The following is a 56,183-nucleotide window of genomic DNA, read 5'->3' as shown; positions in this document are numbered from 1 at the left end:
TCGGCATCCCGTTCAACTGGCCGGTCCTCACCGGCTTCGCCTGCCTCTCGGCCGAGCACCACCTGACCTACCTGCACGAGCTGCGCACCGGCGACCAGATGTCGGTCCGGGTCCGCCTCCTCGGCCGCGCCGAGCGCGCCGCCCACGCACAGGTCTACGTCCTCGACGACACCAACCAGCGGGTGGCGTGCGTGTTCGAGGAGATCTTCCTGTGCGTCCGCCTCGACGACCGCAAGACCGCACCCTGGCCCGACGACATCGCCAAGGGCCTCGACCAGCGCGTCGCCGACCACGCCGCCCTCCCCTGGGAGCCGGTCACCTCCGGCTCCCTCGCCCTCCGCTGACCCGCGAAGGGGCACGAACCGGCGGGCGAAGGAGCACGTTCCGGCGCTCGAGGGAGCACGTTTGCGCCGAGACCCGCCACTTCGTGCGCTCTCGGCCGCCGGTTCTCGCTCCTTCGCCCGCCGGTTCGTGCCCCTTCGGCTACTTCCAGACGCGGACCCAGTCGACGGTCATCGTCGCCGAGGTGGGGGTCTGGGCGGTGATCGAGTTCCAGGCGCCGCCGAAGACCTGGGTCAGCACGACGTAGAAGGGCTGGTCGAAGGGCTGCGGCGCGACGAGCGGCGAGGCCGGCGTCCAGCGGTGGGTGAAGCAGACCCGGTTGTCGTAGAGGAAGCGCATCGACGTCGGCGTCCACTCGACGGCGTAGCGGTGGTACTGCGACGACTGCGGCACCCGGCAGTTGTAGCCGGTGCTCAGCCGGGTGTCCTCGCCCGCGTAGTGCACCGACGGGTAGACCCGGCCGGCGTCCGCGCTGAACCACTCGGCGACGTCGACCTCGCCGGAGTTCGGCCAGCCGCCGTAGGTGTGCTTCTGGGGGTAGAGCCAGAGCGCGGAGTGGATGCCGCTGACCGTCGTCGCCGGCATCTTCGCGCGGAACTCGAAGCGGCCGAAGGTCTGGTTGAACAGCCCGTAGCTGCCGATCGTGGCGGCCGTGCGCTCGGTCGTGTAGGTGCCGAACGGGCTCGTGCACTGGAAGTACGCCGACTCCTTGCGCGAGGTGAGCTGCAGCTGCCCGCCACTGACCCGCACGTTGTTCGGGCTGTTGACGTAGCAGCCCTTGCCGAGGGCGCTGATCCCGGTGACGGCGGTCTCCTGGACCACCCACTTGGTCGCGTCGAGCGACGTCCCGTTGAAGTCGTCGTCGAACGAGCAGGTGTAGCGCCCGCCGCTCTCCTTCGCGGGACGCTCACCGCCGCACGTCGGTCCGCTGGCGGGGGCCGCCGCGGCGGCGGCCACCGGGATCCCGGACGCCGAGGTGCTCACCACCGGTGCGAGCGCTGCGGTGGCGACGACGGCGGTGCCGACGACGCACAGAAGTCGAAGACGGAGCATGGCGACCCTCTCTCTCCCCCAGCAGCGATCCGGCCGTGCCCGCAGGCTCCCATGCGGCCGGATCACGGGGTCGGCTCCGATCCTTGCGCAAATGACCAAGCGCTGGCTAGGGGCAGTGGTCCGAACGGGGTGGCACGAACGGGCTATGCCGGCGACGGCGAACGGCAGCCGCGGACTACGGTGAGGCGGGTGAGCGGCACCTCTGCGAGCCCGGTCGACGACCTCGGCGCCCCGGTCCCCCTGTCCGCCCCCGCCCGCCGGGTGGTCTCCCTCGTCCCCTCGATCACCGAGGCCCTCGCCGCCGACGTCCCGGACCGCCTGGTCGGCGCCACCGACTGGTGCACGCACCCCGCCGACCTCGACGTACGACGGGTCCGCGGGACCAAGAACCCCGACCTGGCCGCGATCCGGGCGCTGGCGCCCGACCTGGTCGTCGCCAACAAGGAGGAGAACCGCGAGCTCGACGTCCGGCGGCTGCGCGAGGCGGGGGTCGCGGTGTGGGTGACCGACATCGAGACGGTGCCGCAGGCACTCACCTCCCTCGAGCGCCTGTACGACGAGGCGCTCGCCCACGCCCGCCCGGACTGGCTGCGCCAGGCCCGCGAGCGCTGGGACCGGCCGGTGCCGCCGAGCCGCGGTCGGGTCGCCGTCCCCGTGTGGCGGGACCCGTGGATGGTGGTGGGCCCCCGCACCTACACCGGTGACCTGCTGCGCCGGCTCGGCTGGACCAATGCGTTCGACGACAGCGCCGACCGCTACCCCCACGTCGAGCTCGCCGCGCTCGACCGGGACGACGACGTCGACCTGGTGCTGCTCCCCGACGAGCCCTACGTCTTCACCAGCGACGACGGCCCGGAGGCGTTCACCCGGGTGCCCACGCGGCTCGTGTCAGGACGTCTGCTGACCTGGTACGGCCCGGCGATGGTCGAGGCGTACGACGAGCTGTCGTAGTGACCTGTTGTGGCGATCACACCGCGTGACACCGAGTCGTAACCGTCGAGCGGCCGGCCGGAAACCTGGGCCGCGCAGGCTTGAGCCATGAACACCGACGACGAGCTCACCCCCGAGGACCGCACCGTCGCCCGCCGTGCCGCGCTCCGCAACCGGCACACCGCGGGCCTGACCCGCTTGATGGAGCAGCGTCGCGACCTGCGCGGCGTGCACCCGCTCGCCGACTTCGTCGACGACGCCCTGCGCTGGACCGCCTGACCCGACACCACCCACAGCCGGCACGACCAGCAGAACCAGCACCACCAGCACCACCGCACCGCCCTACCGCCGGTCCGGCTCGTCACGCACGAGCCGGGCCGGCGGTGGCGTCTGCGGGGTGGGTCAGCGCCGGCGGCGCGCGGTGCCGAACATGCCGCGGGCGATCTCGGCCGCCGCGGTCCGCATGAACTGCTTGAACGCCGACGACTTGACGACGTCCTTGACGATCTCGCCGGCCCCGCCGCCGTCGTCCTTCTTCTTGGTCGGGGCACTGCCCTTCGGCTTGGCCTCCTCGGTCTCCTTGGCCTCCTTGGCGGCCTTGGCACCCTCCTCGAGCCGCTTCGCGAGCATCTCGCGGGCCGACTCGCGGTCGACCACCTCGGAGTAGGTCGCCGCGCGGGGGCTGGCCTTGACGGTGGCCTCCATCGACTCGGTGCTGCTGGGCGCCATCAGCGACTCGGGCGCCCGGAGCCGGGTCCAGGCAACCGGCGTGGGCGCGCCCTTCTCGCCCATGACGGTCACGATCGCCTCGCCGATCCCGAGCGTGGTGATCACCTCGCCGAGGTCGGCGTACGCGCTCTTGGGGTAGGTGTTGACGGTCGCCTTGAGCGCCTTGGCGTCGTTGGGCGTGTGCGCGCGCAGCTGGTGCTGGATGCGCGAGCCGAGCTGGGCCAGGACGTCGTCCGGGACGTCGGTCGGGCTCTGCGTCACGAAGAAGACGCCGACGCCCTTGGACCGGATCAGCCGCACCGTCTGCGCGATCGACTCGAGGAACGGCTTCGAGGCGTCCTTGAACAGCAGGTGCGCCTCGTCGAAGAAGAACACCAGCTTGGGCTGGTCGACGTCGCCCACCTCGGGCAGGTCGTGGAACAGGTCGGCGAGCAGCCACATCAGGAACGTCGAGAAGATCGCCGGGCGGTCCTGGAGGTTCGGCAGCTCGACCAGGTTGATCAGCCCACGGCCGTCGGCGGCCTGCTGGAGCAGGTCGGCGGAGTCGAACTCCGGCTCGCCGAAGAACGCCTCGGCACCCTGGTCGGCGAACGCGATCAGCTCGCGCAGGATGACGCCCGCCGTCGCGGCGGACAGCCCGCCGAGGTCCTTGAGGTCGGCCTTGCCCTCGTCGCTCGTCAGGTGCTGGACGACGGCCCGCAGGTCGGACAGGTCGAGCAGCGGCAGGCCCTGCTTGTCGGCGTAGTGGAAGACCAGGCCGAGGCTGGACTCCTGGGTGTCGTTGAGGCCCAGCACCCGGCTGAGCAGGATCGGCCCGAACGACGTCACCGTGACCCGGATCGGGATGCCGATGCCCTGCCCGCCCAGCGCGTAGTACTCGACCGGGAACGCGGTCGCCGTCCAGTCCTGGCCCACGGACTTGGTGCGGGCCAGCAGCTTGTCGTTGGCCTCGCCCGCCGTCGCCAGGCCGGACAGGTCGCCCTTGATGTCGGCGGCGAACACCGGGACGCCGGCCGCGCTCAGCTGCTCGGCGAGCAGCTGCAGGGTCTTGGTCTTGCCGGTACCGGTGGCGCCGGCCACCAGGCCGTGCCGGTTGAGCATCGCCAGCGGGATGCGGATGGTGCTGCCGGTCAGCTCGTCGGGACCGGCCATCAACCCACCGAGCTCGAGGGCGGGGCCCTCGAAGGCGTAGCCGGGCGCGATCGCCTGCTCGATCGGATTCGTGGTCTCAGGTGCTGCGTCGGGAGTGGGCGTCTGCTCCTGCGTCATGTGCGGAACTCTAGGAGATTCCGTGCAGACCGAACATGCCCGACGCCTCGCCCTGCGCCCGCCACGTAGACTCCGAAGCCGTGATCTTCAAGCGCGTCGGGGACGGTCGTCCCTATCCCGACCACGGCCTCACCTCCAAGGGGTGGGCTGCCGTGCCGCCGCGCCAGATCCGGCTCGACCAGCTGGTCACCACCAAGGACACGCTCCAGCTCTCGTCCCTCCTCGACGAGGACTCGACCTTCTTCGGCGACCTGTTCGCCCACGTGGTGCTGTGGCAGGACGACTACTACCTCGAGGACGGGCTGCACCGCGCGCTGCGGGCGGCCCTCCAGCAGCGGCACGTGCTCCACGCCCGCGTGATCCGGATGGAAGGCTGACGAAGTGGTCCTCGACGTGAGGGAGAACAGCCGCACCGCGATCACGCTCGCCGTGCTGGCGGTGCTGTTCCTCGGTGGTGTGGTCTGGGCGTGGTCGCAGGTGGCCGAGCCCTTCCCCGAGAAGGCCGAGGCCGCGCCGTGCACCGACACGCTCATCCCGGCGGGCGACGACGTCGCGCCGCCGCAGGTGATGGTCACCGTGCTCAACGCCGGCGGTCCCAACGGGCTGGCCGGCCAGACGCTCACGAAGCTCGAGAGCTTCGGCTTCGTCAAGGGCAAGCTCGGCAATGCGCCGAGCTCGACGGGCGCCGTGGGCGCGCAGGTGTGGGCGAGCGACCCCGGTGACCCGGCGGCGCTGCTGCTGGCGTCGTACCTCGGCAAGAACGTCGACATCGTCGACCAGCCCTCGGGCTACCCGGGCATCACGATCGTGGTCGGCAAGCGGTTCCAGGGCGTGAAGAAGGGCCAGGCCAAGGTCACCGCGCAGAAGGACTCCCACGTCTGCACCCCGCCGCTGAGCCGGCAGCCCGACGCCACCTGATCCTGAGGGTCAGGGGCCCGCGCTCAGTCGTGCAGCCACTGCGCGAGGCGGCCGCCCGAGCTGACCTGGCGCAGCCGCCGCTCGGTGTCCTCGCGCAGCTTGCGCGGCGTGACGACGATCAGGTCGTCCCCGTGCCGCAGGACGGTACGACGCTCCGGCACCAGCGTGTGCCCCTCGCGCACCACCATCGCCACGTTCGCGCCGACCGGCAGCCGCAGCTCGCCGACCTCGACGCCGTGGAGCTTGGACGACGGGCTGATCGTGATCTGGAGCAGGTCGGCCGCGACCCGTTCGAGCGGGGCCGTCTCGACGTCGATCCCGCGTGGCTCCGAGCGCCGGGCGACGCGCAGCAGGCGCGCGGTGAGCGGCAGGGTCGGTCCGGTGATGAGGGTGTCGATGACGACGAGCACGAAGACGATGTCGAACAGCCGGGTGGCGCCGTCGACGCCCGCCGCGAGCGGGATCGTCGCCAGGACGATCGGCACCGCACCGCGGAGACCGGCCCACGAGATGAACGCGAGCTCGGGCAGCTTCATCGGCCGCACGACGGCGCTGACGAGGACCGACAACGGGCGGGCGAGGAAGGTGAGCAGGAGGCCGGCCACGACCGCCATCCCGACCGTCGCCCACGAGAGCCGCTCCGGCGAGAGCAGCAGGCCGAGCATGACGAACAGCCCGATCTGCGCCAGCCAGGCGAGCCCCTCGACGAACGAGCGGGTGGCGGCGCGGTGCGGCAGGTCGGCGTTGCCGAGCACCAGGCCCGCGACGAACACGGCGGCGAACCCGCTGGCGTGCACCTCGGCCGCGGCGCCGTAGCCGATGAAGGTCAGGCAGAGCACGGCGATCGGGTAGAGACCGGACGCCGGCAGCGCCACCCGCCGCATCACCCAGGCGCCGCCGAAGCCGGCCGCGAGACCGATCCCGACGCCGGCCACGAGCTCGTAGACCATGATCCCCGTGGTGCCGAGCAGCCCGTGCTCGCCGACCGCGCCGGACGAGACGAGGGTGACCAGCACGACGGTCGGGGCGTCGTTGAGACCGGACTCGGCCTCGAGCGTCCCGGTGATCCGCTTGGGCAGCGGGACGACGCGCAGCACCGAGAACACCGCGGCGGCGTCGGTCGGCGAGCAGATCGCGCCGAGCAGGATCGACAGCTGCCACGAGAGCCCGAGCAGGAAGTGCGCGCCGACGGCGACGACCACGATCGAGACGAGCACGCCGAGGGTCGCCAGGGACAGGCCCAGCCGCATCGCCGGGCGGGCGTCGCGCCAGTTGGTGGTCAACCCGCCCTCGGCCAGGATCACCGCCAGCGCCCCGAAGCCGAGCGCGTGAGCGAGCTGGGCGTCCTCGAAGCCGATGCCGAGGCCGGCCTCGCCGAGGGCCACGCCCATGAGCAGGTAGACGAGGAGGCTGGGGAGACCCAGTCCGAAGGATGCGCGCACCGCCAGCACGGCCAGGAAGGTGACCCCGGCGCCGATCAGCAGGAACATGTCGAGCTGGTGGACGTCGAAGGTCAAGAGGGCACTCGGCTTTCGTCGGGTGGCGGGACCGTAGTCTATCGGTAGAACATGTTCTAGATTGGAGCCCGTGAGCTCGCTGAACGACAACCTGCCCGCCGGCCTGGCTATTCCCGACACGCTGCCGGCCGACGTCCTGACTCCCGACACCGAGCAGTACGACGTGGTGGTGGTCGGCTTCGGGATCGCCGGCGGCTGCGCCGCGCTGGAGGCCGCGCGCTCCGGTGCCCGGGTGCTGCTGCTCGAGAAGGCGGCCGTGCACGGCGGGACGTCGTCCATGTCGGGCGGGCACTTCTACCTCGGCGGCGGGACGGCGGTCCAGCAGGCCACGGGCCACGACGACTCGGTCGAGGCGATGGTCGGCTACCTGATGGCGAGCACGAAGAACCCGGACGAGGAGAAGATCCGCGCGTACTGCGAGGGGTCGGTCGCCCACTTCGACTGGCTGGAGGACCTCGGCTTCCAGTTCGAGCGCTCGTACTTCCCCGGCAAGGCCGTGATCCAGCCCGGCACCGAGGGCCTCATGTTCACCGGCAACGAGAAGGTCTGGCCCTTCCGCGAGCAGGTCGCGCCGGCGCCGCGCGGGCACAAGGTGCCGGTCCCCGGCGACACCGAGGGCACCCGGATCGTGATGGACCTGCTGCGCGAGCAGTGCGAGAAGGAGGGCGTCGAGGTCCGCTACGAGACCGGGGCGACCAACCTCGTCGTCGACGGCGACGGTGGCGCCGTCGTCGGGCTGGCCTGGAGGTCGTTCGACCGGACCGGCGTGATCGGCGCGCGGGGCGTGGTGATCGCTGCCGGCGGCTTCGTGATGAACGCCGACATGGTCGCCCGCTACACGCCCGCGCTCGGGTCGAAGCTCTTCACGCTCGGCTCGACGTACGACGACGGCCTCGGGATCCGGCTCGGCGAGTCCGTCGGCGCCGCGCTGGAGCACATGGAGGAGCCCTTCATCACCGCGCCCTTCTACCCGCCGTCGTCGCGCTGCAAGGGGATCATCGTCAACAAGGACGGGCAGCGCTTCGTCGCCGAGGACAGCTACCACGCCCGGACGTCGTACCACGTGCTGCAGCAGCCGGACGCCGTCGCGTACCTCATCGTCGACAGCGAGCACCTCGGCGAGGACCACATGCCGCTGGTCCCCCTCAAGGACGGCTTCGAGACCCTCGAGGAGATGGAGGCCGGCCTCGGCATGCCGGCCGGCGCCCTGGTCGCCACGGTGACCCGCTACAACGAGAACGCCGCCCGCGGCGAGGACCCCGACCTGCACAAGCACCCCGACTGGATCGCCCCGCAGACCGCCGGCCCCTGGGCGGTGCTCGACCTGTCCCTCGGCGTCGCGCTCTACGCCGGCTTCACCATCGGCGGCATGGCCACGACCGTCGACGGCGAGGTACGCCGTCCCGACGGGTCGGTCGTGCCCGGCCTGTACGCCGCCGGCGCCTGCGCGTCCAACATCGCCCAGGACGGCGCCGGCTACTGCTCCGGCACCCAGCTCGGGGAGGGGTCGTTCTTCGGGCGGCGGGCGGGGCGGCACGCGGCCGGGTGACAGTTTCGCCGGTCGACCGGCGAAACTAACACCTGACCGACGAAGTTCCGTCGGTCAAGTAGGAGTTTCGCCGGTCAACCGGCGAAACTTGTGACTGGAGGGACCACCGTGACCGACCGCCTGACCGCTGCCGCCCGCGCGAACGTCCCACCGTTCCACGTGATGGACCTCCTTGCCGCGGCGGCGGAGCGCCAGCGCACCCACGGCGACCTGGTCAACCTCGTGGCGGGTCAGCCCAGCAGTGGTGCGCCCGCTCCGGTGACCGCTGCGGCGGTCCGGTTGCTCGGGAGCGGTGACCCGCTCGGCTACACGACGGCGACCGGCGTCGTCGAGCTGCGGACGGCGATCGCCGGTCACTACCGCCGGGCCTACGGCATCGCCGTGGACGCCGACGACGTCATCGTCACCACCGGGTCGAGCGGGGGGTTCCTGCTGGCGTTCCTCGCCGCGTTCGACGCGGGCGCGCGGGTGGCGATCGCCCGGCCGGGCTATCCCTGCTACCGCAACGTCCTCAGCGCGCTCGGCTGCGACCTGGTCGAGATCCCGACCGGGCCGGCCACCCGCTTCCAGCCCACCGTCGAGCAGCTCGCCGAGGCCCACGCCCGCACGCCCCTCGACGGCCTGGTCGTCGCCAGTCCGGCGAACCCGACGGGCACGATGCTGCTGCCCGAGGAGCTCGCGGCGCTCGCCCGCTGGTGCGACGAGAACGGCGTCCAGCTGGTCTCCGACGAGATCTACCACGGCATCCAGTACGCCGGCGCGCGGTCGAGCTGCGCCTGGGAGACCTCGCGCGAGGCGATCGTCTTCGGCTCCTTCTCGAAGTACTTCTCGATGACCGGCTGGCGCCTGGGCTGGATGCTCGCCCCCGAGCGCCTGCGCCGCCCGGTCGACGTGCTGACCGGCAACTTCTCGATCTGCCCGCCCGCGCTCGCCCAGCACGCGGCGCTCGCCGCCTTCGACGACGCGTCGTACGCCGAGCTCGACGGGCACGTCGCGCGCTACGCCCACAACCGCGGGCTCCTCCTCGACGGCCTGCGCCGGCTCGGGATCGAGCGGCTGGCGCCGGCCGACGGCGCCTTCTACGCCTATGCCGACGTCGGCCACCTCACCACCGACTCGATGGCCTACTGCCGCGACCTGCTGGCGCGCACCGGGGTCGCCGTCGCGACGGGCGTCGACTTCGACATCGTCGACGGCGGCCGGTTCCTGCGGTTCAGCTTCGCGGGGACGGCGGACGACATCACGACCGCGCTCGACCGGCTCGACGGCCGGCTGCTCCCCTAGGGAACGAAGCCCAGCCGCCGCGCGGTCGCCACCGCCGCCGGGACGACGCCGTCGGCGTCGAGGGTGCCGGGGAGGCGGCGCACGGTCCAGCAGGCGGCGATGTCGCCCACGACCTCGCCCCACATCCCGGTCTCCTCGACGAGCGTCCCGCCCCGGCGGGTGCGGGCGCCGACGTCGGGCGCGGGCAGCAGGAGCGCCGCGCGGACCCAGCCGTCGACCGGCGCCTCCGCGTCGGCGAACCAGGCGAGCCGGACGTCGCCGGGCAGCCCGTCGACCCGGCCGCGCAGCACGCCCTGGGCGCGTCCGGGCACCGGCTGGTCGGGGAACGCTCGGTGGAAGGCGTCGGGGTCCTCGAGGGTGAGCCCGCGCTCGGCGGCGAGATCGCGGTAGGCGCTCCACCACGCGCCGGAGAGGACGTCGAGCAGGCCCGGCGCCGCGTGGACGGCGTCCGCCCAGGCCGGCGGCGGCAGCTCGCTCCCCACCGGCGCCGGGACGGCGAGCGGGGCGCAGGCCGCGCGCAGGCCGCGGGCGAGCGCGCCGAGGGCCGTCACGAAGGCGTCGGCCTCGCCGGGCGCGACGTACCCGTTGCGCACGAGGGCGAGGTGCCCGCCGGCGACGACCACCTCGACGAAGGGGTGCGGCAGCGCGCGCAGCGCCGCGCCGGCCTCGCCGCCGAGCCAGGTCGCGACGATCTCGTCGAGAACGGGATCGGTCTCCCCGGTCAGCCGGAAGCCGTCGAGCCCGAGGTCGCCGAGGTCGCGCGAGCCGTGCGGGGGCAGCCGGTCCGCGCGGCGCACGCACAGCCGCGGCAGCAGCGCCGCCTGCGGGACCCGGGCCGCGCCCCGGGTGGCCGGGAGCCACACCGCGTTGCGAGCGAAGGGCTCGTTGCGCGGCCCGTTGTCCCAGCTGCCGAGCCACTTCCAGGTGCCGTCCGAGCGGAGGTCGTGGAACTCGCCGTCCATCGCGAGCCCGTCGCCGTCGACCCCGACCTCGTACAGCTCGTGCAGCACCGTCCCGAAGACGTCGCCGGGCAGCACCCCCCGCGCGCAGCTGAACAGGTGCTCGGCCCAGACCGGGACGACCGACACGAATCCCGACGGCACCCGCTGGCCGAGGTACTCCCAGCCCGCCTCCGCCGCCCAGCCCGACAGGTCGGTCGCGGGCTCCCCACGGCGCGCGTCAGCGACGTCCTCGGGCGCGAACGCGGCCCGGCTCCGCCCCCTCACTCGGAGGGCTCGTGACGCGTCCATCCGAGAGTGGTCCGCGCGCACGCGGCGGTGGTGACAGCATGACGGGAGCCGGTCATGGGTCGAGGATGACTCAACGAAGCCGTCCGTGAGGGCGGAATCCGCCAGGTTTGACTCGGGGCAGGAGCGGGAAGGGCGCGACTCATGTACGGCGACAGCGAGATCATCCGGCGCCGCGTCTCGCAGCTGCGCGACCAGGGCGCCGACGTGCGCGCCCTGGCCGACGAGCTGGTCGCCCGGGTCGAGGCGCTGGGCTGGACCGGACGGGCCGGCGACGCGATGCGCGAGCGGGTGACCGACCGGGCCAGCCACCTGCGGATCGCGGCCGACCGCCACACCGGTGCCGCCGATGCGCTCGCCGACCACGCCGAGGCCGTCGACGCGGTCCGCGACGAGATCGGCGCGACCCAGACCCGGGTGTCCGCGCTGGTCGCCGACGCCCGCGGCCGGATCGCCGCGATCGCCCGGCGCAACGAGGCCGGCGACGGTCCGGCGATCACGCCGGACCCGCTCGACGAGACGCTGGCGGCCTTCACCCCGCCGCCACCGGGCCACCGCGACTGGCTCGACGTCGACGTCCCCGGCCTGGAGCGCTGAGCCCGTGCCCACCATCGACCTGACCACCGTCGGCACCGTCGGCGCCACCCCGGCACCGGCACCCACCGGCACCGGCACCGCGCTCGTCGCCGCCCCGCGGCGGATCGGGCTCACCCTCGCTGAGCTCCAGCACGCGGCGCACCTGGCCGGCGGGGCGCCGCTCCCCTTCGAGCTCGCGCCGCCGCGCGACACCGACGCCATGCAGGCCCGGCTCGGCCGCAGCCCCGCCACCCTCGACGACCAGGCCTACCGCAGCGTGGTCGCCGCCCTCCACGACCCGGCCGAGTCGCTGGGCCGCCGCGGCCTCGTCGACCCCACCGGCACCCGGCTCGACCCGGGTCTGGCGGGCGCCATCGGGCTGCTCGCGGCTCCGCGCCTCGCGCTCGACGTCGACGTCGCCATGGCCGGCGTCCAGGCCAAGGTCTGGCACCGCCAGGACGGCGCCGCGGTCGCCTCCCTCGCCACCGCCGACGGGCTGGTCTTCGAGGTCGGCTGGTTCGGCACCGACGCGTGGCCGGCCGAGCTGGCCCGGATCGCGGTCCTCTCCGAGGAGGTCGACCTCGGCCGCTCCGCCGTCCCGGCGTACGTCGACCTGCCGTTCGAGCTCGCCGACGCGGCCGCCGAGGCCGGCAGCGCCGGGCGCGGCGACCTGCTGCCGGTGCTCGCGGCACGCCACACCGGCCGGGTGCACGGCGCCGACGGCCCGCTGGCCGACGACGTCGTCGTGCGGATCCTCACCGCGCTCTCGGGCGAGGCCCGGGGCCGGCTGCGCGCGCTCGTCGCCGACGTCTCGGGCGATGCCGTCGACACCGTGGGCGTCGTCTCGTGGTCGCTGCTCGCCGACGGCTGGCGCGCGCTGCGACCGCACCACGCCGACGGCGTCCTGCGGCTCGAGGTCCGCAGCGTCGTCCCCGACGACCTCGCCGCCGTGGTGGCGCCGGTGCTCGGCGAGGCGGCGCGATGACCCGCGAGCAGCAGGCACCCCCGGCCGCAGCGCCGGCCCCGGCGCCGGCACCGACCGCGGTCGAGGTCGCGGACCTCGCCGACAAGTACGACCAGATGCTGCGCCTGGCCGACCTCTTCGACGACGCGGGCGCCCAGATGCGCTCGTGGGCCCAGCTGGGCCGCGACGTCCTCGGCGATCCCGACGTCGCCGAGTCCGCGCCCCTCTCGCCGGCCACGTGGGCGATCGCCGACGAGGAGGTCCGGGCCGCGACGACGGGCAAGGGCGGTCTGCTCGGCCGCTCCATCGAGCTCGACGCCGACGCGCTCGTGCTCCGCGCCACCGTGCTCACCTACCGCTGGATCGACGAGCTCCAGGCCGCCGCCTACCAGACGCTGGGCTCCATCGCCGGCAAGGCGATCGGCTACCTCGCGCCCGAGGTCAACCTCGGCGGCGCCATCGTGGCCGCCGGCCTGATCGAGACCGACGCCCTCGACCGCGACGGCGTCGCGGCCTACCTGGGCGAGCTGGCCGAGGCGAACCCCGAGCTGATGGAGCACGTCACCACCGGTGGCGGCGTGCTCGACAGCCTGCAGATGCGGGGACTCCTCACTGCGGGCGTGCACTCCGGCGAGAGCGGGGCCGCGGCCCGGGCCGGCGGCCTGCGCGCGGCCGGCATCACGCCCCTGACCGACGACTGGGCGGCCGCGCTGCGCGACGTCGCCGTCGACCTCACCGAGGGCGCCGACGCGACCACCGCCACGGCCCCCGGCACGATCACCGTCGGCGACCCCGACGCCGTGCCCACCGGGCTGGGCGACCTGATGGCGCTCCTCGTCGGCGGCTCCGACCACGAGCCGGTGCGGGTGCTGCGGGTCGGCCCCGGCCGTCTCGTCGTGCTCGTCTCCGGCGGCGGCACGCCCGAGCCGGCCCCGGGCCGGCTCCGGCTCGTCTCGGGCGATGCCTCCGGCCAGGCCGGCGCGGTGATCCGGACGCTCGGCGCCGCGGTCGAGCCCGGTCCCGAGCCCACCCGGGTGATGCTCGTCGGGCGCGGCAGCGGCGGCGCGGCCGCCCTCGAGGTCGCCACCCGCACCGACCTGCCCGGCTTCGTCGTCGACCAGGTGGTCACGGCCAACGCCCCGGCGGCCCAGCTGCCGGCGCTGCCCGCCGACGTCCAGGTGCTCTCGCTCGAGGACCGCTCCGACCCCGTCGCGCTCCTCGGCTCGCTCATCAACGCCGGCACGCCCAACCGGGTCACCGTCGTCTACGACGCCGGCTCCGAGCCCGGCGTCCCCGCCCTCGTCGCCGGGGGCCGGGCGGCCGACCGGGCCGACCACCCCGACCTGCGCGCGGCGCTCGAGCGCTGGCGCGCGGCGGGCTACCTCAGAGGCTGAACTCGCCGGGCAGCCTGCCCGAGGTCCGGGCGTACCGGACGGTCCACGTGTCGCCGTCGTCGGCGCGGTGCGCGATGGTCGCTCGCCGCTCGTCGGCGCGGCCCTGGCGCAGCGCGCTCATCGCGGCCGTGCAGCCCGCCTCCGCGTCGCTCACCCGGGCGAAGATGTTGACGACGAGCGCGCCGTCGGAGATCCGCTTGCCGCGGTCGTGCCCGTCGACATGACCGAGACCGCGCTCGGCCAGGACGCTCCCGAGCCACTCGCTCGCGTGGTCGATCAGCCAGTCGTCGCGACGCTTGGTCTGGGTCGGGTACTGCACGACCACCCAGGCGAGTCCGTCCGCGTCACTGCTCCGCTCCACGGCGGTCGAGGCTACCGGGCAGCCGGACCACTCCCCCGGCGAGGCAGGCCGCGAGCGGCACCAGCGGCAGCCACCACAGCACCACTCCGTCCCGGGTGATCCCGAGCGCCGCCAGCGCCCCCAGGCCGCCGCAGACCCCCAGCACGGCCAGCACCGGTCGCCACGGCGCGGGCGCCGGGCGGGGGTCGGCGGCGGGGGTCTCGAAGCGCCCGACGACGGCGACCGCGCCGGCCGTCAGCAGCGCCAGCACCGCGAAGTACAGCGGCCGGGTCGCCCACCAGCCGCCCGTGTCGGGCAGCCGGTGCAGCCCGAGCCCGTCGAGCGCCAGCGAGCCAGCGACGAGCGCTCCGAGCATGGTCAGGTGCCACAGGTAGATGCTCATGATCCGGGCGTTGACCAGCACCGTGGCGACCCACACGCGGCGCCGGGCGACGAGGCGCTGCAGCAGCGGCTCCAGGGTGAGCACCACACCGGCCTGGAGCAGCCCGAGGAAGCCCTGGGTGACGCGCGTCGGGTAGGCGTTGTCGATCTCGTCGGTGCGGACGCCGACCATCGAGACGGCGTAGGGCCCGTGCACCGTGAGCAGCCAGAGGACGCCGAGCCCGAGCGCCACCAGAGCGAGCCGGCGTCCGGCCGAGGCCAGCCGGCCGTCGAGCCAGGCGTAGCCGAGCATGTGCACCGTCGACCACACGAGCACGTAGTTGAGGAAGCCCACCGCGAGCAGGTCGCGGCTGACGCTGACGTAGTCGACCAGACCGGCCAGGGCGAGCCCGCCGCCGACGGCCCACCAGCCGGCCCGCTCCCACACGGCCAGCGTCAGCGGGGCCAGCGCCACCACGACGACGTACGCCGCGAGGAACCAGGTCGGCACCAGCGAGGCCCGGCTGGCGATCCGGAGCAGGTCCGGGTCGGCGCCCAGCGCGTGCGCCGACGGCGCCAGGACCGCCCAGAACACCATGAGCGGGAGCACCGGCAGCACGAGCCGGCGCAGCCGCGAGCGCAGCCAGCCGCCGTACGGCTGGGCGCGGCGGCGGGCCGAGCGCCACGACAGGGCGTTGGCGTAGCCGCCGACCAGGAAGAAGACCGGCATCACCTGGAGCACCCAGGTGAGCGGGTGCGTCCACCCGGCGAGGTCGAGCAGGTCGCCGCGGTGCAGGCCGCCGTCGCGGTCGACGTACACGGCCGCCATCAGCCAGTGCCCGAGGACGACGACCAGGATCGCCGCGGCGCGCAGCAGGTCGACGACCCGGTTGCGCTCGGGTGGGGTGCGGTCGGCGAGGGCGGCGGCGGAGGGCAGCAGGGCGTGCGACATGGAAGAGATCCTGATCACCCGGGCGCCGCCCAGGCTGGGCCCGAGTACTCAAATCTTCGACGAACTGCTTGACAAAACCGGGGTCAATGTACGCAACATGGTGTTGCGCTAACACCGCGCATGCTCCTGATTTCGATGACGAGAAACGGACCGACGACATGACTGCGACCGCCGACACCCCCGTCGACACGACCGACCTCAGCTACCAGGACACGCTCCGCGTGCTGTCCGAGGCCTCGGTCCACCAGCACTTCGACGCCTTCCTCGACATTGCGTGGGACAGCCCCGAGCTCGCCGTCGTCCCCGACGACCCGCGCTGGATCCTCCCCGAGGTCGACTCGCTCGGCGGCACCGACTGGTACCGCTCGCTCCCCCAGGAGCGCCAGATCGAGGTCGGCATGTACCGGATGGCCAATATCGCCAAGGTCGGCCTCCAGTTCGAGCAGCTCCTCATCGGCGGCGTCATGAACCACCTCATGACGATGCCCAACAACCGCGCCGAGTTCCGCTACTCGACGCACGAGGTGACCGAGGAGTGTCACCACACCCAGATGTTCCAGGAGGCCGTCAACCGGATCGGCATCGACGTCCAGGGCGGACCCACCTGGTTCCTCAAGATCGCGCCGTTCCTCGCGCTGGCCGGGCGGCCGATGCCCAACATCTTCTTCTTCGGCATCCTCGCCGGCGAGGAGCCGATCGACTACCTGCAGAAGTCGGTGCTCCGCTCGGGGCACGACATGCACCCGATCATCACCCGGGTGATGCAGATCCACGTGGCCGAGGAGGCCCGCCACATCGGCTTCGCGCACTCCTACCTGGTCGAGCGCTCCAAGGACTACGGCACGCTCCAGCGCTTCGGCCTGTCGCTCGCGTTCCCGGTCATCATGCGGCTGCTGTGCGACGTGATCATGAAGCCCAGCAAGCAGATGCAGAAGGACCTCGGCATCCCCAAGAGCGTCATGCGCGAGGTCTACTGGAAGTCGGAGAAGTCCGAGAAGCTCCTGCGCGACACCTTCGGCGACGTGCGCATGCTCGCCGACGAGCTCGGCCTGATGAACCGGGTCTCGCGCCGCGTGTGGCGGATGCTCGGCATCGACGGGCGTCCCTCGCGGTTCCGCAGCGAGCCCAAGTCCGCCGCGGTCTGACCAGGACCAGACCCCCCCGTCATGGCCTACGTCGTCACGCAGTCGTGCTGCGCCGACGCCTCGTGCGTCGTCGCCTGCCCGGTCAACTGCATCCACCCCGCGCCCGGCGAGCCGGGCTTCGGCACCACCGAGATGGTCTACGTCGACGCGAGCTCCTGCGTCGGCTGCGGTGCCTGCGCCACGGCGTGCCCGGTGGGCGCGATGGTGCCCGATGCCGCGCTGACGACGAAGCAGCTGCCCTTCCTCGACCTCAACGCCTCCTACTACGACGCCTTCCCCCATGCCGACCGGACGCCGGTAGCGCTGGTCCCGCAGCAGCGCCGGCTCACCCGCACCGGACCGTTCCGGGTCGCGGTGGTCGGCGCCGGTCCGGCCGGGCTCTACACGGCCGACGAGCTGCTCAAGCACCCCGAGGTCGGCGGCGTCGACGTCTACGACCGGCTGCGCACGCCCTACGGCCTGGTCCGGCACGGCGTCGCGCCCGACCACGCCTCGACCAAGCTGGTCACCCGGCTCTTCGAGGCGATCGAGCGGCAGCCGCGCTTCCGCTACTTCCTCGACGTGCCGGTCGGTGCCCCCGAGCACCCCGGCGGCGTCACCCTCGCCGACCTGCGCGCCCACTACGACGCCGTCGTCTACGCCGTCGGCGCCTCCGCCGACCGCAGCCTCGGCATCCCCGGCGAGGAGCTCGCGGGCTCGGTCGCCGCCACCGCGCTCGTCGGCTGGTACAACGGCCACCCCGACCAGCAGGCGCTCGACGTCCCGCTGGCGCACGAGCGGGCGGTCGTCGTCGGCAACGGCAACGTCGCGCTCGACGTCGCGCGCATCCTGGCCCGCCCGATCGACGTGCTCGAGCGCACCGACCTGGCTCCCGGACCGCTCGACCGGCTGCGGGCCAGCGCGGTGCGCGAGGTCCTCGTGCTCGGCCGCCGCGGACCGGCCCAGGCCGCGTTCACCGTCCCCGAGCTGATCGGCCTGGCCGCGCTCGACGACGTCGACGTGCTCGTCGAGGCCGACCCGGCGCTGCTCACCGGCGACGACCAGCGCAGCGCGCTGCTCCGCGAGCTCGCCGAGCGGCCCGTCGACCTCGCGTCCACCCGCCGCCGGATCGTGCTCGCGTTCGCCTCCTCCCCGGTCGAGGTGCTCGGGGCCGACGGCCGGGTGAGCGGCGTCCGCGTTGCCCGCAACGAGCTCGTCACCGACGCCGACGGCACCGTCCGCGCCGTGCCGACCGACGACGTCCGCACCATCGAGGCCGGTCTCGTCGTCCGCTCCGTCGGCCACCGCGGCACGCCCGTCGCCGGGCTGCCCTTCGACGAGCGCACCGCCACCGTGCCGAACCACCAGGGCCGGGTCGAGCCGGGGCTCTACGTGGTCGGCTGGATCAAGCGCGGCCCGGTCGGCTTCATCGGCACCAACAAGACCGATGCGCAGGAGACCGTCGAGACGATCCTCGACGACCTCGACGCCGGCCTCCCCGCCCCCACCGGCTCCGCGGCGGCCATCGCCGCACTCGTCGCCGAGCGGCACCCCCAGTCCGCCGACCTCGCCGCGTGGCAGCGGCTCGACGCCGCCGAGCGCGAGCGGGGGGCGCAGGCGGGCCGGCCCCGGGCCAAGATCACCGACGTCGCCGAGCAGCGCTCGGTCGCCGCCGCCCCGGTCGCGACCCGGCGCCGCGGGCTGCTTCGTCGTACGGTGTCGCTGACATCGTGACGATGCGAGGAGGTGTCGCCGTGGCTGCCCCGAGTGGGAGACGCGACCAGACCGACGGCCGGAAGCGGCGTTGGCAGCAGCACAACGCCGATCGCCGGCAGGCCGTCATCGACGCCGCCCTGACCGTGCTCGCCCGCGACCTCGAGCCGGGCGCCGAGCTGAGCGTGCAGCTGATCGCCGACGAGGCATCCGTGCACCGCACCGTGCTCTACCGCTACTTCGACGACCGCACCGACCTCGACGTCGCCATCCAGCAGGAGATCTGCACGCGCGCCGGCGAGCTGCTGCTCGCCGCGGTCACGCTCGAGGGCACCCCGCGCGAGATCGTCGAGCGGATCGTCCACGCGTACGTCGACTGGGGCGCCGCCAACGTCGCCCTCATGCGCTTCGCCGAGCGGGACATCCCCGGCGCCGCCACCAAGCCGCTCGACCTCGCGATCGGCCAGATCGCCGAGCAGATCGAGCTCGTCATCGGCGGCTTCCTCGCCGTCCTCGAGGCCGACGTCGAGGAGGACGACCGCGACGCGCTGACGCCGTGGGTCTTCCTGCTCGTCGGCGGCGTGATGGCCGCGGTCCGCAACTGGAGCTCTCGCGAGGAGCTGCGCCCGCCGGCACCGCAGTTCACCCGGCTGCTGGCCGACGTGACCTGGCTGCAGATCGAGGGTCTCGCAGCATCCCGCAACATCGAGGTGCCCGACCTGCCGGTCGAGCAGCTCCTCAACCTGAAGGAAGCGTAGATGTCCGACTCCGTGGAGCACCTCGACGTCCTCATCGTCGGCGCCGGCCTGTCCGGCATCGACGCGGCCTACCACGTCGGCAAGGCCTTCCCGACCCGGTCGTACGCCATCCTCGAGATGCGCGACGCCCTCGGCGGCACCTGGGACCTGTTCCGCTACCCGGGCATCCGCTCCGACTCCGACATGTACACCCTCGGCTTCGGCTGGAAGCCCTGGAAGGGCAAGAAGGCCATCGCCGACGGCGCCGACATCCGCGCCTACCTCCAGGAGGCCGCGCGCGAGAACGGCATCGACCAGCACATCCGCTACCACCACAAGCTGGTGCACGCCGACTTCTCCACCGAGGACGCCCGCTGGACGGTCACCGTCGAGCGCACCGACACCGGCGAGACGAAGCAGATCACGGCGAGCTTCCTGTGGTCGACGTCCGGCTACTACCGCTACGACGAGGGCTTCACCCCCGACTTCGCGGGCCTCGCGGACTTCCAGGGCCAGGTCGTGCACCCCCAGCACTGGCCCGAGGACCTCGACTACCAGGGCAAGAAGGTCGTCGTGATCGGCTCCGGCGCGACCGCCGTCACCCTGATCCCCTCGCTCGCCGAGTCCGGCGCCGGGCACGTCACGATGCTCCAGCGCACGCCGACGTTCATCGTCAGCCAGCCGCTCACCGACCCGATCTCCTACCGCCTGCTGCAGACGCTGCCCGACAAGATCGCCGGCAAGCTCGTCCGCGGCCGCTACCTGGCGATGACGATCGGCTTCTACGAGTTCTGCCGCGCCCGCCCGCGCGAGGCGCGTGCGCTCATCCGCAAGATGTCGGAGCGCCAGCTCCCCAAGGACGTCTCGTACGACGAGCACTTCACGCCGCCCTACGCCCCCTGGGACCAGCGGCTGTGCGTCGTCCCCCGCGGCGACTTGTTCAAGGCGCTGCGCAAGCACACCGTCGACATGGTCACCGACCGCATCGCCCGCTTCACCGAGCGCGGGATCCTCCTCGAGTCCGGGCGCGAGCTCGAGGCCGACATCGTCGTCACCGCCACCGGCCTCAACCTCCAGGTCTTCGGCGGCGCCACGCTCGCCGTCGACGGCGCCGACATCAAGCTGCCCGACACCATGGCGTTCAAGGGGATGATGCTCAGCGACATCCCCAACTTCGCCTTCATCGTCGGCTACACCAACGCCTCCTGGACGCTCAAGGCCGACCTGGTCTGCCAGTACGTCGTCCGCGTGCTCCAGCACATGGAGAAGACCGGGAAGCGCGTGGTCGTCCCCCGCCGCGACCCGGCCGTCGCCGAGGAGCCCTTCCTCGACTTCGAGGCGGGCTACGTGATGCGCTCGATCACGCAGTTCCCCAAGCAGGGCTCGGTCGAGCCGTGGCGGCTCAAGATGAACTACTTCAAGGACCTGCGGGTGTTCGGCAAGGCGCCGACCGATCCGGCGCTCGAGTACACCGCCTGACCTCGGCGGCAGTTTCACCGCCTAGGCGGTGAAACCGGACCTGGGCACAGGGAGTTCCGTGGGCCAACCGGCAGTTTCACCGCCTAGGCGGTGAAACTGCCGGATCACCAGGCGAGCTCGTGGACGAACTCGCTGAGCTGGGTCAGGTTGCGACACTCGATCATCCGCACGATCTCGGCGTACGTCGGCGCGGCCGAGTCGCCGGTCCCCCAGTTGCGCTGGTGCTCGGGGTTGAGCCAGAACGTGCGCTTCACCGATCCCGCGAGCTGCTTGAGGGTGTCCTCGTGCAGGTCGCTGTAGTTGGAGCGGGCGTCGCCGAGGATCAGCAGCGTGGTCTTGGGGGTGAGCGCGTCGGCGTGGTTCTCGGCGAACTTCGTGAACGCCCGGCCGTAGTTGGTCCGGCCCCACAGAGCCGCGTGGCTGGCGGACGCCGCGAGGTCGGCGAGGACGTCGACCGGGTCGGCGCCCGGGCGGAAGTGGCCGGTCACCTCGTGCACGTGGTCGATGAAGGTGAACGCCCGCATGCTCTGGAAGACCTCGCGCAGCGCGAACACGAAGAGCAGCGTGAACTGGGCGAAGTTGGCGACCGAGCCGCTGACGTCGCAGAGCACGACCAGGTCGGTGCGGTGCGGGCGCTTGGGCCGGTGGTGCGTGGTGATCGGGACGCCGCCGGTGGCGATCGAGGCGCGCACCGTGCGACGGAAGTCGAGCGGCGCGGTCCGCGCGTGCCGGGAGTGCTGCTCCTTGGCCAGCCGGGTCGCGAGCCGGCGGGCGAGCGGGAAGATCTCCTTGCGCATCTCGTCGAGGTCGGTGCGCCGGGCGGCCATGAACGCCAGCTTGTCGATGCTCGGGCGGACGGCGACGTCGGCGATGTGGTCGGGGCCCTTCTCCTCGGCGATCCGGCGGCGGGCGTCGTCCTCGACGAGGCCGGTGAACTCGCCGATCCGCCGGTTGGCCTGGCGGCGCGCGGCGTCGTCGTCGGTGCCGGCGTCGAGCAGCCCCTGGACGAGCCGGTCGACCAGCTCGTGGGGGGCGACGCGCTGCAGCGCGGTGTAGGCCGACCACGACGAGAGTCCCGGGCCGCGCCCGGGCATCGACCCGAAGACGCCGACCATCTCGGCCGCCATCTGGCGCAGCTGCGCCTCGTCGATCTCACCGGCCGCGAGCGCCTCGGCCAGCCGCTCGCGGAAGTCGGCGAGGGCGGCCGCGTTGTCCTTGACCTGGCCCGGCGCGCCGTCGTCCGGCGCCTCGGCGCCGGCGGCGCCGTCGCCCACCATCGCGGGGAAGTAGACGTCGAAGAGCGCGTCGAAGGTGGTGCGCTGGGTCTGCTTCTTGACCAGCGTCGCGGCGAAGGCGTCGCGGACCGTCGCCCGGTCGGACCAGTGGACGGCGGCCAGCGCCGCCACGGCATCGAGGTCCTCGGCGAGCGACACCGACAGACCGGCGCCGCGCAGCGCCTCGACGAACGCCAGGTGGCGGTCGAGGAGACCCGAGTGCGCGTCGGGGCCGGTCATCGTCAGGACCTCGCCAGCTTGAGCTCCTTGACCGCGCGCTCGTGGTCGGACTGGTGCTTGAGGACGGCGCCGAGGGTGTCCTTGATCGCCTTCTCGTCGAGCTCGCGGATCTCGAGCGCGATGAGGGTGCGCGCCCAGTCGACCGACTCGGCGATCGACGGTGCCTTCTTGAGCTCGAGCTCGCGCAGCCGGCCCACGGTGGCGACGAGCTGCTCGGCGATCCGGTCGTCGAGGCCGGGCACCTGCTGCTGCAGGATCTGCCGCTCGCGGGCGGCGTCCGGGTAGTCGATGTGCAGGTAGAGGCAGCGCCGCTTCACCGCCTCGGAGAGCTCGCGGCTCGCGTTGGAGGTGAGGACGACGTAGGGGCGCCGGGTCGCGGCGACCGTGCCCAGCTCGGGGATCGTCACCTGGAAGTCGCTCAGCACCTCGAGCAGCAGCCCCTCGACCTCGATGTCGGTCTTGTCGACCTCGTCGATGAGCAGGACGGTCGGCTCGTCGCGCCGGATGGCCGTGAGCAGCGGCCGGGTCAGCAGGAACTCCTCCGTGAAGATGCTCCGGTCCAGGTCTTCCCATGGCCGGGATTGGTGGTCACCGTCTCCGGTGCTCCCTGGTCCTGCCTGTGCCTCGGCGCCGCTGGCTTGGATCGCCAGCAACTGCTTCTTGTAGTTCCACTCGTAGAGCGCCCGGGCCTCGTCGAGACCCTCGTAGCACTGCAGCCGGACCAGCTCGGCGCCCGTCGCACGCGAGACCGCCTTGGCCAGCTCGGTCTTGCCGACACCGGCCGGACCCTCCAGGAGGAGCGGCTTCTCGAGCGCGCCGGCGAGGAACGTGGTGGTCGCCGTCGCGGCGTCGGCGAGGTAGCCGGCCGCCCCGAGCCGGGCCGTCGCGTCGGTCGGGGAGTCGAACCAGGTCATGCTCATGGACCCATCCTGCCGGTAGTCACCCGGTCGTGACCCGGCGCCGTCCAGGTCGTTGAGATCACGACGGACCGAACGTGGGCCGAACGTGGACGGAACGACCGAAGAGGGGGACGCAGGTGCGCGACACCATCACGCCCCCTCGCTGGCTGCAGGTCGGCATCCACTCGGTGCGGACGGCGACCACGGTCGCCGCGCTCACCCTGCTGGTCGGCTTCGGTGCGGTCGGCGTCGTGGCGACGCCGCAGCCGAGCGCGCCCTCCACCCAGCTCGGTCTGTCGATGGGTCCGCTCGACGCGCTGATGGAGCACAACCGCTGCTCGGTCACCGGGTTCGACCGCGACGTCATCCCGAGCACCGCCATCGTCCGCACCCCCGGTGGGGCCACCGAGCTGGTCTCCTTCGACCGTGGCTGGGCGGTCTTCAGCGGCGAGGCCGCCGGCGAGCTCGTGGCCGTCTGCCTGGGCCCCCAGGCGGGTGCGGCACCCGACGGCGGCAGGCCGAATCTCCGTTGAACGATTCCAACATGCGTGTCCCTGATACCGCTCCTTGTCAAGTCGAGGCAGAATAGACGTCGTGGACACACACCTCGCGGAACTGAGCCGCACCATCGACGCGGCAGAGCTCGGCCGTCGCATGCGCATCGCGCGCGTCGCTGCCGGGATGACCCAGGCGCAGGTCGCCGGCGACGACGTCTCGGCGGCCTACCTGTCCCGGATCGAGGACGGCCAGCGCCGTCCCGAGGCCGGGCTCCTGGAACGGATGGCCAACCGGATGGGCGTCACGCTCGAGGACCTGCTCCTCGACGTCCCCCGCGACAAGGTGCACGAGCTGCGCCTGGCCGTCGACCACGCCCGGCTCAGCCTCATCTCCGGTGACCCGGCCGCGGCGCTCGCCGCCGTCGGCCTCGTGCTCGACGACCCGGCCACCGAGCGGATCGACTTCGTGCAGCGCGCCGCCCGCCAGGTGCGCGCCGGCGCGCTCGAGGCCTCCGGCGACCTCGACGGCGCGATCCTCATCCTCGAGGACCTCACCTCCGCGCCCACCCCCGACGCCGGCTGGCTGCGCTCGCTCGTCGCCCTGTGCCGCTGCTACCGCGACAGCGGCGACCACACCCGCGCCATCAGCATCGCCGAGCGCTCCGCCACGCTGATCGACGAGCTCGGCCTGTCCGGGCTCAGCGAGGCGGTCGAGCTCACCGTCACCGTCGCCGGCGCCTACGAGCTGCAGGGCGACACCGGCCAGGCGATGCGCATGTGCGCGCGGACCCTCGAGGCCGCCGAGCAGCACGCGTCCGCGGTCGACAAGGCGACGGCGTACTGGACCGCGAGCCGGGCCGAGGCCGAGCGCGGCGGCACCCAGGCCGCGCTCGAGCTCGCCGACAAGGCCCTCGCCCTCTTCGCGCTCGGCGACGACAACCGCAACCTGGCCACGCTGCGCGCCCAGGTCGCCAACCTCCAGCTGCTCGCCGACCCGGCCGACCCGGCCGCGGCGCTGGCCACCCTGGCCGACGCCGAGCCCGAGCTGTCGTGGTCGGGCGCGTCCGCCACCGAGGTGGCGCTCGTCCACCTCACCCGCGGCAAGGCCCACTTCGCGCTCGGCGCCCACGACGCCGCCCGCGAGTGCGTCGAGAAGGCCACCGCCGCCGCCCCCGACGACGCCTCGGTGCTCCGCGCGTCGATCTCGGTGCTCCGCGGCCGGATCGCCTTCGCCGACGGCGACCGCGACGGCGCCCGCGCCCTGTTCCGCGACGGCGTCACCGCGCTCACCGCGGCCGGCTCCGACCGCCGCGCCGCGCAGCTCTGGTTCGAGCTCGCCGAGCTCCTCACCGAGGTGGGCGACACCGAGGGCGCCGTCCAGGCGTTCCGCAGCGCCGGTGCCTCGACCGGCCTGCGGGTGCCCTCGCGCACCTCGGCCGCCGTCCCGCAGCGCTGAGGCGCGCGGCTCACGCCTGCCACGTCGTCGACCGTCGGGCCATCGCGAAGATGGACTCGACGGTCGCCGGCGGGTGGATCTCGCCGTGCCGGGTCAGCCACCCCGCCAGCCGGCGCCGCGGGACCACGGCCACCCCGGCCGGCTGGCTCTTGACCACCACCTCGTCGGTGTTGACCGGGACCACCAGCCCGCTGACGTGCACCGGGAAGCCGCACGCCGCGCTGAGCAGCCGTCCCGCCCGCTCGGCCTCGTGCCGCGCGTTGCGGACGTAGGGCTGCCGGGTCCCGTTGACCAGGAGCGTCTCGCCCCCGACCCAGATGCTCGCGCCCGGGTGGTGCTTGGTGTTGACCGTGAACACCCCGCCCGGCCCGATCACCAGGTGGTCGATGTCGCTGCCCCGGGTGCCGACCGGGATCGCGTGCAGGAAGCACCAGCGCGCGTCGTTGCGGGCGACCTTGGCCAGCTGCGCGGCGACCTGCTCCTCGCCGACCGCACCCAGCCGCCACGCCCGCTCGTCGGTGTGCACGCCCAGCACCCGCGCCAGCACCGTCTTGATCGGCGCGGCGGCGCGGGCCGCCTCGGCCTGCTCGCGGGCCGCCGCCCCCGGAGGAGTGGTCGCCAGGTCGATCCACGGCACGGGTGCGGCGGGCGCCGGGTCGGCCTCGGGCGGGACGGCGGCGCCCCGGTCGCCGTCCTTCCAGGCGGTGACGGCCCGCAGCAGCAGCGGCTCGTCACCGGGCGCGCTGGGGTGAGCGGTATCGGCGGCCAGGTCCCAGTAGCCGACCTTGGCGCCGTCGGGCCGCTCGACGTAGAGCCGGTCGTAGCCGTAGCGGCGCCACCGCTTGACGACCCAGGCGGGGTCGTCCGCACTCGCCACGTCCATGACAGCATGATGAGGCAGTTCCAGTCAGTCCGGGCCTCGGAACCGCCTGGCGAGACGCGGTCGGCCGCGAGGCTCAGCCGGCGCGGACGGCGGCCAGCTGGCCGAGGTCGAAGTACTCCTCGATCCGGGTGATCCGGCCGTCGGCGACGTAGCCGCGCAGGATCGCCGGGACCCGGGCCGACCGGTCCCCGCGCGCGACCACGATGTCGTGCTGGCGCACGAAGCCGTCGGCGAGCGCGACCGTGCGCACGGCGTCGTAGCCGAACCGGTCGTAGCGCTGCGGCAGGCTGCCGAGGGTGGCGAGGTTCTCGTCGACGTCCTGCTCGTGGTCGTCCCAGTTGTGCCAGATCCGCGCGTCGTCGGCGTAGAGCACCCGGACGGCATCGAGGTCGTGGGCCGCGGCGGCGGCGAAGAAGCGGTCGGCGAGGTCGATCATCGGCTCAGGCATAGCGCTTGCCGAGCCACGCCTCGATCAGGTCGGCGACCTCGTCGCGCGCCCCCTCGTTGAGGAAGTAGTGGTCGGCGTCGAGCTCGTGCGACTCCTTGTCGTCCGTGCCGAGCAGGTCGAAGATCGCCTGCGCGTCGCTGGGGAAGACGCCGGTGTCGGCGTTGCCGTTGACCACCAGGGCCGGGACGGTGATCTTCGGCAGGTGCGCGTGGGCGCGGGTCTGGGAGTCCTCGAGGCTCCAGAGCGAGAGCCAGGTCCGCAGCGTGCACGCCGACGCGATGCCGTAGACCGACCGGTTCGCGCGCTCGGGGACGCCGGCGTAGCAGCTGTTCGGCTCGCGCCTGGTCGGCTCGAGCGTCGGGTCGACCATCCGCGGGTCGGCCCAGGTGCGGGCGACCGAGAACGGCCGGTCGTGGTAGCCGGCGGCCGTGAGCCGGGCGAGCTCGTCCTTGACCCAGGCGGTGATCCGGTGGTTGCGCGCCTCCTGGGCCGCCCGGTAGCGCGCGACGAACGCGTCGTCGTACGCCGGGCCGTTTGCGGGGTTCCACAGGTCGAGCTCGGGATCGGTGGCCAGGGGATCGCTCTCGTCGGTGGCCGCGCCGTCCATCCACGCGGTCAGCACGTCGGGCCGGCCGAGGTGGGCCGCGGTCGACAGGTAGCCGTCGGCCGGCGGCAGGTCGTCGACCCCGCGGGCGAGCTGCATGCCCGGCAGCGCCGTCACCATCGGCTCGACCGCCTGCGACTGGTAGGCCGCCATGAGGGAGCCGCCGCCCGAGTTGCCGAGCAGGATCACCGCCTCGGCGCCCGCCTCCTCGCGCAGCCAGCGCACCCCGACGCCGATGTCGCTCAGCGCATGGTCGAGCAGGAAGTGTGCCTCGTCCCCACGGAACCGGGTGTTCCAGCCGAGGAAGCCGAATCCGCGCTCGGCCAGGTACGACGCGAGGTAGTGCTCGGAGAAGTCGATCTGGTAGTGCGTGGCGATCACGGCGACCTTCGGCCGGGTGCCCGCCCGCCGGTGGTAGATGCCCTGGCACGGGTGCCCACCGGCCCCGGCGCGGGGGAGGTTCAGGGACGGCAGGCCGACGAAGGTGCGCTCGATGCTCGACATCTCACTCCTAGATACGAATCTGATGTCAGGTTTGTATCAGAGCCGGGCGGCGGCGTCCAGAGCCTCGGGCTCGGGCTCCTCGACCGAGCGGGAGTCGGTGAGCGTCAGCGCACCCCAGCCGGCGATCACGCCGACGACGACCGCGAGGACGCCGTAGATGATCCGCTCGCCGTGGAAGAACGACGCCACGAGCTCGCTGCTCCACACCCCGGCCGGGAGGCTGGCGGTGACGAGCGCGGCGACCAGCGTGCCGACGACAGCAGTGCCGACGCTCGTCCCGACCTCCTGCGCGGTGTCGTTGAGCGCCGCGCCGAGGGAGGTCCGGTTGCTCGGCATCGCGCTGACGAGCGCGACCGCGCAGATCGTCATCACGGTGCGCAGGCCGATCGTCAGCACCACCATGGCGGCGGCGATCGCCGCGTAGCCGTGGTCGACGCCCCACGCCAGCCCTGCCAGCGCGGCCGCGAGGAGACCGGCGCCGACCAGGCACGCGATCCGGTGACCGAGCCGCCGGGCGAGCGCCTCGGAGAGCGGCGTCGCGACGATCATCGTCACGATCAGCGGCAGGTTCGCCAGTCCGGCGCGGACCGGGCTCCAGCCGTAGGCGTACTGGAAGTGCAGGATCAGGCCGAACATGACGCCGGCCAGCGCGATCGACGTACCGGCCTGGGCGAGGGCGGCGCCCCGGACCGTGCGGTCGGAGAACACCCCGAGGTCCAGCATCGGCTCCGGCGTGCGCCGCTCGTGCCGCACGAACCCGGCGAGCGCGAGCACCGCACCGGCGACGGACCCCAGGGTCACGGCGGAGCTCCAGCCGTGCTCGACGCCGCTGGTCAGCGCGTAGCAGGCGAACCCGATCGCGGCGATGCTCAGCACCGCGCCGGGGAGGTCGAGCCGGTCGCTGGTCAGGTCCTCGGGGCGGTCCGCGGGCACGCCGACCCGGACGCCGATCCACGCGACGAGCGCGATGGGTGCGTTGACGACGAGGAGCCACTCCCAGCGCACGTGCGCCAGCGCGGTCCCGCCGAGCAGCGGCCCGAGGATGAACCCGCTCATCCCGACCACGATCATCAGCGTCATCGCCCGCATCCGCAGCGCCTGGTCGTCGAAGAGCCGGAACACCAGCGAGTTCGTGATGGGAGCCATCGCCGCCGCCGCGACGCCGAGCGCCGCGCGCAGCGCGATCAGCTCGCCCGCCGACTCGACCGCGACCACGGCGAGACTGATCGTCCCGAACACCGCCAGCCCGACCAGGAGCACCCGCCGCCGTCCGAGCCGGTCGGCCAGCGACCCGGCCGTGAGCAGGAGACCGCCGAACGTCAGCGAGTAGGCACCCGTCACCCACTGGAGCGCGGTCGTCCCGCTGCCCAGGTCGCGACCGATCGTCGGCAGCGCGATGGTGAGCAGCGTGTTGTCGACCATCTCGACGAAGAACGCCAGGCACAGCGCGGCCAACGGGATCCACGCCGCGCGGAGGGAGGAGTACGTACCGGCCCTCGTGGGCGCGGCTGCGCCCGTGGAGGCGGGGTTGGTGGGAGTGGGCGTCATGGGACACCTCCTTGCTCGAACGGTGTTCGATTCTCGAACGACGTTCGATAACATAGAACAGTGTTCGATCCGACGCAAGACGCACCCGCCCGATGTGATGGGATGAACTCATGGCAGCGGCACCAGGACGAGGCGACACCCCCGTGACGGCCGGCGCGACCCAAGCGCGCGGGACGGCGCGAGCGGGCGCGGCACGGGCCGGCGCGGCGCGGGCCGGCGGCGGACGCCGACGGGCGTCCCACTCCCTGGAGGCGGTCATCGGCGAGGCGGTCGCCCTGCTCGACGAGGCCGGCGAGCCGGCGCTGACCTTCCGCGCGCTCGCCGCCCGGCTGGGCGGCGGCGTCGCGAGCATCTACTGGTACGTCGCCAACAAGGACGAGCTCCTCGACCGGGCCACGGACCACGTCCTGGCCGGCGTCCTCGTCGACACCGAGGGCTTCACCGGCAGCCCGGACCCGATCGACGACCTGCGGGCGATCGCGGTGTCGCTCTTCGGCACCATCGTCGAGCGACCGTGGCTGGCGGCGTACTTCATGCGCGACACGGCCACCCAGCCCAACGGTCTCCTGCTCTACGAGCGGATGGGGCAGCAGGTGCTGCGCCTCGGGCTGACCCCGCGGCAGAGCTTCCACGCGGTGTCGGCGGTCCTCGGGTTCGTGATCGGGATCGCCGCGGACCTCGGGCAGCAGCCGCCGCAGGAGGTCCTCGACGGCAAGGTCACCCGGGACGACTTCCTGGCGCGCTACGCCGCCGAGTGGCGGGCGCTCGACCCCGCGGCGTACCCGTTCCTGCACGTGGTCGTCGACGAGTTCGCCGACCACGACGACGCCGACCAGTTCCGCGCCGGGCTCGACCTGCTGCTGGCGGGACTACGGCTCCAGGCCCAGAACCCGGACTAGTCCCCGGTCGGGCCCGACCTCACTCGATCCAGTAGATGGCGTGGTACCAGGCGTTCGCGAGCGTCGTGATGCAGGCCTCGTCGTCGACGCGCGCCGCGCGGCCGTTGGCGAGGTTCTCGTAGCAGAACATGTTGAGCATCGCGACGATGGCGCGCGCGGTCAGCGCGGCATCGGCTCCCGGCGCGAACCCGCGCTCCTGGGCCCGCGCGACGGCCCGGGCGATGCCCGCCTCGGCCTCGGAGCAGATCTCGTCCCAGACGGCCGCGAACTCGTCGTTGATCATGGCGAGCTGGAAGACGCCGACCATCTCGGCCAGGCGTGCCCGGTACGTCTCCCAGTGCGCGCGCGCCGCGGCCTCGACCCGCTCGCGCGGGTCCTTGCCGACGACCCGCTCCGCCTCGGCCAGGCGCTCGCGCGCCTCGTCCTGGAACTGGCGGGCCCAGTGCTCGAGCAGCGCTTCCTTGGAGTCGTAGTAGTTGTAGAACGAGGCGGGTGACTTGCCGGCCTCCTTGACGATGTCGGCCACCGTCATCTTGAGGAAGCCCTTCTCGGCGATGACCTTGCGCGCGGCGGCGTCGATCGCCTCGAGGGTCTGCCGGCCCCGCCGCGTGGGACGGGGCGCCTGCGTGCTGGTCACAGGTCAGTTCTACCGGAACCCGGGCGGGGATCCGGCGATCCCGTCTTCCTGGCGCAAACCTGAATCTGATGTTAGTGTCAGGTTCTACCTCGGGACGACCGGAAGGACACCACGATGAGCACCTCCGCCAACGCCAACACCCAGTTCGAGCTGCGCGGCTTCAACCACGTGGCCCTGGTGTCCTCGGACATGCAGCGCACGGTCGACTTCTACAGCGGCATCCTCGGCATGCCCCTCCTCAAGACGCTCGACCTGCCCGACGACCTCGGTCAGCACTTCTTCTTCGACGCCGGCAACGGCAACTCGCTCGCCTTCTTCTGGTTCCCCGACGCGCCCGACGGCGTCCCCGGCATCTCGGCGCCGGAGGAGAAGCCCGGCTTCGGCGAGTGGACGAGTGCGGTCAGCTCGCTCAACCACGTCGCCTTCGACGTCCCGCCGGAGAAGTTCCAGGAGTACCGCGCCAAGCTCAAGGCCGCCGGCGTCCGCGTCGGCCCGATCGTCAACCACGACGACAGCCCGTCGCAGGTGGCGCCGGAGATGCACGACGGCGTCTACGTGCGCTCGTTCTACTTCCAGGACCCCGACGGCGTGCTGCTCGAGTTCGCCTGCTGGATGCGCTCCTTCGGACCCGACGACCTCGGCACTCCCCCGCGCACCGCCGCCGACCGGAGGCTGCGCGCCGCCGTCACCGGCTGACCCGGCTGACCCGGTGGGCGCGCGCACGCTCCTCGACAGGCTCTGGGACGACCACGTCGTCGTCCGCGGTGACGGGGACGGCGCTCCCGACCTGCTGTACGTCGACCTGCACCTGCTGCACGAGATGACCTCGCCGCAGGCGTTCGCCGGGCTGCGCGCGGCCGGGCGCGGCGTACGGCGGCCGGACCTCACGGTGGCCACCGAGGACCACAACGTCCCGACCACCCGGCCGCTGCCGCTGCCACTGCTCGACGGCGTCGCCGACCCGCTGAGCCGGCTCCAGATGGAGACCGTCCGGCGCAACTGCGCCGAGTTCGGCGTCCCCCACCACCCACTGGGCTCCGCGGGCAACGGGATCGTCCACGTGATCGGACCCGAGCAGGGGCTCAGCCAGCCCGGTCTGAGCATCGTCTGCGGCGACTCGCACACCTCGACGCACGGCGCCCTCGGCGCGCTGGCGTTCGGGATCGGGACGAGCCAGGTCGAGCACGTGCTGGCCACCCAGACGCTCTGGATGGAGCGACCGCGCAGCCTGGAGGTCCGCATCGACGGCGTGCTGGGGCCGGGGGTCACCGCGAAGGACCTCGCGCTCCACGTGGTGCGGGCGATCGGCGTCAACGGCGGCGCCGGGTCGGTGCTCGAGCTGCGCGGCAGCTGCGTCGACTCGCTCACCGTCGAGCAGCGGATGACGCTGTGCAACATGAGCATCGAGTGCGGTGCCCGCGGCGGGCTGATCGCTCCCGACGCGACGACCCTCGCCTACCTCGCCGGCCGGCCCTTCGCGCCGACCGGGCCGGACTGGGAGGCCGCAACGGCGTACTGGCGGACGCTGCGCAGCGACGACGACGCCGTCTTCGACCGGTCGGTCGTGATCGACGCGGCCGACGTCGTCCCGACCGTCACCTGGGGCACGAACCCCAGCCAGGCCGTCGCGATCGACGACGTCGTCCCGACCCCCGCGCCGGACGACGACGTCGCCGCGCGGGCGCTGGCCTACATGGACCTCTCCCCCGGGACGCCCATGCGCGCGATCGCCGTCGACACCGTGTTCATCGGCTCCTGCACCAACGGCCGGCTCGAGGACCTGCGCGCGGCGGCGGACGTCGTCCGGGCGAGCGGGCGCCCGGTGGCGCCCGGCGTGCGGGCCTTGATCGTGCCGGGATCGGCCGCGGTGGTCCGGGCCGCCGAGGCCGAGGGACTCGACCGGGTGTTCACCGGCGCCGGCTTCGAGTGGCGCGGCTCGGGCTGCTCCATGTGCACCGCGATGAACCCCGACGCCCTCGGGCAGGGCGTCCGCTCGGCGTCGACGACCAACCGGAACTTCGAGGGCCGCCAGGGTGACGGCGCCCGCACCCACCTGGTCTCGCCGCAGGTCGCGGCGGCGACGGCGCTCGTCGGACGGCTGGCCGCGCCGGTGGATCTCTGAGGGGCGGACTCGGGGCGCGGCTTGGGGTGGGCTTGGCTTGGCGAGGGTCGGCTTCGGCGCCTCGCGGGCTGGGGTCTTCTTTACTGATGGCGTGGTGGCGCGCCGCAGTGGTTGCGGTACCTGGGTGCGGTGGTCAGTGGGTGTCTGGTTGTTGCCGGTACACCGCTGGCTCGGGGTCTTCGCCGGAGTCTGAGTGCTCTTGTGGGTGTGTTCCGCGGTGGCTCACCTCGAAGTGGAAGCCGGACGGGCTTCGCCAGACGTAGGTGCCGATCGTGGTGACCTGGTAGCGCCACTGGCTGTGGGTCTTGGCGCGATGGTGACGCCGGCACAACGGGACCAGGTTGCACGGGCACGTCGGCCCGCCCCGGTTGTGGGGTGTGGCGTGGTCGAGGTCGCAGCGCATCGCTGGTCGGGTGCAGTACGGGAAGCGGCAGGTGTGGTCGCGGAGCTCAACGGCTTGGCGGTGGCGGTCGGGGATCTCGTAGGCCGTCACCGGCACATGGTCGGCGAGGTCGATCACCGGCCGTACCGTCACCGACATCCCGGGCTGGGCCAGCCATTCACGGATCTGCTCGGCGCTCACGGGCTGCTGGTCCCACCGGCCGACCGGGTTGGCGCCAACCAGCGTCGCATCAGTGATGTGGACGTTGAGCACGGCTCGGCGGCTAGGGGCGCCGTCGGAGCCGAGGTCCAGAGTGAGGTCGTTGCGGGCGAGGTCGCCCAGCGCCTGGGAGCGGCGCACGTCCAGGCTCGCCTCGTTCCCGAGCCGGCCGAGCAGCGTGGCGCGGCGGCTGATCGCGTCATCCAGGTCACGGCCGTCGGCCGCATCAAGGAGACCGTCGAGCCGCACCAGCCCATTCGTGTCCGGCACCCCCACCTCGACGTAGCGATGGTCGGTCGCCGCCGAACGCTCGGCCTCGTAGCGCTCGGGGTCGAACCGGATGACCGCCTCCGCGATCAACCGCTCCAGCTGCGCCCAGCCGACCCCGGTGGCATTGAACAGCTGCCGGTCCACGAACGCCGCGGCCGCAGGGCAGAGGGGGCGAGTGGCCTCCGCGATCCGCTCGGCCCGCCACGGCGCCAACCGCCCCGCCACCACCGACGCATAGACCTGCGGCAGGCGCCACGCACACTCCAGCACCCGGCCGACATAGACCCGGCCGCCATCAGGGGAACGGCCCAGCACCGCCACGAGCTCCATGAGCGCGAACTCCGAGACCAGCGGCGCACCCTCACCCGCGATCGGCAGACCCGTGTCGACGAAACCGTCCCGGATGGTCGCAGCGCCCACCGCCTCAGCCGAGCCCGCCACCACATTGCCAGCGGCCCACTCCACGATCCCCGCCCACTCGGCGACCACCGACTCCTCGCGCTGCTCCACACCCGCACGCAGGCGGGTGAGCAGCGGGGTGAAGGCGGTCCGAGAAGCCATACCCATATTAGATCAGGAGGGTCCGACACAACCCCGAGATCGCAGGCGAAGCCGCAGAGGACCAGCCAGCTAGAAGCCCGCCTCGCGCGTGCGCACCAACCCGGTGAGCGTCGCGTTGACCGGGGCGGTCAGACCCACCTTGGCGGCCTCGCGTGGGATCGCCCCGTTGATGACAGCGATCTCGCTGCGGCGGCCGGCCTCGATGTCGAGGAGCGCGGAGGGCTTGGCGGCCGGCATCTGGGCGCCGAACGCGCGGACGTGCGCGACCGGGTCCGGGACGTCGATCCCGATCCCCAGCTCCCGTGCGGTCTCCCAGGCCTCGGTCGCGGCGGCGCGGCTGATCGGGCCCATCTCGTCGTGGTCCATGACCTCGCCGACGGTGAGGCCGGTCAGCGCGCAGGGTGCGCTGTAGGCGACATTGCAGATGAGCTTCTCCCACTGCATGGCGGCGATGTCGTCCACCGCGGCGGCGTCGAAGCCGCCGGCCCGCCAGGCCGTGGCGACCCGCTCGACGTCGGCGGAGGGCAACCCGGAGTAGGCGCCGAAGCGGAGGGCCTTCATGGCGTTGTGGTGGACCCGGCCCGGGGCGGTGAGCGAGGCGCCGAAGCCGCTGGCGATCCCGACGGCGAGGCGGTCGGGTCCGAGGACGCCGGCGACCTGCTCGGCCGAGCCGAGGCCGTTCTGGATCGTGAGGACGACGGTGCCGTCGTCCAGCAGCGGGGCAAGACCGGAGGCGGCCGGCACGACGTCGGCGGCCTTGACGGCCAGCACCACCAGGTCGACCGGTTCGGCCGGTGGCGCCGGGAAAGCCCGTACCTGCGCGGTTCTCTCGCCGTCGGGCCCCGAGAGGGCGAGTCCGTCGCGGGCGATCGCCGCGACGTGGTCGGCCCAGGCGTCGACGACGAGGACGTCGTGCCCGGCGCCGGCGAGCCGGGCGGCGTAGACCGAGCCCATGGCGCCGCAGCCGACGACGGCGATGCGCAGCGGAGCGTCCGTGCCGGCCATCAGGCCACCAGCTTCGCGATCTCGTCGCCCAGCCCGACCTTGGCCTCCAGGCCGAAGCCCGGGTGGTCGGCGGGCCGGATCAGCCCGTCGGCGAGCACGCAGTCGTCGCTGTAGCCGCCGAAGGGCTGGAAGACGCCGGGGTACGCCTCGCACCCGCCGAGCCCGAGACCCACGACGATGTGCAGGTTGACCAGGTGCCCCCCGTGCGGGACGGCGGCGCGCCGGTCGAAGCCCGCCTCCTCCATGAGCGCGATCATCGCGGCGTACTCCGTGAGCCCGTAGCTGAGCCCGGCGTCCATCTGCAGCAGGTCCCGGTCGGGCCGGACGCCGCCGAAGCGCAGCAGGTTCGCGACGTCCTGGCGCGAGAAGAGGTTCTCGCCGGTCGCGATCGGGCCGTCGTACGCAGCGGCGAGCTCGGCGTGGAGCGCGAAGTCGAGCGGGTCGACGGCCTCCTCGTACCAGCGCAGACCGAGCGGCGCGAGCGCGTCTCCGTAGGCCAGGGCGCGCTCGCGGTCGAACCGACCGTTGGCATCGACGGCGACCCGGTCACCCCCGCCGGCCGCGGCGACGGCTGCCTCGACCCGGCGCAGGTCGTCGGCGAGCGGCAGGCCGCCGATCTTGATCTTCACCGCGGGATAGCCCGCGTCGAGGTAGCCGCGCACCTCGTCGGTGAGCCGGGCGAGGTCGTCGACCGCCTGGTAGTAGCCACCCGCCGCGTAGACCGGAACCCCCGCAGTGACGGGCGTCCGGCCGTGAGCACGCGCGATGGTGGCGTACGCCGGCTCGTCGTTGGCCTTCGCGATCAGGTCCCAGCACGCCAGCTCGACGGCGCTGGCCGCCGCGGCGCGATCGCCGTGCCCACCGGGCTTCTCGTTGCGCAGAGCGCAGTCGAGGACCCGCGCAGGGTCGAGCAGTCCGCCCTCGGGAGCCAGCAACGACGCCGGGTCGGCGCCGAGGACCCGCGGGATCATCCGCTCGCGGAGGATGCCGCCCTGCGCGTGCCGGCCGATCGAGTTGAACGCGACACCCGTCAGCGGGACGCCGTCGCGCACGACGTCGCTGACCACGGCGACCAGCGAGACCTTGTGCTCGGCGAAGCTGACGACCGCGTTGGCGATGTCCCCCTGCAGGGGGACGTCGACCTCGCGGATCTCGGTGATGCGCACTTCTTCCTCATTTCTAGGGGGTTTCCCGGGATGGTGATGGGGTGGAGCGGAGCGGTCTCAGCCGCCGGCGCGCTCCATGGAGACGGTGAACTCGAAGCGGTCGGCGGGGTGCACGGACACGGTCACCTGCGCGACGTCGCCCGAGCGCTCGACGTAGCGGCGCACGATCTGGAGCGCAGGACTGCCCACCTCCGCGTGCAGTGCCGCGGCCAGGTCGGCCGACAGCGAGCAGGCGCGGATGCGCTGGTCGACGCGGACCGTCATCCGGCCCGTGCACTGCTCGACGATCTCGTTGATCAGCCCGTCGGGACGGGCCATCCGGTCGCCGACGACGAGCGCGACATCCGGGTCGAGGTAGACGTCGGTGTGGCAGAGCGGACGCTGCTCGTCGAGGCCGCCGACCTCGTCGAGCCGCAGCATCCGCAGGTGCACCCACGGCCGGCCCCGCACGCAGCCGAGCAGGGCGGCGAGGTCGTCGTCGGCGACGACCTCGCACTGACCGAGGACGCTGCGCCGGGTCTCGGTGGAGTACTGGACGAGCTCGTTCATCGTCGTCACGGTGCGGGCGTAGCCGGTGGTCGGCCGCACCGACTCGACGCGCGTCCCGATCCGGCGGCGGCGCGAGACCATGCCCAGCCGCTCGAGCGAGTCGAGAGCGGAGCGCACGGTCGCCCGCGAGACGGCGTACGCCGACGCGAGCTCGACCTCCGGCGGCAGCTGCGAGCCCACCGGGTAGGTGGCGTCCTCGATCCGGCGCGCGAGCGACCGGGCGACCTCCTCGTACCGTGCGACCACTGTTCTCCCCCTCCTCGGCGTCGTCCGTCAGGCGATCTCGCGCGAGCGCCCGGCCCAGTACGGCGCCCGCAGCTCGCGCTTGAGCAGCTTGCCGCTCGGGTTGCGCGGCAGCGCCTCGACCAGGTCGACGGACGTCGGGCACTTGTAGTGCGCCAGCCGCTCGCGGCAGTGGGCGACGAGCTCGGCCGGGTCGGGACGACGGTCCCCGGGGATGACGACGGCCTTGACCGTCTCACCCCACCGCTCGTCCGGCACCCCGATCACCGCGACGTCGCGCACGTCGGGGTGCGTCATCAGGACGTTCTCGACCTCGACCGGGTAGATGTTCTCGCCGCCCGACACGATCATGTCCTTCACCCGGTCGCACAGGAACAGGTAGCCGTCGGCGTCCTGGTAGCCGGCGTCGCCGGTGCGGAACCAGCCGTCCTCGCGCAGCACGGCGCTCAGCTCGCCCGGCTGGTTGCGGTAGCCGGCCATGATCAGCGCGCTGCGGGTCCAGACCTCGCCGGTCTCGCCCACGGGGCACCGCTCCCCCGTCGCCGGGTCGAAGACGCCGAGCTCGACGCCGGGCACGGCAACGCCGGCCGAGGCGAGCCGCTCCCCGCCGCGACGGTGGTCGTCCGGGCCGAGGAACGTGATCGGGCCGCAGGTCTCGGTCATGCCGTAGCTCTGGATCAGGTCGCAGTCGAACAGCTCGCGCGCGGCGTCCGCGACGGTCGGCGACATCGGCGAGCCGCCGTAGATCAGCGTGCGCAGCCGCGGGTACGAGCGCTCCGCGGCGTCGGGGTGCTGCACGAGCGACTGGACGACGGCGGGCACGGTCAGCGCGTGGTCGACCCGGTCGCCGGCGAAGACACCGAGGACGACGTCGGGCCGGATGTCGAGCACGTAGAGAGACGTCGCGCCCAGACCGAGGCAGTAGAAGATCCAGCCGGTGCCGGAGAGGTGGAAGATCGGCGCCGGCACCATCACCACGTGCCCCTCGGCGATGTCCCACGGCGCGGGCGCCGCGAGGTTCGCCGCGATCGCGCGGTTCGGCAGCTCCACGCCCTTGGGACGCCCGGACGTGCCCGAGGTGTAGATGAGGAAGGCGATGTCGTCCGGCTCCGGCTCCAGCGCCGGTACGGCGTCCTGCTCGGCCAGCCACGCGTCGTACGGCCGCTCGTCGCCGCCGGGCAGCAGGACCCGCGCGGCGCCGTCCTCGGGCACCGAGCGGCCCAGCAGCGGCAGGAGCTCGGCCTCGACGACGAGCACGGCGACGTCGGCGTCCGCGAGCACCGCGGTGGTCTCGTCAGCACTGAGCCGCCAGTTGAACGGGATCGCGGCCGCACGGCGGAAGGACGCGGCGGCGAGCACCTCCGCCCAGGTGACCGCGTTCTTGCCGATGAAGCCGACCCGGCCACCGGGGCCGACGCCGTGGGCGGCGAGGCCGCCGGCCAGGCGGCTGCTCGCGTCGAGCCAGCTCGCGAAGGTGTGCTCCGCGACGCCCTCGACGGCGACGGCGGGCGCGTCCGGCCGCTCGCCCGCCCAGTGGCGCAGCATGCTGCCGATCGATCGGTGGTGGTCCATCGGGTCCTGCCTATCTCGTCGGGGGAACGGTGTCCACGAGCTGGCGCCGCAGGTCGACCTTCAGCACCTTGCCGAGGGCGTTGCGGGGCAGCGCGTCGATGACCTCGAAGCCGCTGGGGCACTTGAAGCCGGCCAGCCGCGCACGGCAGAACGCCCGCAGCTCGTCGGGGTCGAGCGTGGCGACCGCCGGCTCCGGGACGACGAACGCGAACGGCGTCTCGCCCCAGTGCTCGTGCGGCCGGGCGACGACGGCGACCTCGGCGACATCGGGATGGTCGAGCAGCGCGCGCTCGATCTCGGCGGGGTAGATGTTCTCGCCGCCGCTGATGATCATGTCCTTCGCACGGCCGACGATGCTGAGGTAGCCCTCGGCGCTGAGGATCCCGACGTCACCGGTGCGGAACCAGCCGTCGTCGGTGAACGCCCGCGCGGTCTCGTCGGGATCGCGCCAGTACTCGGCGATGAGGTTCTCGCTGCGCACGTGCAGCTCGCCGGGCGTGCCGTGGGGCACCGCGACGCCGGACGCGTCGACCAGCCGGGCCTCCCAGCCGAGCACGACCTGCCCCGCCGAGGCGAGCCGCGCCGTCCCGGCGACGTGGTCCTCGGGCCGCAGCACCGACAGGAAGCCCTGCAGCTCGGTGCTGCCGTAGATCTGCCGGAAGCGGCCGCAGACCCGGCGCACCGCGCGCTCCAGCAGCTCGGGGGCGATCGGCGCGGCGCCGTACTGGATCTCGCGCAGGCTGGAGAGATCGGCGTCCTGACGCCGGGTCTCGAGCGTGTCGACGAGCATCTCGATGATCGTCGGCGCCGCGGTGAGGAAGTTGATCCGCTGCCCGGCGATCGTGTCGATCACGCGGTCGGCGTCGAAGCCGTCGTGGACGACGAGCGTGCCGCCGGTGAGGAAGCACTGCATCGCCTGCGCGAAGCCCGCGAGGTGGAACAGCGGCATCATCACCAGGTGGTTGCTGCCGCGCACCTGGTCGCCGATGTCGATCGCGAAGCCCGCCAGGTTGCGGATGAGCGAGCCGTGGTCGAGCGGGATCACCTTGGGCCGGCCGGTCGTCCCGCTCGTGTGCATGAGCAGGGCGACCTCGTCGACCCGCAGCCGCTCGTCGGGCCGGGCGGGCGGATCACCCACGAGACCGGCAGCCGCCAGCCAGTCGTCGGTGGCCGGACCGTCGACCACCCGGGTGGCACCGGGCAGCACGTCGACCAGCGCCGTGGACGTCGGGTCGGCGAACACCCCGACCGGCGCGGTCATCGCCAGCAGCTCGGCGACCTCCGGCGCGGTCATCCGCCAGTTGAGCAGCAGGGGCAGCGCACCGATCCGCACCAGCGCGAGGGTCTGGACGAGCATCTCCGCGCTGTTGCGCGAGAGCACCGCGACGACGTCGCCGCTGCGGACGCCGCGTTCGTGCCAGCCGCCGGCACGCGTCTCGACGAGCGCGTGCAGCTCGCCGTAGGTGAGCGCGCCGCGGTCGTCGCGGATCGCCACCGCGTCGGCATCCGCGCTGGCCCGCCAGTCGAGCACGTGGATCCAGGTCTGCATCAGGCCACCTCCGCCAGGACGGGTTCGGGTGCGCGGTCCGGGGCCGGACGGCGACGTGGACCGGCCAGCAGGCCGAGCGCCCGGTCGAGCCCGCCCCGGGCGAACATGATCACCACGATGAGCAGCGCGCAGTAGATGAACACGCTCATCACGTTGGCGTCGATGCCGCCCTCGCCGACCTGGGACAGGAACGGCAGCCGGTCGGCGTACTGGCCGAGGACGCGGGGCAGCGCGGTCACGAAGACCGCGCCGGCGACGGCGCCGCGGACGCTGCCGAGGCCGCCGATGATGATCATCACCAGGTAGTCGGTCGAGAGCTGGAAGCCGAAGCCCTGCGGCGTCACGAACTGGGTCGTCAGCGCAACGAGGACGCCGGCCGCGCCGGCGTACAGAGCGGCAAGGAAGAAGGCCGCCGCCCGGCCGCGCCGGACGTCGATCCCCAGCGCCGAGGCGCCGATCTCGCTCTCCTTGACCATCGCCAGCGCGATGCCGGGACGGCCCCGCACGACATTGCGTGCCGTCACGTAGGCGACGACGAGCACGAGCAGGCCGAGCCACCAGAGCTTCTCGGCCGCGCCGAAGGGCACCTGTGCGACGACCCACGGCTCGGTGTCGCCGAGGTTGACGCCGAGGACGTCGAGCTCGGGCACCGACCGGCCGACGTACCCGCCGCTGATGCCGCCGACCTCCTGCAGCACGTGCTGCCAGATGAAGACGAGACCGATGGTCACGACGGCGAGGTAGAGGCCGTTGACCCGGCCCGAGAGCGGGCTGAGCACGAGGCCGCCGAGCGCGGCGAGCCCGATCCCACCCAGCGCGGCGAGGGCGGGCGGCCAGCCCAGCCCCCAGGCCAGGTCGCTGGAATCGGAGGCCAGCACGATGTAGCCGTAGGCCCCGATCCCCACGAACACCGCGTGGGCCAAGGAGATCTGGCCCGCGACACCGACGAGAAGGGTGAGCCCGATGGCGGCAACGCCGGCTGCCATGGCGAGCGCGCCCAGCTGCAGCCAGAAGCCGTCGAGGTAGTACGGCGCGATGAGGAGCACCACCAGCAGCGCACCCACGAGAACACGGGACCTAGACACGCTGCACCTGCTTCGCGCTGAAGAGACCCTGCGGCCGCAGCAGCAGGACGACGAGCAGCAGCACCCACGCGGAGATCCCCGACAGGTTGTGGGCCCAGCCACCGAGGGAGCCCTCGTAGGTCGCGGCGAACGCCTCGACCATGCCGAGCATCACGCCACCGACGAGAGCGCCACCGACCGAGCCGAGACCGCCGATGACGGCCGCAGGGAAGGCACGGAAGGCCGTGTCCGCCAGGGCCGGCGTCACACCGGGCGTCGGGAACGACGCGAGGAACAGGCCGGACAGGACGGCGAGCGCCCCGCCGATCGCCCAGCTCGTCCACGAGACGACGGACAGCCGGACCCCCATCAGGGCGGCCACCTCGCCGTCCTGGTTGCTCACCCGCATCGCCAGCCCCCAGCTGGTGAAGCGGAACAAGAGCAGGAACACGGTGATCGCCAGCACCGCGACGACGAGCGCGATCAGGCGCACGGTCGGCATGGTGATCGCGCCGATCTCGACGACGTCGTTGCCGATCGGGTCGCGCAGCGGCAGCGTCTCGGTGCCGATCCGCCGGCTGACCTCGGTCACGACGAGGAGGTTGAGACCGAGCGTGAGGATCGTCAGCGTCACGTGGTCGTGGGTGCGGCTGTTCCGGAGGAAGACCGTCTCGGCGACGACAGCGACGAGCGCGCCGGTGAGCAGGCCGGCGACCACGCCCACGAGGTAGCCGTGGCTCTCGCTGACCACCGAGGCGACGTACACGCCGACGAGGAGGAACGCCCCGTGCGCGAAGTTGAGGACGCCGGTCGCGCGGTAGATCACCACGAAGCCGAGCGCCATGACGGCGTAGAGCGCGCCGAGCGAGAGGCCGCTGGCGAGCGCGTTGAGCAGGCTATCCACGGGAGACGACCTCCTCTCGCCCGTCGCGCACCTCGGCAGGATCGGCGCCCAGGTAGGCGGCGATCACCACCGGGTCCTGCTGGATCCGCTCGGGGCGGTCGTCGGCGATGACGCGTCCCGACTGCAGGACGGTCACGTGGTCGGACAGGCTCATCACCAGCTCCATGTCGTGTTCGACGAGCAGCACCGTCAGCCCGAACTGCTCCCGGCACTCGCGGATGCGCTCGCCCAGGGCGCGCGACTCCGCGTCGTTCATCCCCGCGACGGGTTCGTCGAGGAGCAGGACCTCGGGCTCCGCGCAGAGCGCGCGGGCGATCTCGGTCTTCTTGCGCAGGCCGTAGGGGAGGACGCCGACCGGGTCGTCGAGATGCCCCTCCAGACCGAGGATCTCGGCGACCGAGCGCACCACGTCGTCGTCGGTACGTCGTTCCCGGCGCGCGGCGGGCAGGGCGAGCGCCGTCGCGAGGAGACCGGCCCGCGTGCGGTGGTGCCGGCCGAGCCGGAGCACGTCGGCGACGGTGAGCGCGTCGGGCAGGACGAGGTTCTGGAAGGTGCGCGCGACGCCGCGGCGCACGATCCGGTGCCGGGGCACCCGGTCGAGGCGCTCGCCGGACATGCGCACCGTGCCCGCGGCGAGCGGGTAGAGACCCGTCATCGCGTTGAAGCAGGTCGACTTCCCGGCCCCGTTCGGGCCGATGACGGCGTGGATGCTGCCCGGCGCGACCGCGAACGAGACGTCGTCGAGGGCGACCACGCCGCCGAAGCGCACGGTGAGGCCCTCGGCCTGCAGGATCGGCTCAACCATGGGGGTTCCCTCCGGTCGGTACGGCCGACGCGGTGTGCTTGCCGAGGCTCACCTCGAGCAGGAGGTCGGACGTGGCCAGCTCGTCGGCCGGCCCCTCGGCGACGATCGCGCCGCCGTGCATGAGGTAGGCGTGGTGCGCGACCGACAGCGCGAGCTTGGTGTTCTGCTCGACGAGCAGCACGCTCGTGCCGGCGTGGTTGACCTCGCGGACGGTCTCCATGATCTGGCGCGCGACCAGCGGTGCGATGCCGAGCGAGGGCTCGTCCATGAGCAGGACCCGGGGGCTGCTCATGAGCGCCCGGCCGATGGCGAGCATCTGCTGCTCACCGCCCGACAGCAGCGCCGCGGGCTGCTGCGCCCGGTCCGCGAGGATCGGGAACAGCTCGTGCACCCACGCCTTGGTCCTGCGTGCCTGCGGCCGGGAGCGGACCGACAGCGCGCCGGCTGCGAGGTTGTCCTCGACGGACAGCTGGCCGAAGACCCGCCGTCCCTCCGGCACCTGCACGATGCCGGCCCGGACGATCCGGTCGGCCCGGCTGCGGGTGAGGTCGAGACCCTCGCCGTGCGCGGTGCCCGCGACGACCCGGCCGCCCTGCCCGCCGAGGATCCCCGACAGGGCCCGGAGCAGCGTCGTCTTGCCGGCACCGTTGTTGCCCAGCAGGGCGACGATCCGCCCGTCGTCGACCCGCAGGCTGACGTCCTGGAACACCTCCGCGGCGCCGTAGCGCACGGCGAGAGCCTCGACCTCGATCATCACGGACCTACTTCACGTAGCCCTGCGACTCGGCGTACGCCGCGGCCGCGTCGCTCTCCTCGGGGCCGGTGACGATCACCGCGCCGCCCTCGGCGGCCGGGTCCGGCTTGAGGATGAAGCTGGCCAGCGACGGCGCGGCGCCCGGGGTGGAGTAGTCGAGGTCGACGCCGAGACCGTCGGTCTCGATCTTGCCGACCTTGGCCATCGAGTCGGTGATGCTCTGCGGCGTCAGGTCGCCGTCGTCGCAGGCCTGCTGGAGCGCCTTGTGCAGCACGCCCGCCATCAGGTAGCCGGCGGCGACGGGCGCCGTGATCGGCCGGCCGTCGGCCTGCTTCTCCCACGCGGCGAGGAGCTCCTGGACCGCGGGCGCGTCGGAGCTGAACGGCGCGCTGTTGGAGGTGAGCAGGACGTGGTCGACGATCGCCTCCTTGGCGGCGCCCTGGACGTCGCCCTGCGAGAGCAGGTTGGTCGCGAGGATCGTGACGTCGTACCCGCTGGCGGCGGCGACGGACGCGGCGGAGACCGTCGGCCCACCTGCCGTGCCCATCACGATGACCTTGGCGCCGGCCCGCTTGAGCGTGTTGACCTGGGCGGTCGCGTCGGTCGCCGTGCTGTCGATCTTGGTGTGCTCGACCTTCAGCCCGAAGTGCTCGGCGGCGCCGTCGACGCCCTTGGTGACGGCCTCACCGATGCCGTTGGGGTAGGCGATGACGCCGATGGTGTCGCCCTTGGCGAGGGTGCCCTCGTCGACCAGGTGGCTGATCCCGTTGACCGCCTCGACGTCGTACGGCGTGCCGGGCATGAAGGCCTGGTGGACGGCGAGCAGGAGCGGGTCGTAAGAGCCGGCCATCACCGCGAGGCCGTCCTTCTTCAGCCGGCTCTCGAGCGTGATCGCGTCGGTGCCGGGCGACAGGTTCGCGACAGCCGCGACGTCGCCGCTGAGACCGGTGTACTGCGTCATCGTCTCCTGCGAGTTGTACTTGTTGTCGCGCGCCTCGATGGCGATCGTGCGGTCGCAGACACCGCCGTCGGCGTTGACCTTGTCGAAGTAGAGCTTCACGCCCGCGACGCCGTCCTGGCCGAGCCCGCCGATCGGTCCGCTCAGCGGCACCAGCGCGGCCAGCGTGATGGAGTCCTTGGTGACGCCGGCGCCCGTCTTGACGCCGTCGGCGCCGACCCCGCCGCCGGAGCTGTCGTCCGCCTTGGACGAGCAGGCCGAGACCGCGAGGCCCAGGGCGAGCGCGGGGGCGACGGCTTTCACGAACGATTTCATGTGTTCTCCCAGGTACGACGGTGTGACGGATGGGTGAGCTCGTCTGGGCGCGCCCGGACCGCGCGCAGGACGTTTCTTAGGAAGGGCGGCGCTGCTGCCGGACGGCGCGGACGGCGACGAGCGCGGCGGCTCCGGCGAGGCAGACGGCGAGCGCGGCGGCGCCCGACCAGGCCGGCAGGTCGAGGTCGAGGGCCGCGTCGAGCGACCAGCCGCCCGGGCCGACGAGGGCGAGCGCCGCGCCCGCGACGCCGAAGGTCAGCGGCAGCTCGAAGCCCCGCCGGGCCGCCCACACGCCGTACGGCCAGTGGACCGAGCAGGCGACCACCATGACCGCGGCGACGACCGCGCCGGCGAGCGGTGTGGCCAGCCCGGTGATGAGCAGCACGGCACCGGCGGTCTCGGAGACCGACGCGACGACGACCATCGGCCGGCCGGGCCGGTAGCCGACCCGGTCGAAGATCGCGGCGGTGGCCGCGAGGCCCTCGCCGCCGAGCCAGCCGGCCGACTTCTGCACGGCGTGGCCGAGGACGAGCAGACCGACCACGACGCGCAGGAGGAGGAGCCCGGCGTCGACCGAGGCGCCGTCCTGCAGTGCGTGCGCGACCAGTGCCATCCCTCGACCTCATTTACGAATCTGATTTCAGGTTTAGGTATGTATATGACGCACGTCACTGCCACGTCAAGGTCCGGACCAAAAGAAGACGGGCCCCCGCCGGAAGCGGGGGCCCAATGGTGCGGACCTAGACGAGCGAAAGGGGTCAGCGACGCAGGAAGGCGTCCCCGATCGCGTCGAGCAGCGGGTTGCTGCCGTCGGGCAGCGCGCCGTAGTTGAGCGTCCAGACGATCGTGCCGCCCGCGCCCCCGGCCGCGACGTAGTCCGCCTTGGCCGCGATCGACTCCTCGTCCTCGTAGGACAGGAAGCCCGCCGGGCGGCGCGGGGGCAGCCCCGGCTCGGTGGGCGGCACGTAGCCGCCACCTCGGTAGCTGCGGTACGTCGACGAGGCGTCGGCGTCGAAGCGCCGGGTGCCGTGGCTCAGGTAGCCGAGCTCGACCAGCCGGGTGTAGGACAGCGCGACGTCGTTGGTCTCGTAGACGTCGTTGGTGCCGGTCGGCTGGCGCGGGCCGGTCACGGTCGGACCGTAGTAGATGCCGTAGAGGCCGATGCCCAGGCCGATCTTCTCGCGGGGCGCGCCGGCGGCGACGTACGCGTCGATGCTGCTGTCGATGCTCACCGGCGTGGTCGGGGACTCGTCGTCCAGGGCGCCGGAGAACCAGGACTCCCAGCCGTCGCCGTTCCACGTGGTGCCGATGCCGTAGGACATCAGGTTGTACTGGTCCACCAGCCACGGCATCCGCCCCTGCCAGGCCTCGACCTTCCCGCCCGGCTCGAGGTGGTTGGTGTTGACCGGGTAGCCGGGGAAGGTGATCAGGCCGGGCTCCACGGCGTACCGGGCCCGGGTGGCCATCTCGGCCCGTACCTCGACGACGAGGGCGCTGAGCCGTCGGACCGCTTCGTCACGCGTGATCCGGACGCCGCACTCCCAGGCCTCGCCGCCGAGGCAGTTCTCCCAGTCCACGTCGACCCCGTCGTAGTCGTGCGCCACGAGGTAGTCGACGAGGTTGCGCACGAACACCGGCCGCACCGCGTCGGCCGTCGACGCGACGAACCCGCGGCCGTCGAAGCCGTCGCCGCCGAGCATGAGCAGCGCCTTCGCGCCGGCCGCGTGCGCGCGGTCGACGAGGTGGTCCTCGACCGTCGTCCCCGGGTAGGGCGACGCGGCCGGGTCGTGCGCGGAGCCGGCGCCGGGCACGACGGCCCCCGGGACACCGTCGAGCGAGCCGCCGCCCGGCGCGACCCGGCCGAAGACGAAGTGGGTGAGGTCGCTCATGTCGACCTCGTCGGGCGCGTACTCCTGGTCCCAGAACCAGCCGGCGTAGTAGCCGGTCACCCACGGCGACTCCGCTCGGGCGCGGAGCTGGACGGTGGTGGTGGCCGCGGGGGTGCCGGCGGCCTTGACCCGGTAGGTCGTCGTCGCCTCCGGCGTGACGAGGAAGGACGCGCGGCCGCTCCGGTTCTCGACCGCGGTGCCCAGCGTGTGCCAGTGACCGTCGGCCTCCCGGCGCTGGAACGTCACCGTCGCACCGGGCCGGGCGGGCCGGCTCGTCGCGGTGACCGGCACCCGCGTGCGCGGGCTGGTCGCGACGGGCGCGGACGCGGTCGTCGTGCGGGCACCGGGGAGCACCCGTACGACGACCGGCCGCGAGACGCGCTGGCCGACCCGGACCCGGAACCGGGTCGACGCGGGCACCCGGACACGCAGCGCGAACCGCCCCACACGATTCGGCCGCACCCGCTGCACCCGCTCCCAGCGACCCGCCCGCTGCCGTTGCAGGACGACGGGCGGGCGGGCGGACGTCGTCCGGGTGCGGCCGCGGAGGATGACGGTCGCACCCGGGACGACGGGGCCCGTCGGGCCGGTGAGGGCCGGCCGCGACGGGCGCTGTGCCGACGCCGTCGTCGGCGCCCCGAGGACGAGGAGGGCGCTCGCGACGAGCGCGAGCACGGTGACCCCGACCCCGGAGACGCGGGGGCTTGGGAGAGCGAGACGGCGTGGCACCGGCCCAGCCTGGAGCGAGCGACGGCCCGGACACCAGGGGCAGCCGACCCGGATCAGCGGGACTCGGGGTCCCGGCGGCGGCGGTGACGCCGTACCCGGGTGACGCCGACCAGGCGCGGTCCGGCGAGCCGCGCCTCGACCCGCCGGGCCTCGCGCATGACCGGCTGGGCGACGTACTCACCGAGGATGACGCCGGACGCGAGCGCGATCGCGATCGATGCCGCGGTGACCATCGCGAGCAGGCCCTGGGCGGCCTGCTGGCCGCCCTCCTCACCGAGCAGGAAGAGACCGCGGTAGATCGACAGACCCGGCAGCAGCGGCACGACCGCCGACACCACGACCACCAGCGGCGGTACCCGGAATTGCCGGCCGACCGTGTAGCCGAACAGGCCGATCACGAAGGCCGACACCCCCACCGACCAGGTCCGCCCGAAGCCCGCCTCGTCCATGATCTCGGTCGCGGCGAGCGCCGCACCCCCGAGGATCCCGACGGGCAGCAGCGTGCGCAGCGGCGCGTACGACGCGAACGCGAACGCCGCCGCCGCGATCGCGCCACCGACGCCCACCGCACTCACCCCGACGAGGTCGAACCGCGGCAACGTCAGCCGCGGCACCTCCAGCCCCACCGTCGCGCACAGCGACAGTCCCCCGCTGACGCCCGCGATGATGCCCGCCGTCGCCAGCACCGCCTCGAGGATGCGCGCGCCACCGGTCACGAAGAAGCCCGACAGGGCGTCCTGGATCGCCCCCATGAACCCGATGCCCGCCAGCAGCATGATGATGTTCGCCGTCACGACCAGCGACGCGTTGAGGTGCACCCACGGCTCGGCCAGCCGGGTGCCGAGCGCCGCCAGCACCGTCGCGACCACCCCGCCCGCCACCTGCTGGTAGAAGCCCGGCAGCCGTCGCCGCGTCATCAGGAGCTGGAGCCGGTCGATGCAGATCGCCGCCAGCATCGCCACCAGCACCACCACCGGGCTGCCCCCCAGCTGCAGCCCGACACCCCCGCACATCAGCCCCCACCCGACCGTCGCCGCCCACCGCGGCCGGGCATGACCCGACGACACGATCTGGGCGAGCTGGGTCCGCGCCTCCTCGAGATCGGTCTTGCCCGCCACGACGTCCCGCACCAGGTGGTCGACCCGGGTCAGGTCCTCGTAGTCGATCTCGCGCTGGGTCACCTGCCGGATCTGCACCACCGGCGCCTCGTCCGGCCCCTGCTGCACACTCATCGCCAGTGACGTGAACGTGACGTCCACCTGCGTGTGCCGGATGCCGAGCGACCGGGCGAGCGCGCGCATCGTCGCGACGACGTCGGCCGCGCCGGCGCCGGAGGAGAGCAGCACCTCCCCGACCTTCAGGCAGAGGTCGAGCGTGCGGTGGAGAGTCCGCAGGTCGTCCATGGGGACATGTTTTCAGGTCCCCGGCGGGACGGCGGCAGCCCGTCAGCGGGTGTCGGTCACGTCAGCCGGGCATCGGGGCGTCGACGTCCGCCGCCCACTTGCGGAGGGCGCGGCGCTCGGACCGTCCGCACACGTAGCCGTAGCCGATCTCGAGGTTCCCGCGCGTCAGCGACCACTCGCCGTAGTAGGTGAGGGCGTAGCAGTCGGCCATCTTCTCCTCGCTGCCCTGGAACAGTCCCTTCGCCAGCAGCCGGTCCACCCGGCCGCGGCGGGCGTCGTACCGCTGCCGGTCGGCCCGCTGGTAGATGTGCGCGAGCTCGTGGACGACGATCATCCGCCGGTCCCAGTCGCCGCCGAACTCCCGCTCGCGGAGCAGGTGCACGGTGAGCGAGTCGCCCTTCGTGATGCAGCCCGACGTCCGCCACCCCTCCCGCTCGGACGCGCCGCACGCGGAGGCGGCGTCCCAGCGGATGTCGATGAAGCCGTCCCCCGCACGGTCGACGATCCCCTCGGTCAGCGAGCCGGACCGGTTGACCCGCCGCTTCTCGGCCGCGGCGATCCGCCGCTGCAGCTGCTGCCGCTGCCGAGCGGCCTGCTGCACCAGCGTCTGCGCCGAGAAGCTGCCCAGGTTCGGCTGGCCCGCGCGCTTCTCGAGCCGCTGGAAGGCGTCGAAGTCGGTCACCAGCGGCTTGACCGGGTTGCCGTCGAGCACCGCCGCGAGCGCGTAGAACCTCTCCCGCTCCGCCTCGAACAGCACCAGCTGCTCGGCCACCCCGGGCGCGGCCGTCGATCCCGCCTGCGGAGACTGCGCACTGCCCGGAGGCGTGCCACCGCCGTCGCCCGACGGGAGTCTGGTCACGACCACCCCGAGGACCACCAGACCCAGCACCAGCGCACCGGTCACCGCGAGGCAGCCGCACCCGGCGAGCCACCAGCCGACGCCGCTGCGGCGCGGGCGGGGGCTCGGCCGTGGGGGGACGGTCATGGGGACATCCGGTCGTCGGCCGGCGCTGCAGCGATCTCCTCCAGCAGAAGCTCCGCGGCAGCCGCGACCCGGATCCACGGCTCAGGGGCGTTGCTCCCCAGAGCTGCCTCGAGCGCAGCGCCGACCGACCGCGCTCGCTCCACCTCGTTGCCGCGCAGGAATGCACCCACCTGGTTCTCGGGTTCGTCGACCGCACCCGTGTCGTCCAGGAAGTCCAACACCTCGTCGAGCCGCGTCGCAGGGACGCGGGCTCCGGTCACGAACGATCTCAGCCAGACCGGGTCTGCGAGCTCCCCCAGCCGCTCGATGAGCTGGTCTCTCAGCCAAGGCGTGGAGAACTGCCCGTCACGTCCCACCATCGTCCCACCATCCTGCCACCATCGTCGACCAGGACATGGTCGTCGACAGACGACGAGGGGCGACGCATCGACCCACGAAATGCGAGCAGCCTCCGGCGAACTCGCCGGAGGCTGCTTGCGTTGGTGCTGGCGGTGGCGGAGGGATTTGAACCCTCGGTGGGCTTGCACCCACAAACGCTTTCGAGGCGTTCTCCTTAGGCCGCTCGGACACGCCACCGCGGGGAACCTTACCGGAGCGCCGCGCCGCGCCCGAAATCGCCCGCACCACGACCAGGCAGCGGCCGATGCAACCTCGTTGCAACGTACGACGGGCAGGGTCGGCGTGAGAGACCCTGGTCACGTGGGGGACGACGTTGTCTACTGAAGTCATGATTCCCGATGCCGCCCGGCCGCACATGCGGGCCGAGGTGGCGGCGTCGTGGGAGCGCTCGGCGGCGGCCGGGGTCGAGGTCGGGCAGGGCGATGCGCCGATCACGCTCGACGTCCCCGATCTGAGGGGACGGCGGGAGGCGCATCCGCTGGCGCGCGTGCTCCCGTTGCTGGACGACGTCCTGGGGCGCGAGGTGCGCGACTGCGGGGCGGTGATGGCGCTGGCCGATGCCGAGGGCACGTTGCTGTGGGTCTGCGGGACGCCCGAGACGTTGCGGCAGGCGGAGCGGATCGGGTTCGTCGAGGGCAGCAACTGGGACGAGCGGCTGGTGGGCACCAATGCGCCGGGGTTGGCGCTGGCGACCGGGCGTGAGGCGCTGGTGACGCGCGAGGAGCACTTCCGGTCGGCGGTGCGGTCGTGGAGCTGTGCGGCGACGCCGATCCACGATCCGCGGACGAGCCGGCTGCTGGGGGTGCTCGACGTGACGGGCGGCGATGCGCTCGTGGTGCCGCAGACGATGGCGATGGTGCGGGCTGCGGCGCGGCTGGCCGAGGCGGAGCTCGCGCGCCAGGCGCCACCGCCGGCTCCCAGCGACAGCCGCAGGACCGGCGTCCGGCTCCTGCTCGAGCTGCTAGGTCACGACGAGGCCCTCGTCACCGTGGACGACGGCCGCAGCCGCCTCTCCCGGATCCGGCTCAGCCGCCGGCACAGCGAGATCGTGGCCCTGCTCGCGGCGACGCCGGGTGGGCTGACCGGCGACGAGCTGGCGGTCCTGCTCTACGAGGAGGACGGCGGCACGTCGACCCTGCGCGCCGAGCTCAACCGGCTGCGCGGGCTGCTCGGCGACGAGCTGCTGGCCTCGCGGCCCTACCGCCTCGCCGCGCCGGTCACCGGCGACTGGCTGGCGGTCGAGGCGCAGCTGGCGGCGGGCGACCTCCGCGCCGCCCTCCAGGGGTACGGCGGCCCGGTGCTGCCGCGCTCGACCGCGCCCGGCGTCGTCGCGCTGCGCGAGCGGCTGGCCGCCTCGGTGCGCCAGGCGCTGCTCCGCTCGGGCACGCCCGAGCTGATGTCGGCCTGGACCCGGTCGGGGTGGGGGCGCGACGACTACGAGATGTGGCTGGCCCAGCGGGCCGCCGTCCCGGCGACGTCGCCGATGCGCGCGCTGGTCGAGGGTCAGCTCGCGCGGCTCGACGCCGAGCTCGGCTGAGACCGTCCCGGCCGGCGCAACGGGGCCGCAACGTTCCCGCTCCTAGCGTCGTGACCGCCGTCACAACCACGGCGTCCCGACGACACCCTGGAGCACTCACATGACCGTCTACGCAGCCCCCGGCCAGCCCGACTCGCTGGTCACCGTCGCCCCTCGCTACGGCCACTTCATCGGCGGCCAGTGGGTCGACCCGGTCCAGGGCGCCTACTTCGAGAACATCTCGCCGGTCAACGGCAAGCCGTTCACCGAGATCGCGCGCGGCACCGCCGAGGACATCGAGGCCGCCCTCGACGCCGCCCACGCGGCCGCCCCGGCGTGGGGACGCACGTCGACCACCGACCGGTCCAACATCCTGCTCAAGATCGCCGACGTGATGGAGGCGAACCTGACCGCCATCGCGGTCGCCGAGACGTGGGAGAACGGCAAGCCGGTCCGCGAGACGCTGGCGGCCGACATCCCGCTCGCCATCGACCACTTCCGCTACTTCGCGGGGGCGCTGCGAGCCCAGGAGGGCTCGATCGGGGAGATCGACGAGAACACGATCGCCTACCACTTCCACGAGCCGCTGGGCGTGGTCGGCCAGATCATCCCGTGGAACTTCCCCATCCTGATGGCGGTCTGGAAGCTCGCCCCGGCGCTGGCCGCCGGCAACGCCGTCGTCCTCAAGCCGGCCGAGCAGACGCCGTGGTCCATCCTCAAGCTCGTCGAGCTGATCGGCGACCTGCTGCCGGCCGGCGTCCTCAACGTGGTCAACGGCTTCGGTGTCGAGGCCGGCAAGCCGCTCGCGTCGTCGCCCCGCGTGGCGAAGGTCGCGTTCACCGGTGAGACGACGACCGGGCGGCTGATCATGCAGTACGCCAGCCAGAACATCATCCCGGTGACGCTCGAGCTCGGCGGCAAGAGCCCGAACATCTTCTTCGACTCGGTCGCGGCCGAGCGGGACGCCTTCTACGACAAGTCGCTCGAGGGCTTCGCGATGTTCGCCCTCAACCAGGGCGAGGTCTGCACCTGCCCGTCGCGCGCGCTGGTGCAGCGCTCGATCTACTCCGACTTCGTGCACGACGCGGTCAAGCGGGTCGAGGCGATCAAGCAGGGCAACCCGCTCGACGACACCACGATGATCGGCGCGCAGGCGTCCAACGACCAGCTCGAGAAGATCCTGTCGTACATCGAGATCGGCAAGGACGAGGGCGCGAAGATCCTCACCGGCGGCGAGCGCGCGGTGCTGGACGGCGACCTGGCGGGCGGGTACTACGTGACGCCCACCGTCTTCGAGGGCGACAACTCGATGCGCATCTTCCAGGAGGAGATCTTCGGCCCGGTCGTCTCGCTCACCGGCTTCGACGACGAGGCCGACGCCCTCGCGATCGCCAACGACACGCTCTACGGTCTCGGCGCCGGCGTCTGGTCGCGGGACGGGGCGCAGGCCTTCCGCGCCGGCAAGGCGATCCAGGCCGGCCGGGTGTGGACGAACAACTACCACGCGTACCCCGCGCACGCGGCGTTCGGCGGCTACAAGCAGTCGGGCATCGGCCGCGAGAACCACAAGATGATGCTCGACCACTACCAGCAGACGAAGAACCTGCTCGTGTCGTACAGCCCGGACGCGCTCGGCTTCTTCTGATGCCGGGCCGAGACCGCGTGGCGGTCACCGCTGAGGCGGCGGAGCTCGTCCGCCGCCTCACCGAGGCCAACGGGCCGGTGATGTTCCACCAGTCCGGCGGGTGCTGCGACGGGTCCGCTCCGATGTGCTACCCCGACGGCGAGTTCCTGCTGGGGGACGCCGACGTCCACCTCGGCGACCTCGACGTCGGCCTGGACCGGCCGGTCCCGGTGTGGATGTCGCGCGCCCAGCACGAGTACTGGTCGCACACCCACCTCACCATCGACGTGGTGCCCGGCCGGGGCGCGGGCTTCTCGCTGGAAGCGCCCTACGGCGTCCGCTTCCTCATCCGGTCGCGGCTGCTGACCGACCGAGAAGCCCGAGCAGACGCGTGAGCGGCGATGCGTCCGCCGGCACCGGGACGACGGGCCCGAACGCCGGCGCACGCATCGCCACCGCCTCGGGCGTCGAGAACGGCTCGGCGAACGCCAGGCAGGACGCGACGTCCTCGTCGCGGACGACGAACGGCAGGCCGAGTGCCGTCGCCAGGTCCCACCCGTGGACGACCACCTCGTCCAGCGCGACCGCGGCGGCCTCGGGCGCCGGCATCAGGAAGGGCCCTGCCTGGGTCTCCCCCTCGTAGGCCCCCGGCGCCGACCACGCGGCCGCGAGCTCGGCCAGGTCCGCGTCGATCCGCGAGCGCCAGCCCGGCTCGAGCCGGGACGCGTCCCCGCTGCCGCCCTGCTCGGAGCCCGGGACCGGCTGCTTGCGGGCCGCGCCGGTGAACGCGATCGCGAGCCCGCCCACGTGCTCGACGAGGTCGCCGACCGTGTAGTCGGGGCAGGGCGTGCGGGCGGCCAGCTGCTCGTCGGTGACCGCGGCGACCAGGTCGCGCAGGGTCGCGGTGGCGGGGGCGAAGTCGATGGGGTCCATGACGTCGTGACCGCCCGCGGCCGGCCGACTCATCGGTGCTCGGCGAAGAACCCGTCGAGCAGGGCGACCGACTCGGCCTCCAGGACGCCCGCCAGCACCTCGGGGCGGTGGTTGAGCCGGCGGTCGCGGACGACGTCCCAGAGGGAGCCGACGGCGCCGGCCTTGTCGTCGTACGCACCGAAGACGACCCGGTCGACCCGGGCCAGGACGGCGGCGCCCGCGCACATCGTGCAGGGCTCGAGGGTGACGACGAGGGTGCAGCCGGTCAGCCGCCACTCGCCGCGGGCGCGGGCGGCCTCGCGCAGGGCCACCACCTCGGCGTGGCCGGTGGGGTCGGCGTCGCGCTCGCGGACGTTGCGGCCGGTGCCGACCACGGCGCCGGAGGCGTCGAGCACGACCGCGCCGATCGGCACGTCGCCGGTGGCGAGCGCCGCCGATGCCTCGGCCAGCGCGGCCCGCATCGGCTCGTCCCAGGCCCCCCTCACGCCGAGGTGAGGCCGACGACGTCGTCGAAGAGGTCGCCGAAGCCGAGTCCGCGGGCGATCTCGGACAGCATCTCGTCGGGGTAGAGCTCGTCGTCGTCGAGGATCGCGGCCAGGTCCATCGCGTCGACCCCGAGGTCGCTGAGGAGCTCGAGGTCGCCGGCCGGCTCGGGCTCGTCGTCGTCGTCGACCGGGGGCAGGCCGAGGTGCTCGACCACGACCGCGGCCAGCTCCCACTCGGTCGCCGCGGTGACGTCGGAGAGCATCACCCGGGTCCGCGCGCCGGCCACCCGGACCACGACGAAGAAGTCCTCGTCGACGGCGACCAGGCCGACCGCGCCGCCGTCACCAGGGAACCGGCGCAGCGCCGCGGACAGGGTCTCGACGTCGGTGGCGTGGTCGGGGGTCAGCTCGGCGACCTGCCACACCCCCTCCTCGCGGTAGGCGGCGAGGGCGAAGTCGACCGATTCGATGGCCGTGCCGCTAGCGGTCATGCCCTCAGCGTGACACGGGACGGGGCACAGGGCCAGAGCATTTCCGTGGGTGCCCCGAAGCGTCATCTAGGCTCCCCCCATGCGCACCCTCGTCGTGGACCACCCGCTCGTCGCCCACAAGCTGACCGTGCTGCGGGACAAGGACACCGACTCCCCCACGTTCCGCTCGCTGGCCGACGAGCTGGTGACCCTGCTGGCCTACGAGGCGACCCGCGACGTGCGCGTCGAGCCGACCCGCATCGAGACGCCGGTGGCCCCCGCCACGGGTACCCGCCTGGCGACCCCGCGCCCGCTCGTCGTCCCGATCCTGCGGGCGGGACTCGGCATGCTCGACGGCATGATGCGGCTGCTGCCGACCGCCGAGGTGGGCTTCCTCGGCATGGTCCGCAACGAGGAGACCCTCGAGGCCACGACGTACGCCGAGCGGCTGCCCGAGGACCTCTCCGGGCGCCAGTGCTACGTCGTCGACCCGATGCTCGCGACCGGCGGCACGCTCGCCGCGGCGATCCGGTTCCTCGTCGACCGGGGCGCCGACCACATCACGGCGGTCACCCTGCTCGCCGCTCCCGAGGGCTGCGCGCGGCTCGAGCAGGAGCTCGCCGACCTCCAGATCCCGGTGACCGTCGTCACGGCCGCGATGGACGAGAAGCTCAACGAGAAGGGCTACATCGTCCCCGGCCTGGGTGACGCCGGCGACCGCCTGTACGGCATCGCCGCGGGCTGAGGCGGGGCGACCAGCCACACCCGTCCCGCTGGGCGCAACGATCGCGCCCTAGATGTTCGTCACACGTAAGACGCCCCCCGTAAGAGGGTGCCCTCTGTGTAGGTTGACTCGCGTTTATCCACAGAAGGGCTGGAGGCTTGATGCTCATCGGCATCCCGCGCGAGTCGAAACCGGGCGAAT

The 56,183-nt window shown here is 72.9% G+C and carries 55 protein-coding genes, 1 tRNA gene and 1 pseudogene (2 of these 57 running past the window's edge); 24 read left to right on the top strand and 33 right to left on the bottom strand.

Annotation, left to right across the window (positions count from 1 at the left end):
- Positions 1-344, top strand: the 3' portion of a protein-coding gene (locus BM223_RS01865; RefSeq protein WP_038682089.1) for a thioesterase family protein. Its footprint begins 154 nt before the window's first position; 344 of the gene's 498 nt are visible here — the last part of the coding sequence; its start codon lies beyond the left edge, outside the window; it ends in the stop codon at positions 342-344.
- A 139-nt stretch (positions 345-483) separates the two neighbouring features.
- On the opposite strand, the gene BM223_RS01860 is transcribed toward BM223_RS01865, so the two are convergent.
- Positions 484-1,395, bottom strand: a complete 912-nt coding sequence (locus tag BM223_RS01860; protein WP_038682091.1) for a glycoside hydrolase family 16 protein — start codon at positions 1,393-1,395, stop codon at positions 484-486.
- Positions 1,396-1,584: 189 nt separating this feature from the next.
- On the opposite strand from BM223_RS01860, the gene BM223_RS01855 reads away from it, so the two are divergent.
- Complete coding sequence (locus tag BM223_RS01855; protein WP_038682094.1) at positions 1,585-2,346, top strand: helical backbone metal receptor; 762 nt, start codon at positions 1,585-1,587, stop codon at positions 2,344-2,346.
- An 87-nt stretch (positions 2,347-2,433) separates the two neighbouring features.
- On the top strand, positions 2,434-2,604 hold the full coding sequence (locus tag BM223_RS28770) for a hypothetical protein (protein ID WP_170222533.1): 171 nt from the start codon (positions 2,434-2,436) through the stop codon (positions 2,602-2,604).
- Positions 2,605-2,727: 123 nt separating this feature from the next.
- On the opposite strand, the gene BM223_RS01850 is transcribed toward BM223_RS28770, so the two are convergent.
- On the bottom strand, positions 2,728-4,323 hold the full coding sequence (locus tag BM223_RS01850) for a helicase HerA-like domain-containing protein (RefSeq protein WP_052139070.1): 1,596 nt from the start codon (positions 4,321-4,323) through the stop codon (positions 2,728-2,730).
- A gap of 80 nt (positions 4,324-4,403) precedes the next feature.
- Between BM223_RS01850 and BM223_RS01845 the strand changes: the two genes are divergently transcribed.
- Complete coding sequence (locus BM223_RS01845) at positions 4,404-4,700, top strand: type II toxin-antitoxin system VapB family antitoxin (RefSeq protein ID WP_038682096.1); 297 nt, start codon at positions 4,404-4,406, stop codon at positions 4,698-4,700.
- 4 nt (positions 4,701-4,704) lie between these two features.
- Positions 4,705-5,241, top strand: coding sequence for a LytR C-terminal domain-containing protein (locus BM223_RS01840; RefSeq protein ID WP_052139071.1), 537 nt, complete (start codon positions 4,705-4,707; stop codon positions 5,239-5,241).
- Positions 5,242-5,264: 23 nt separating this feature from the next.
- On the opposite strand, the gene BM223_RS01835 is transcribed toward BM223_RS01840, so the two are convergent.
- Positions 5,265-6,758 carry a potassium/proton antiporter gene (locus tag BM223_RS01835; RefSeq protein ID WP_307723161.1) on the bottom strand — a complete coding sequence of 498 codons (1,494 nt, stop codon included), beginning with the start codon at positions 6,756-6,758 and terminating at the stop codon, positions 5,265-5,267.
- 70 nt (positions 6,759-6,828) lie between these two features.
- Here BM223_RS01835 and BM223_RS01830 point away from each other — a divergent pair, with 70 nt between their 5' ends.
- On the top strand, positions 6,829-8,307 hold the full coding sequence (locus BM223_RS01830) for an FAD-binding protein (protein ID WP_235319065.1): 1,479 nt from the start codon (positions 6,829-6,831) through the stop codon (positions 8,305-8,307).
- Positions 8,308-8,415: 108 nt separating this feature from the next.
- The gene (locus BM223_RS01825; protein WP_038682098.1) at positions 8,416-9,591 is read left to right on the top strand and encodes an aminotransferase class I/II-fold pyridoxal phosphate-dependent enzyme; all 1,176 of its coding nucleotides are present in this window, start codon (positions 8,416-8,418) and stop codon (positions 9,589-9,591) included.
- On the opposite strand, the gene BM223_RS01820 is transcribed toward BM223_RS01825, so the two are convergent.
- Positions 9,588-10,817 (bottom strand): hypothetical protein, encoded by a 1,230-nt coding sequence (locus tag BM223_RS01820; protein WP_038682099.1) that lies wholly within the window; start codon positions 10,815-10,817, stop codon positions 9,588-9,590. The genes BM223_RS01825 and BM223_RS01820 overlap by 4 nt on opposite strands.
- A gap of 159 nt (positions 10,818-10,976) precedes the next feature.
- Here BM223_RS01820 and BM223_RS01815 point away from each other — a divergent pair.
- The 3 genes and pseudogenes from BM223_RS01815 to BM223_RS01805 all read left to right on the top strand — a co-directional run.
- Positions 10,977-11,435, top strand: a pseudogene (locus BM223_RS01815) (putative T7SS-secreted protein); the annotation flags it as partial.
- Positions 11,436-11,439: 4 nt separating this feature from the next.
- Positions 11,440-12,399, top strand: a complete 960-nt coding sequence (locus BM223_RS01810) for a hypothetical protein (protein ID WP_038682100.1) — start codon at positions 11,440-11,442, stop codon at positions 12,397-12,399.
- Positions 12,396-13,772: a hypothetical protein gene (locus tag BM223_RS01805; protein ID WP_038682101.1), complete on the top strand. Its 1,377-nt coding sequence runs from the start codon at positions 12,396-12,398 to the stop codon at positions 13,770-13,772. Before BM223_RS01810 ends, BM223_RS01805 begins: the two co-directional genes overlap by 4 nt.
- Here BM223_RS01805 and BM223_RS01800 read toward each other — a convergent pair.
- Positions 13,762-14,133 carry a hypothetical protein gene (locus tag BM223_RS01800; protein ID WP_052139073.1) on the bottom strand — a complete coding sequence of 124 codons (372 nt, stop codon included), beginning with the start codon at positions 14,131-14,133 and terminating at the stop codon, positions 13,762-13,764. The genes BM223_RS01805 and BM223_RS01800 overlap by 11 nt on opposite strands.
- Positions 14,117-15,445 (bottom strand): acyltransferase family protein, encoded by a 1,329-nt coding sequence (locus tag BM223_RS01795; RefSeq protein WP_038682102.1) that lies wholly within the window; start codon positions 15,443-15,445, stop codon positions 14,117-14,119. Before BM223_RS01795 ends, BM223_RS01800 begins: the two co-directional genes overlap by 17 nt.
- A gap of 158 nt (positions 15,446-15,603) precedes the next feature.
- Here BM223_RS01795 and BM223_RS01790 point away from each other — a divergent pair, with 158 nt between their 5' ends.
- From BM223_RS01790 to BM223_RS01775, 4 genes are read left to right on the top strand one after another with little or no spacing between them, the layout of a single operon-like run.
- Entirely contained in the window at positions 15,604-16,590 is a 987-nt protein-coding gene (locus tag BM223_RS01790) for an AurF N-oxygenase family protein (RefSeq protein WP_038682103.1), read from the top strand.
- A 21-nt stretch (positions 16,591-16,611) separates the two neighbouring features.
- Complete coding sequence (locus tag BM223_RS01785; RefSeq protein WP_038682104.1) at positions 16,612-18,303, top strand: FAD-dependent oxidoreductase; 1,692 nt, start codon at positions 16,612-16,614, stop codon at positions 18,301-18,303.
- A gap of 20 nt (positions 18,304-18,323) precedes the next feature.
- Entirely contained in the window at positions 18,324-19,040 is a 717-nt protein-coding gene (locus BM223_RS01780) for a TetR/AcrR family transcriptional regulator (RefSeq protein ID WP_038682105.1), read from the top strand.
- On the top strand, positions 19,041-20,498 hold the full coding sequence (locus BM223_RS01775; protein ID WP_038682106.1) for a flavin-containing monooxygenase: 1,458 nt from the start codon (positions 19,041-19,043) through the stop codon (positions 20,496-20,498).
- A gap of 104 nt (positions 20,499-20,602) precedes the next feature.
- Here BM223_RS01775 and BM223_RS01770 read toward each other — a convergent pair whose 3' ends face one another.
- Positions 20,603-22,012, bottom strand: a complete 1,410-nt coding sequence (locus BM223_RS01770) for a VWA domain-containing protein (RefSeq protein ID WP_038682107.1) — start codon at positions 22,010-22,012, stop codon at positions 20,603-20,605.
- 2 nt (positions 22,013-22,014) lie between these two features.
- On the bottom strand, positions 22,015-22,932 hold the full coding sequence (locus BM223_RS01765) for an AAA family ATPase (RefSeq protein ID WP_038682108.1): 918 nt from the start codon (positions 22,930-22,932) through the stop codon (positions 22,015-22,017).
- Between the two features lie 116 nt (positions 22,933-23,048).
- Here BM223_RS01765 and BM223_RS01760 point away from each other — a divergent pair, with 116 nt between their 5' ends.
- Complete coding sequence (locus tag BM223_RS01760) at positions 23,049-23,444, top strand: hypothetical protein (RefSeq protein ID WP_038682110.1); 396 nt, start codon at positions 23,049-23,051, stop codon at positions 23,442-23,444.
- A 61-nt stretch (positions 23,445-23,505) separates the two neighbouring features.
- Positions 23,506-24,864, top strand: coding sequence for a helix-turn-helix domain-containing protein (locus tag BM223_RS01755; protein ID WP_141267412.1), 1,359 nt, complete (start codon positions 23,506-23,508; stop codon positions 24,862-24,864).
- Between the two features lie 10 nt (positions 24,865-24,874).
- On the opposite strand, the gene BM223_RS27745 is transcribed toward BM223_RS01755, so the two are convergent.
- From BM223_RS27745 to BM223_RS01735, 4 genes are all read right to left on the bottom strand, one after another.
- Positions 24,875-25,747: a nuclease-related domain-containing protein gene (locus BM223_RS27745; protein WP_082003815.1), complete on the bottom strand. Its 873-nt coding sequence runs from the start codon at positions 25,745-25,747 to the stop codon at positions 24,875-24,877.
- A gap of 73 nt (positions 25,748-25,820) precedes the next feature.
- The gene (locus BM223_RS01745; RefSeq protein ID WP_038682112.1) at positions 25,821-26,195 is read right to left on the bottom strand and encodes a nuclear transport factor 2 family protein; all 375 of its coding nucleotides are present in this window, start codon (positions 26,193-26,195) and stop codon (positions 25,821-25,823) included.
- Complete coding sequence (locus BM223_RS01740; RefSeq protein WP_038682113.1) at positions 26,188-27,303, bottom strand: alpha/beta hydrolase; 1,116 nt, start codon at positions 27,301-27,303, stop codon at positions 26,188-26,190. Before BM223_RS01740 ends, BM223_RS01745 begins: the two co-directional genes overlap by 8 nt.
- Positions 27,304-27,339: 36 nt before the next feature.
- Entirely contained in the window at positions 27,340-28,851 is a 1,512-nt protein-coding gene (locus tag BM223_RS01735) for an MFS transporter (protein ID WP_052139074.1), read from the bottom strand.
- A gap of 110 nt (positions 28,852-28,961) precedes the next feature.
- On the opposite strand from BM223_RS01735, the gene BM223_RS01730 reads away from it, so the two are divergent.
- Positions 28,962-29,750, top strand: a complete 789-nt coding sequence (locus BM223_RS01730) for a TetR/AcrR family transcriptional regulator (protein WP_082003817.1) — start codon at positions 28,962-28,964, stop codon at positions 29,748-29,750.
- 19 nt (positions 29,751-29,769) lie between these two features.
- Here the strand turns inward: BM223_RS01730 and BM223_RS01725 are convergent, their stop codons facing one another.
- Positions 29,770-30,387 (bottom strand): TetR/AcrR family transcriptional regulator, encoded by a 618-nt coding sequence (locus BM223_RS01725; RefSeq protein ID WP_038682114.1) that lies wholly within the window; start codon positions 30,385-30,387, stop codon positions 29,770-29,772.
- A 114-nt stretch (positions 30,388-30,501) separates the two neighbouring features.
- Here BM223_RS01725 and BM223_RS01720 point away from each other — a divergent pair, with 114 nt between their 5' ends.
- Together BM223_RS01720 and leuC are read left to right on the top strand one after the other, a co-directional pair.
- Positions 30,502-31,083 (top strand): VOC family protein, encoded by a 582-nt coding sequence (locus tag BM223_RS01720; RefSeq protein ID WP_038682115.1) that lies wholly within the window; start codon positions 30,502-30,504, stop codon positions 31,081-31,083.
- A 13-nt stretch (positions 31,084-31,096) separates the two neighbouring features.
- Complete coding sequence (gene leuC / locus BM223_RS01715) at positions 31,097-32,509, top strand: 3-isopropylmalate dehydratase large subunit (RefSeq protein WP_038682116.1); 1,413 nt, start codon at positions 31,097-31,099, stop codon at positions 32,507-32,509.
- A 133-nt stretch (positions 32,510-32,642) separates the two neighbouring features.
- Here leuC and BM223_RS01710 read toward each other — a convergent pair whose 3' ends face one another.
- From BM223_RS01710 to BM223_RS01630, 17 genes are all read right to left on the bottom strand, one after another.
- Positions 32,643-33,890 (bottom strand): HNH endonuclease signature motif containing protein, encoded by a 1,248-nt coding sequence (locus tag BM223_RS01710; RefSeq protein ID WP_143128541.1) that lies wholly within the window; start codon positions 33,888-33,890, stop codon positions 32,643-32,645.
- Between the two features lie 120 nt (positions 33,891-34,010).
- The gene (locus BM223_RS01705; protein WP_200887023.1) at positions 34,011-34,946 is read right to left on the bottom strand and encodes a ketopantoate reductase family protein; all 936 of its coding nucleotides are present in this window, start codon (positions 34,944-34,946) and stop codon (positions 34,011-34,013) included.
- Positions 34,946-36,112: an enolase C-terminal domain-like protein gene (locus BM223_RS01700; RefSeq protein ID WP_038682118.1), complete on the bottom strand. Its 1,167-nt coding sequence runs from the start codon at positions 36,110-36,112 to the stop codon at positions 34,946-34,948. The genes BM223_RS01705 and BM223_RS01700 overlap by 1 nt, the downstream gene beginning before the upstream one ends.
- A 57-nt stretch (positions 36,113-36,169) precedes the next feature.
- Positions 36,170-36,907, bottom strand: coding sequence for a GntR family transcriptional regulator (locus BM223_RS01695; protein WP_038682119.1), 738 nt, complete (start codon positions 36,905-36,907; stop codon positions 36,170-36,172).
- 27 nt (positions 36,908-36,934) lie between these two features.
- Complete coding sequence (locus tag BM223_RS01690) at positions 36,935-38,476, bottom strand: AMP-binding protein (RefSeq protein WP_038682120.1); 1,542 nt, start codon at positions 38,474-38,476, stop codon at positions 36,935-36,937.
- 10 nt (positions 38,477-38,486) lie between these two features.
- Entirely contained in the window at positions 38,487-40,025 is a 1,539-nt protein-coding gene (locus tag BM223_RS01685) for a class I adenylate-forming enzyme family protein (protein ID WP_052139075.1), read from the bottom strand.
- Positions 40,025-41,089, bottom strand: a complete 1,065-nt coding sequence (locus BM223_RS01680; RefSeq protein ID WP_052139076.1) for a branched-chain amino acid ABC transporter permease — start codon at positions 41,087-41,089, stop codon at positions 40,025-40,027. Before BM223_RS01680 ends, BM223_RS01685 begins: the two co-directional genes overlap by 1 nt.
- Positions 41,090-41,102: 13 nt before the next feature.
- The gene (locus BM223_RS01675) at positions 41,103-41,993 is read right to left on the bottom strand and encodes a branched-chain amino acid ABC transporter permease (RefSeq protein ID WP_038682123.1); all 891 of its coding nucleotides are present in this window, start codon (positions 41,991-41,993) and stop codon (positions 41,103-41,105) included.
- Positions 41,986-42,798 carry an ABC transporter ATP-binding protein gene (locus BM223_RS01670; RefSeq protein ID WP_052139077.1) on the bottom strand — a complete coding sequence of 271 codons (813 nt, stop codon included), beginning with the start codon at positions 42,796-42,798 and terminating at the stop codon, positions 41,986-41,988. The genes BM223_RS01675 and BM223_RS01670 overlap by 8 nt, the downstream gene beginning before the upstream one ends.
- Positions 42,791-43,552 (bottom strand): ABC transporter ATP-binding protein, encoded by a 762-nt coding sequence (locus BM223_RS01665; protein ID WP_038682124.1) that lies wholly within the window; start codon positions 43,550-43,552, stop codon positions 42,791-42,793. The genes BM223_RS01670 and BM223_RS01665 overlap by 8 nt, the downstream gene beginning before the upstream one ends.
- Positions 43,553-43,559: 7 nt before the next feature.
- Positions 43,560-44,813: an ABC transporter substrate-binding protein gene (locus BM223_RS01660; RefSeq protein ID WP_038682125.1), complete on the bottom strand. Its 1,254-nt coding sequence runs from the start codon at positions 44,811-44,813 to the stop codon at positions 43,560-43,562.
- An 88-nt stretch (positions 44,814-44,901) separates the two neighbouring features.
- Positions 44,902-45,438, bottom strand: coding sequence for a DoxX family protein (locus tag BM223_RS01655; protein WP_052139078.1), 537 nt, complete (start codon positions 45,436-45,438; stop codon positions 44,902-44,904).
- Positions 45,439-45,583: 145 nt separating this feature from the next.
- A complete protein-coding gene (locus BM223_RS01650) occupies positions 45,584-47,443 on the bottom strand; it encodes a glycoside hydrolase family 18 protein (protein ID WP_141267625.1) in 1,860 nt (619 codons plus the stop codon).
- A 53-nt stretch (positions 47,444-47,496) separates the two neighbouring features.
- On the bottom strand, positions 47,497-48,846 hold the full coding sequence (locus BM223_RS01645; RefSeq protein WP_052139080.1) for a threonine/serine exporter family protein: 1,350 nt from the start codon (positions 48,844-48,846) through the stop codon (positions 47,497-47,499).
- 61 nt (positions 48,847-48,907) lie between these two features.
- On the bottom strand, positions 48,908-49,831 hold the full coding sequence (locus tag BM223_RS01640; RefSeq protein ID WP_038682126.1) for a hypothetical protein: 924 nt from the start codon (positions 49,829-49,831) through the stop codon (positions 48,908-48,910).
- Positions 49,828-50,190, bottom strand: coding sequence for a hypothetical protein (locus BM223_RS01635; protein ID WP_038682127.1), 363 nt, complete (start codon positions 50,188-50,190; stop codon positions 49,828-49,830). The genes BM223_RS01640 and BM223_RS01635 overlap by 4 nt, the downstream gene beginning before the upstream one ends.
- A 127-nt stretch (positions 50,191-50,317) precedes the next feature.
- A tRNA-Ser gene (locus BM223_RS01630) sits at positions 50,318-50,407 on the bottom strand.
- A gap of 151 nt (positions 50,408-50,558) precedes the next feature.
- On the opposite strand from BM223_RS01630, the gene BM223_RS01625 reads away from it, so the two are divergent.
- The 3 genes from BM223_RS01625 to BM223_RS01615 all read left to right on the top strand — a co-directional run bounded on the left by BM223_RS01625 (position 50,559) and on the right by BM223_RS01615 (position 53,765).
- A complete protein-coding gene (locus tag BM223_RS01625; RefSeq protein WP_038682128.1) occupies positions 50,559-51,767 on the top strand; it encodes a GAF domain-containing protein in 1,209 nt (402 codons plus the stop codon).
- Positions 51,768-51,867: 100 nt separating this feature from the next.
- Positions 51,868-53,391 (top strand): acetaldehyde dehydrogenase ExaC, encoded by a 1,524-nt coding sequence (gene exaC, locus BM223_RS01620; RefSeq protein ID WP_038682129.1) that lies wholly within the window; start codon positions 51,868-51,870, stop codon positions 53,389-53,391.
- Complete coding sequence (locus BM223_RS01615) at positions 53,391-53,765, top strand: DUF779 domain-containing protein (RefSeq protein ID WP_038682130.1); 375 nt, start codon at positions 53,391-53,393, stop codon at positions 53,763-53,765. Before exaC ends, BM223_RS01615 begins: the two co-directional genes overlap by 1 nt.
- Here BM223_RS01615 and BM223_RS01610 read toward each other — a convergent pair.
- Genes BM223_RS01610 through BM223_RS01600 form a run of 3 tightly spaced genes read right to left on the bottom strand, consistent with a single transcriptional unit; the run spans position 53,716 to position 55,279 of the window.
- A complete protein-coding gene (locus BM223_RS01610) occupies positions 53,716-54,336 on the bottom strand; it encodes a TIGR03086 family metal-binding protein (RefSeq protein ID WP_200887024.1) in 621 nt (206 codons plus the stop codon). The two genes, BM223_RS01615 and BM223_RS01610, sit on opposite strands and share 50 nt — an antisense overlap.
- Positions 54,333-54,764: a nucleoside deaminase gene (locus tag BM223_RS01605; RefSeq protein WP_038682132.1), complete on the bottom strand. Its 432-nt coding sequence runs from the start codon at positions 54,762-54,764 to the stop codon at positions 54,333-54,335. Before BM223_RS01605 ends, BM223_RS01610 begins: the two co-directional genes overlap by 4 nt.
- Positions 54,765-54,784: 20 nt before the next feature.
- Positions 54,785-55,279 (bottom strand): tRNA adenosine deaminase-associated protein, encoded by a 495-nt coding sequence (locus BM223_RS01600; protein ID WP_038682133.1) that lies wholly within the window; start codon positions 55,277-55,279, stop codon positions 54,785-54,787.
- A 79-nt stretch (positions 55,280-55,358) separates the two neighbouring features.
- Here BM223_RS01600 and upp point away from each other — a divergent pair, with 79 nt between their 5' ends.
- Together upp and BM223_RS01590 are read left to right on the top strand one after the other, a co-directional pair.
- The gene (gene upp, locus BM223_RS01595) at positions 55,359-56,003 is read left to right on the top strand and encodes a uracil phosphoribosyltransferase (RefSeq protein ID WP_038682135.1); all 645 of its coding nucleotides are present in this window, start codon (positions 55,359-55,361) and stop codon (positions 56,001-56,003) included.
- 140 nt (positions 56,004-56,143) lie between these two features.
- Positions 56,144-56,183 carry the beginning of a Re/Si-specific NAD(P)(+) transhydrogenase subunit alpha gene (locus BM223_RS01590; RefSeq protein ID WP_038682136.1) on the top strand. The gene runs 1,496 nt beyond the window's last position, so 40 of the gene's 1,536 nt are visible here — the first part of the coding sequence; the start codon lies at positions 56,144-56,146; the stop codon falls past the right edge of the window.

The sequence above is a fragment of the Pimelobacter simplex genome (assembly GCF_900114845.1).
Lineage (GTDB): Bacteria > Actinomycetota > Actinomycetes > Propionibacteriales > Nocardioidaceae > Nocardioides > Nocardioides simplex.
This window is presented reverse-complemented; position numbering and strand designations above follow the sequence as displayed.

What these genes read in the sequence shown, in the direction of transcription:
- BM223_RS01685 (WP_052139075.1), bottom strand. Translation starts at nt 40,025, where the DNA reads ATGCAGACCTGGATCCACGTGCTCGACTGGCGGGCCAGCGCGGATGCC.
- BM223_RS01600 (WP_038682133.1), bottom strand. Translation starts at nt 55,279, where the DNA reads ATGACCGCTAGCGGCACGGCCATCGAATCGGTCGACTTCGCCCTCGCC.
- BM223_RS01740 (WP_038682113.1), bottom strand. Translation starts at nt 27,303, where the DNA reads ATGTCGAGCATCGAGCGCACCTTCGTCGGCCTGCCGTCCCTGAACCTC.
- BM223_RS01640 (WP_038682126.1), bottom strand. Translation starts at nt 49,831, where the DNA reads ATGACCGTCCCCCCACGGCCGAGCCCCCGCCCGCGCCGCAGCGGCGTC.
- BM223_RS01775 (WP_038682106.1), top strand. Translation starts at nt 19,041, where the DNA reads ATGTCCGACTCCGTGGAGCACCTCGACGTCCTCATCGTCGGCGCCGGC.
- exaC (WP_038682129.1), top strand. Translation starts at nt 51,868, where the DNA reads ATGACCGTCTACGCAGCCCCCGGCCAGCCCGACTCGCTGGTCACCGTC.
- BM223_RS01850 (WP_052139070.1), bottom strand. Translation starts at nt 4,323, where the DNA reads ATGACGCAGGAGCAGACGCCCACTCCCGACGCAGCACCTGAGACCACG.
- BM223_RS01765 (WP_038682108.1), bottom strand. Translation starts at nt 22,932, where the DNA reads ATGAGCATGACCTGGTTCGACTCCCCGACCGACGCGACGGCCCGGCTC.
- BM223_RS01705 (WP_200887023.1), bottom strand. Translation starts at nt 34,946, where the DNA reads ATGGCCGGCACGGACGCTCCGCTGCGCATCGCCGTCGTCGGCTGCGGC.
- BM223_RS01625 (WP_038682128.1), top strand. Translation starts at nt 50,559, where the DNA reads ATGATTCCCGATGCCGCCCGGCCGCACATGCGGGCCGAGGTGGCGGCG.
- BM223_RS01610 (WP_200887024.1), bottom strand. Translation starts at nt 54,336, where the DNA reads ATGAGTCGGCCGGCCGCGGGCGGTCACGACGTCATGGACCCCATCGAC.
- BM223_RS01655 (WP_052139078.1), bottom strand. Translation starts at nt 45,438, where the DNA reads ATGGCACTGGTCGCGCACGCACTGCAGGACGGCGCCTCGGTCGACGCC.
- BM223_RS01690 (WP_038682120.1), bottom strand. Translation starts at nt 38,476, where the DNA reads ATGGACCACCACCGATCGATCGGCAGCATGCTGCGCCACTGGGCGGGC.
- BM223_RS01615 (WP_038682130.1), top strand. Translation starts at nt 53,391, where the DNA reads ATGCCGGGCCGAGACCGCGTGGCGGTCACCGCTGAGGCGGCGGAGCTC.
- BM223_RS01790 (WP_038682103.1), top strand. Translation starts at nt 15,604, where the DNA reads ATGACTGCGACCGCCGACACCCCCGTCGACACGACCGACCTCAGCTAC.
- BM223_RS01730 (WP_082003817.1), top strand. Translation starts at nt 28,962, where the DNA reads ATGGCAGCGGCACCAGGACGAGGCGACACCCCCGTGACGGCCGGCGCG.
- BM223_RS27745 (WP_082003815.1), bottom strand. Translation starts at nt 25,747, where the DNA reads ATGGACGTGGCGAGTGCGGACGACCCCGCCTGGGTCGTCAAGCGGTGG.
- BM223_RS01805 (WP_038682101.1), top strand. Translation starts at nt 12,396, where the DNA reads ATGACCCGCGAGCAGCAGGCACCCCCGGCCGCAGCGCCGGCCCCGGCG.
- BM223_RS01860 (WP_038682091.1), bottom strand. Translation starts at nt 1,395, where the DNA reads ATGCTCCGTCTTCGACTTCTGTGCGTCGTCGGCACCGCCGTCGTCGCC.
- BM223_RS01605 (WP_038682132.1), bottom strand. Translation starts at nt 54,764, where the DNA reads ATGCGGGCCGCGCTGGCCGAGGCATCGGCGGCGCTCGCCACCGGCGAC.
- BM223_RS01635 (WP_038682127.1), bottom strand. Translation starts at nt 50,190, where the DNA reads ATGGTGGGACGTGACGGGCAGTTCTCCACGCCTTGGCTGAGAGACCAG.
- BM223_RS01645 (WP_052139080.1), bottom strand. Translation starts at nt 48,846, where the DNA reads ATGGACGACCTGCGGACTCTCCACCGCACGCTCGACCTCTGCCTGAAG.
- BM223_RS01745 (WP_038682112.1), bottom strand. Translation starts at nt 26,195, where the DNA reads ATGCCTGAGCCGATGATCGACCTCGCCGACCGCTTCTTCGCCGCCGCC.
- BM223_RS01720 (WP_038682115.1), top strand. Translation starts at nt 30,502, where the DNA reads ATGAGCACCTCCGCCAACGCCAACACCCAGTTCGAGCTGCGCGGCTTC.
- BM223_RS01770 (WP_038682107.1), bottom strand. Translation starts at nt 22,012, where the DNA reads ATGACCGGCCCCGACGCGCACTCGGGTCTCCTCGACCGCCACCTGGCG.
- BM223_RS01735 (WP_052139074.1), bottom strand. Translation starts at nt 28,851, where the DNA reads ATGACGCCCACTCCCACCAACCCCGCCTCCACGGGCGCAGCCGCGCCC.
- BM223_RS01670 (WP_052139077.1), bottom strand. Translation starts at nt 42,798, where the DNA reads ATGGTTGAGCCGATCCTGCAGGCCGAGGGCCTCACCGTGCGCTTCGGC.
- BM223_RS01795 (WP_038682102.1), bottom strand. Translation starts at nt 15,445, where the DNA reads ATGTCGCACGCCCTGCTGCCCTCCGCCGCCGCCCTCGCCGACCGCACC.
- BM223_RS01785 (WP_038682104.1), top strand. Translation starts at nt 16,612, where the DNA reads ATGGCCTACGTCGTCACGCAGTCGTGCTGCGCCGACGCCTCGTGCGTC.
- upp (WP_038682135.1), top strand. Translation starts at nt 55,359, where the DNA reads ATGCGCACCCTCGTCGTGGACCACCCGCTCGTCGCCCACAAGCTGACC.
- BM223_RS28770 (WP_170222533.1), top strand. Translation starts at nt 2,434, where the DNA reads ATGAACACCGACGACGAGCTCACCCCCGAGGACCGCACCGTCGCCCGC.
- BM223_RS01665 (WP_038682124.1), bottom strand. Translation starts at nt 43,552, where the DNA reads ATGATCGAGGTCGAGGCTCTCGCCGTGCGCTACGGCGCCGCGGAGGTG.